Here is a 56,890-nt window from a genome sequence, read left to right as displayed (position 1 = left end):
GCGGCGCAGGCGCCAGTTGACGCGGCGGAGGCGCCGGCGGCGGCGAACCGAAGCCGAAGAAATCACGCATCGACGGCTGGGCCTGTGGCGGCTGCTGCACCACCGGCGGCTTCTTCGGCGCGAGTTTTTGTGGCGCGATCGCCGCGGCTGCGCCCGGCGCGGTGGAAGCCGCGCCGCCGTCAGGCGTCGTCGCGGCAACAGGCGTGTCGCCCTTGGCCTGCTCGCGGCCGACTTCGCGGCGCGGCCAGGCGTAATCGTCGGCACGGCCGGCGGGAGCCGCCAGCGGCTCACCCTTCACCATCGTCTTTGCAGCCAGCGCATCGACGGCGGCGGGACGCGAGCCCGGGCCACCCAGCAATTGATCGGTCGAGATCGAGGCTGCAACCAGCGGCACGATCGGCCCCGCCAGCGGCCGCGGTGCGGGCTTGCCGGGCTCGGCGCTGGTGTCTGGCGTCGCCGGCTCGCTCGGCAGCGCGATCGGGCCGGAGCGTCCTGCCAGCAGGCGCGTGATCTCGCGCTCGACATAGTGCGCCAGTTTGCGCGCGCCGGGCTTGGTGAAGTAAACGCCGTCACCGCTGCGGAGCTGGCGGATCTGACCTTCGAAGTCCGGGCCCTTCTGCAGGAAGCGGCCGGCCTCATCGACAAAACCGTCCCAGACATCGACATAGGTAATGCCGGCCTTGGCCGCGCCTTCGCGGTAGAGCGAATCCAGGAACAGCATGTCTGCGGTGCCCTTCTGGCCGCGGATCGCGGGCAGGCCGACCCAGAGCACCGGCACGCCCTTGCTCTTGAGGACGCCCGCGAGCTCTTCGATCTTCTTGCCGTAGAGCTCGATCCAGCGCTCGTCGCGGAATTCATAGAGGCCGTTCGGGTTGCGCGCGGTCTTCTCCGGCGCGGCCGCCGGCGCATCGGCGTTGTCGGCATCGTCCTGCGGCAGATCGGCATCGGCAGGCTTGTCGTCGGGCTTGGCGGCGGTGTCGTTTCCCGGCTTGGCGTCCCCCGGCTTCGCGGGCTGTTTGGCGCGCGCGCCCTTGTCGTTCTTCTTGTCCTTGTCGGCGGCGACCTTGTCCGTCTTGTCGGCGGCCGGCTCGCGGATCGCGCTGCGGTCGTTGAGGCCCAGCATGACGACGATCACGTCGGGCTTTTCGGTCTCGAGGATGCCCCTTGCCGCAGCCGCCCAGTCAGAGGGCTCGCCGCGCGGCTGGTACTTGATCAGGCCTGACGTGGTCCTGTGCTTGCGGATCACGCCCATGTCGGGCTGCTCGGTGTAGGCGTCTTCCAGACCATAAGCGAGCCAGTCGGCCATGGCGTCGCCGATCACCAGCACGTTCTTCTCGGGGATGGTGTCGCGCTTGGCGGGTGAGGGCGCGCGCGAAAAATCCTGGCGCGGCGCCTGCGGCTGTTGCTGCTGGAACGGTGTAAAGAAGTCGCCGCCGAACCATCCGCCGCCTCCACCACCGCCGCGGTGTGGTGGCGGAGCCTGACGCTGCGGCGGGCCGCCGAAGCCGGGGAAGTTGAAGAACTGCGCCGAGGCGGGCCCCGCGACCGAGACCAGAATCGCAAGCGCCGTCCCCAGCGCGATCAACGGGCCGGTCTCGGTCAGCACCTTGAACAGGGACTTGGGCTTCGACATGCGATCTCGGGCCAGCGCAATGGGGGTCGGAGTAGCTCAATATAATAACGGAATCAGGCGCCGAACGGGCAAATTCCGTTGCAGATTCTTGTGCCAAACATCGGGGAACAACCGCCTCCGTCAAGGCGAGCTGCCAAAATCCCTGTTCAGGGTTACTTTCGGCGCGATTTTACCGTCCGCGTAGCCGTTCCAGTGCGTCGGAGGAGGCAAAACCGTCCGCGGGTACTCCGATCGAGGCCTGGAAATTGCGCAGGGCTTCCCGGGTCTGGCCGCCGAACTGGCCGTCCGGGGTGCCCTTGTAGAAGCCGCGCTGGGCCAGAATTTGCTGCAGCTCCAGCCGCTCGGTGCGGGACAGCTCGCGTTCCTGCCGCGGCCAGGGCTGCACGAAGGGCTGCCCTCCGCGCAGGCGGTCGGCGAAATGGCCGATCGCCAGCGCGTAGGCCTCGGCCGGGTTGTACTTCATGATGACCCGGTAATTCTGCAGCATCAGGAAGCCCGGCCCCTGCGCGCCGGCGGGGGCCAGCAAATAGGCTTTTTCCCCCGGATGCGGGAATGGCAGGCCGGTCGCCCGCTTGAGCCCGAGCTTCTCCCATTGCGCGATCGGCATCGCCTTGGCGCGGTCGGCCAGCATGTAGTTGAAGCCCTTGGGCACCACGACCTCGAAGCCCCAGGTCTGGCCGGCCTGCCAGCCGTCTTTCTTGAGGTTGTTGGCGGTCGATGCAATCAGGTCAGTGGGATTGTCGACGACGTCGCGTCTGCCATCGCCATCGCCATCGACGGCAAACCGTTTGAAGGCGGTCGGCATGAACTGGGTCGGACCGAACGCGCCGGCCCAGGAGCCGCGCATCTGCTCCGGCCGGAGATCGCCGCGGTTGACGATCTCCAGCGCGGAGAGGAACTCGTCCTTGAAATAGGCCTGGCGGCGGCCGATGCAGGCCAGCGTGGCGGTCGATTGCAGCACGCTGCGGTCGCCCATCTGCGTCGAGTAATTGGACTCGATGCCCCAGATCGAGGCGATGATGTAACGGTCGACGCCGGTGGCCTTTTCGGTGGCGTCGAACTGCGCCTTGTATTTGGCGAGCACCTCGCGGCCCTTGGCGAGGCGGTTGTCGTTCACGAGGATGTCGAGATAGTCCCAGATCGACTTGGTGAACTCCGGCTGCGAGTCCATGAGGTCCATGATGCGCAGATCGGGCGAAAGCCCGGCCGTGAAGCGCTGAAAATTCTCCTGCGTGACGCCGCGCCGTGCGGCATCCGGCCACATCGCGGCGACGCAATTGTTGAAATTGGAGGCCGCCTCGCGGATCGCCGCGGCCGTCATCAGCGGATGGCCGGAAGCGCCGTCCTCGCCGCTCCAGGGGAGGGCGCCGCCAGGACCGGGCGGTGCTTGCGAGGGCGCCGGGTTCGCACCCGAGAAGATGCCGCCGAACAGGTTGGACAGGCCGTTCTGCGTCTGGGCGTGTGCGCTGACGGGCAGCAGCAAAGCCGCCGCGATCATCGCCGCGCCGGTCACGGATCCCGCCCGTCTTGCCTGTCCTGCCACCAATTGCGTCATGTCCCACCCATCGGCCTGAAAAATCCGGCATCAGGAGGCCCGGTTACGGTTGCCAATAGCTTAACAAAGGTAAAATTTTGGTGGCGGCCTTTTTCTTAACTCTGCGCGGGTGAGGCCCCACATCCGCCTTTGTTGGCGGCTGCAAACAGGCTAGCAAGTTGCCATTGCTCAGTTCCCAGCTTCGTTCCCATGTGCCCCCAGGTATTCGAAACGATCACATGAAAATTCGCAAAGCCGTATTCCCCGTCGCCGGCCTCGGCACCCGTGTCCTGCCCGCCACCAAGGCGATGCCGAAGGAAATGCTCACCATCGTCGACAAGCCGCTGATCCAGTACGTCTATGACGAGGCGCGGGAGGCCGGCATCGAGCACTTCATCTTCGTCACCGGCCGCAACAAGAGTGTCATCGAAGACCATTTCGACCGGATGTACGAGCTCGACGCCACGCTGGCCGCGCGCGGCAAGAAGGCCGAGCAGGACGTCCTGGCGCAGAACCAGCCCGAAGCCGGCGCCGTCAGCTTCACCCGCCAGCAGGCGCCGCTGGGCCTCGGTCACGCGGTCTGGTGCGCGCGCGACATCGTCGGCAACGAGCCGTTCGCCGTCGTGCTGCCCGACGAGCTCGTGCTCAACTCGCCCGGCTGCCTCAAGCAGATGATCGAGACGGCCTCGACGCTCGGCGAGAAATCCAATCTGGTCGCGGTCGAGGCGGTGCCCGACCATCTCACCCATCAATACGGCATCTGCGGCGTCGGCAAGCGCAACGGCAAGATGTTCGAGGTCGACGGCATGGTCGAGAAGCCTGCCAAGGGCACCGCGCCCTCCAATCTCTCGATCACCGGCCGCTACATCCTCCAGCCCGAGATCTTCAAGATCCTCGAGACTCAGGAGCGCGGCGCCGGCGGCGAGATCCAGCTCACCGACGCCATGATCGGGCTCGCCAAATCGCAGAAATTCTACGGCGTCGAGTTCGAGGGCGAGCGCCATGATTGCGGCTCCAAGCCCGGCTTCCTCCGCGCCAACATCGCCTACGGTCTGAAGCGCCCGGAACTGCGCGACGGACTTATCGCGGAGATGAAGAAATATCTGGGGCAGTAGCTGCCACACATTCCGCTGTCGTCCCCGCGAAGGCGGGGACCCATACCGCGTGATCCATCGATCGCGTTTGACAGCAGTACTGAACGACGAGTCTTCGCCAAACTTTTCCCTGGGGTTATGGGTCCCCGCCTTCGCGGGGACGACACCGAGGCTGTTGCGGATTGCGTCGCGCGCAACCGCAGTGAGTAGTGTGTCTCACGCCACCAGCGACAGCTTCGGCACGCTCGCGACCACCGACTGATTCCGTCCGCCGGCCTTCGCCGCATAGAGCGCCTTGTCGGCGGCGGTGACCAGGATCGCCCAGTCCATGCCGGCGGAAGGAACGAGGCTGGCGACGCCGCAGGACACCGTCGAAATCACCTCGTCGTCGGACCAACCCTGCACCTTTGCGCGGATCGTCTCGGCGACCTTGAAGGCGTCGGTTGCCGACGTGTTCGGCAGCAGCACGGCGAATTCCTCGCCGCCATAGCGTGCGGCGCAGTCGCCGGCCCGGCTCACCGAATCGGAAATGCAGATGGCGATGCCGACCAGCACCTGGTCGCCGGCCTGGTGGCCGAAGGTGTCGTTATAGGCCTTGAAGTGATCGGCATCGATCATCAACAGCGCGACCGGCGCCTTCTGGCGCATGGCGCGCCGCCATTCGACGTCGATGACGGAATCGAACTTGCGGCGGTTTCGCAGGCCGGTGAGCGCGTCCGTCGTCGCCATCTCCTCGAGCTTGCGCTCGGCTTCGGCGCGGCGGCCGATCTCGCGCGCGAGCACGAGCGTCGATCCCAGCACGAACAGGATGAGCGCCACCACCACGGCACCGATCCGGTAAGCCTCCGTCCGCCACAGTTCGAACACTGCGCTCAAGGGCTTGCCGGCAACGACGAACAGTGGGCTCGTGCCGCTGCTTCGAACATACAGCCTCGGGGTCGTGTCGACGGGGCCCTGGCCGGCATAGGCGCTGCCGGCGCGCAGATTGTCCGCCTTCCAGTCCTGGCGCGTGCCAAGGTTCTTGCCGATCACGTCGAGGTCGAACGGCCGCCGCATCATGATGGTGCGGTCGCGGTTGAGCACGGTGATGGTGTCTTCGGGGCCGAGGTTGAGCCGGTCGAACAATTCGTGGAAATAGCTGAAGCGGATCGAACCGGCGACGACGCCCATGAAGCCGCCATCGGTGTCGCTGATGCGCCGGCTCAGCACGATCGAATAGGCGCCGCGAAACAGCATGGGGCGGCTGACGAACAGTCCGGCTCCGGGGTTGTCGCGATGGACCTTGAAGTAGTCCTCCTCGCTCCGGTTCTCCGGTGCAGGATCGAGCGTGGAGGCGTCGATCGTCAGCCTGCCCCCGGCATCGAACACCTGGATGGCGCCGAAATGCCTGGCGGTCATGGCATGGTCGAACAGGATGAGGTGACGGATCGGCTTCGACACGGTCGCGAGCTCGGGCAGCAGCATGTTGCTGGCGACCGCCTTCAGCGCCAGGTCGTAGATCTCGATATTGCGGCCGATGTCCGACTCGATGGTCGTCGCCAGGTTCTCCAGCGTCTGGCGGGCGAGCGCCTCCTCGCCCCGGCGCATGTCGAGCATGACGTTGACGCAAATGGCGGAAAAGCCGATCACCGTCACCACGGACGAGATGATCAGCAGCTTCGCCGAAATCCGCCACGGCCGGCGGGCCGTGACGTCGCGCCATCCAGACAGCATCGTTTGCTCCCGATCCCCTAGTGGATGCGCCGGAAAGCTTGCGCAGTGTTTAAGGAAGGACGGCGCCGTCGCAATGAGTTAAGAATCGGTTTATGCGGCGCACGGTTTTGGGCAGCCTCGTGTGGCCGGATCTGGGTTTCGGACGAGAGGACTGATGTGAACGACTACGACGCGTTGCGCGACTATCTGCTGCGGCAGAAGCAGGCCGAATTCGTCCTGAGCTTCGAACAGATCGAGGAGATCATCGGCGCCGCCTTGCCGCGCGCGGCCAACCGTGCCTCATGGTGGGACAGCCTGCGCAGCCCCGACATCCAGATGCCGCAACGCGAAGCCTGCCTCGCCGCGGGGTTCAAGGCCGTGCGGATGCCGGACGGCCAGAGCGTGCGGTTCACGAAGATGAAGAAGGACGGGCGGCGGCCGGGGTAGGGCGCAGGCGGTTTCGCCCGCTGCTGACGAGTGCAGTATCGTAGGGGGGCAAAACGGAGTGTGTCCACCATCTCTTCGTCATCGGAAAGATTGGTGGGCACGGCGCTTCGCGCCTTTGCCCACCCTACGACACCGGACTCGCGGTAGCGAAGATCAGCTCGCGGCTTCCAGCCGCACTTCCGTCAGCAGCCGCATCGCGGCGTCCGCGTCCATCGGCTCGCCGAAGGCGAAGCCCTGCGCGTATTCGCAGCCCATCTGGTAGAGCTCGACCGCGTCGGAATCGGTCTCGGCGCCTTCGGCCACCACGTCCATGCCGAGGTCATGCGCGAGCGCGATGATCGACTTCAGGATCACCGGGCGGGTGCCGCGGTTGGTGGTGCGCACGAAGGACTGGTCGATCTTGATGGTGTCGAACGGGAAGCGCTGCAGATAGGCCAGCGACGAATGGCCGGTGCCGAAATCGTCGAGCGACAGCCCTGTGCCGAGCTCGCGGATCCGCGTCAGCATTTGCGCTGCGTGCTCCGGATTCTCCATCACCAGCGATTCCGTCAATTCCAGCTTGAGCGTGCCGCGGGCCACCGAGGAGCGCGACAGCACGGTGCGGATGTCGTGGATCAGATCGTGGCGCAGCAACTGCCGCGACGAGACGTTGACGGAGGCGAAGATCGGCTCGCGCGAGCGCATCGCGCGCTGCCAGATCGAAAGCTGCTTGGCGGTCTGGTCGAGCACGAACATGCCGAGGTCGACGATCAGCCCGGTTTCTTCCGCGATGGTGATGAATTCCGAGGGCGCCATGCGGCCGAGCTTCGGGTGATCCCAGCGCACCAGCGCTTCGAAGCCGGCGACCGAACGATCCTCCAGCCGCACGATCGGCTGGTACAGGATGGTGAGCTCCTGCCGCTCGATGGCGCGGCGCAGCTCGCTCTCCAGCGTCAGGCGGTCGGTCTTCCGCGCCCGCATCGCCGGCTTGTAGACGTCGATGCGGTCGCCGCCGATGCGCTTGGAGTGATACATCGCAAGTTCGGCATCCTTGATGATCTCGTCCGTCAGCTGCGTTTGCGGATCGGAGAGCGCAAGGCCGATCGACGCCGTGAGGAAGATCTCGCGCTCGTTGAAGGCGATCGGCGCGCGGATGGTCTTGCGGATGGTTTCGGCGAAGGCGGTGATGCGGGCCGGGTCCTGCTCCGACAGCAGGATCAGGCCGAACTGGTCGCCGGCAAGCCGGGCCAGCGTGTCCTGCGGCTTCAGGATGCGGGTGAGGCGGCGGGCCAGCGTCAGCAGGATGGAATCACCGACTGCGATGCCGACGGAATCGTTGACCTGCTTGAAGCGGTCGAGGTCGATCACCATCAGCGTTGGCCGCAGCGTCGGCATGGTCTTGGAGAAATGCGCCACCGCGCCCAGCCGGTCCATGAACAGTTTGCGGTTGGGCAGGCCGGTGAGGTTGTCATGCACGGAATCGTGCAGCAGGCGCTCTTCCGCGTTGCGGAGTTCGGTGACGTCGGTGAGCGTGCCCACCACGCGCGAGACCTCGCCGTCGGAGCCGACCACCGGGCGCGCCTTGAGCGCGAACCACATGAAATGGCCATCGGGGGTGCGCAGGCGGAAATCTTGCACGAGGCGGCCGCGGCGCTGGTCGAGCACGCTGTCGAGCGCGGCGCGGAAACGGTCCTGGTCGAGCGGATGCAGCACTTCGAGCCAGGAGGCAGCCGGGCCTTCCAGCGTGCCGCGCTTCAGTCCGAGCAGGGCTTCGGTCTCGGGGCTGGTGAAAACCTTGTCGGCGGAAACGTCCCAGTCCCAGATCAGGTCGCCGGAGCCGGCCAGCGCCAGGGCGCGCCGCTCGATATCGGAGACCACGCCGGTGGTGGCGCCGCCGCCGGCGAAGGCGTGCTGCATCACCGTGAAGCCGATCAGCATCACGATGAGAACGAGGCCGCCGAGCAGGGCAGGGCCGACGATGTCGTTGGTCACCGAACCCGCGACCGTCATGCCCGCCGCGACCACCCAGACCACCAGCAGGAACCAAGTCGGGATCAACAGCACCGCGCGGTCGAAGCCGTGGGTGGAGAGGTAGACGATCAGCGCGAAGCCGGCGAAGGCGATCAGCACCAGCGAGATGCGCGCGATGCCGGAGGCCACCGCCGGATCGAACAGGGCCAGTGCCACCAACGAGCCCAGGAACGCCAGCCAGCCCACCGTGATGTGCGAATAGCGCACGTGCCATCGGCTGAGATTGAGATAGGCGAACAGGAACACCAGCAGCGTCGCCGCCAGGATCGCCTCGCCCGCCGCGCGCCAGATGCGCTCGGCGTTGTTCGACATGTCGAGCACCTTGCCCCAGAAGCCGAAATCGACGCCGATATAGACCAGCACCGCCCAGGCCAGCGCCGCGGCGGCCGGGAACATGATGCTGCCCTTGACCACGAACAGAATGGTCAGCACCAGCGCGAGCAAGCCGGAGATGCCGATCACGATGCCCTGGTACAGCGTGAACGAGTTGACCTTGTCCTTGTAGGCTTCCGGCTCCCACAGATAGAGCTGCGGCAGCTTGTCGGTGCGCAGTTCCGCGACGAAGGTGATGACGGCGCCGGGGTCGAGCGTGACGCGGAACACGTCGGCAGTCGGGCTTTCCTGCCGCTCCGGCCGGTCGCCGGTCGACGGCGTGATGGTCGCGATGCGCGACAGGCCGAGGTCGGGCCACAAGAGGCCCGAGGAGACGATGCGGTAATGCGGGGCGACGATCAGCCGGTCGAGCTGGTCGTCGGTGTTGTTGGCGAGCGCGAACACCACCCAGTTCTGGCCGCCTTCGCGGGCGCGCACCTCGATGCGGCGGACGATGCCGTCGGTGCCGGGCGCGGTGGAGACCTGGATGCGGTCGGCATCGCTGCGCTGATGCTCGAGCACGCCCGTGAGGTCGATCGCGGGCGCGTCGCTGCGGACGCTGACGGCGTCGAGCGCGCGCGCGGGATACGCGGCGACGAGAATCATGAGGCCGAGCGCGATGGGCGCGAGGCACCTGATCAGACGCAAGGTCAGTTCTCCGCGTTCGACGCAAACTCTTCAGGTGAAGACGATTTCAGACCGAACGGGTACGTCCGGTGCGTCGCGATAGATGCCACGAAAGCGAGGAGAATCAAAGGGTTTCCGCCGCTGCCTGTGGGTCAGCGGCCTAGACCTCCAACACAATTTTGCCAATATGTGCGCTCGTCTCCATGCGCCGGTGCGCATCGGCCGCCTTTTCCAGCGGGAAAGTGCTGTCCATCAGCGGTTTGACCCGGCCTTCGCGCAAAAGCGGCATCACTTTCGCTTCAATTGCGGCCACCATCGCCGCCTTGTCCGCATTAGTACGGGGGCGCAGCGTCGAGCCGGTATGGGTCAGGCGCTTGACCATCACTTTGGCGATGTTGACGGTGACCTTGGGGCCGTTGAGGGTCGCGATCTGCACGATCCGGCCATCGACCGCGGCGGCATCATAATTGCGGTCGACATATTCGCCGGCGACCATGTCGAGGATCAGATTGACGCCTTCCTTGTTGGTCGCTTCCTTGACCACGGCGACGAAGTCTTCGGTCTTGTAGTTGATGGCGCGGTCGGCGCCCAATTTGAGACAGGCATCGATCTTGTCCTGCGATCCCACGGTGACGAACACCTTCGCGCCGAACGCCTTCGCCAGCTGGATCGCCATGGTGCCGATGCCGGAGGAGCCGCCATGGATCAGCAGCGTCTCGCCCGACTTGAGGCCACCGCGCTCGAACACATTGTGCCAGACCGTCATCAGGGTTTCCGGCAGCGCGCCGGCTTCCTTCATGGATAGCGCGGGCGGAACGCTCATCGCCTGGGCGTCCTGGGCGATGCAGTACTGCGCATAGCCTCCGCCGGCAACGAGCGACATCACCTTGTCGCCGATCTTGTGCCGCTTGGCATTGCTGCCGACGGCAACCACTTCGCCGGCGATCTCAAGACCGGGCAGGTCGCTCGCGCCGGGCGGCGGCGGATAGGCCCCGGAGCGCTGTGCGACGTCGGGCCGGTTGACGCCGGCAGCCATCACCTTGACCAGGATCTCGTCGGGGCCGGGCTGCGGCAGCGCGCGCTGTTCCGGGATCAGCACCTCCGGTCCGCCAGGCTTGGAGATGGCGACCACGGTCATTTGCGCGGGCAGCTTGTCCATGATGTGTCCTTGGGTGAAGGTGCGGGGATGAACGAGGCCTTTGATTAGCCAGCGCGGTCCGGACTGGCAACTGCCTCAGCCGTGTGGTCCGGTCCGCGGACGAGGGGAGGAACGAGGATGGCGACGGAAGACGACGACCGCCCGCGCAAGAAGATCAGCCATGAAATCGGACAGGATCTCTCGCTCTTGTCGGTCGAGGAACTGACCGAGCGCGTCACGCTGTTGAAGTCCGAGATCGCAAGGCTGGAAGAAGCCGCCACCAGGAAGCGCGCCTCGCGCGACGCGGCCAACAGCATTTTCAAGTCGTGAGACCGACGCTCCCCTCTCGTGTCCCGGATGCGGTGCGAGACCTTCCTCGCTCGTCATTCCGGGCTCGCGACTTCGTCGCGCCCCGGAACGACGAGTGAGAGTTTGTTCCGCACGCCACTCGGCCTCTGACCGACATGGCTAACGAACCCTCAAAAAAATCGCTCGTTTACGGTCGATTAAGCTTTCGGGTTTATGACTTGGAACTGTCCTCGTTTGGACACCGAGTGGCTCCTGTCCACTCTGTTTGACGCCTCCCTGTTATCAACTTTCAAAGCCGCCGGTTTTCCGGCGGCTCTTTTTTGCGTTTTTTGCATCGCGTTGCAGTTGAATTCCGAAGGATGACCCGCGGAAACCATATCCGCGCTTGTCACTGGACTCCGCGTCCCGCCCGCGCAATGATTTGTTCATCATAAGCCGGCTGTCAAAGCCGGGCAGTCAAACAGTTGCGTAAGAGGCGTTAACCATGGAACGTTTGCAGGCCGACGGCGCTCTCGTTCAACTCAGCGAGCGATTCACCAATTCTGCGGCGTTCGGCGTCCTGTTCCGCGAGGGCATGGACCTCGTCGAGGAGACCGCCGCCTATCTCGACGGCGCCGGCCGCACCGAGGCCAAGGCGCTCGACCGTGCGGTCAGCCTCACCTACGCGACCGAGAGCATGCGCCTCACCACCCGCCTGATGCAGCTCGCCTCCTGGCTGCTGTTGCATCGCGCGGTGAAGGAAGGCGAGATGACGCTAGGCCAGGCGAACCGCGAGAAGACCAAGGTCAAGCTCAGCGCCGCCGATCCCGGCCCCGCCGATACCATCGAGAAGCTGCCCTCGCAGCTCCAGGATCTGATCCATCGTTCGATGAGCCTGCAGACCCGCGTCCGCCGCCTCGACACCACCATCCACACCCCGCCGGCCGAACACATCGCGATCGGCAATCCGCTGGTGCCGCACCTCAATGCGCTGAAGGCGGCGTTCGAGCGGTAGGCTCTATCAACAATCTTGGTCGTCATTCCGGGACGCGCCACTTGGCGCGGGCCCGGAATCCATACTCAAGATCGTGGCTATGGATTCCGGGCTCGCCCTTCGGGCGCCCCGGAATGACGGTCACGAACAAAAACGCCCCCGGCTTGCGGGGGCGTTTTCGTCTCCAGCCTTTGCGGGGCCGGATCAATCCTTTTTGAGAAAGCCCGAAAACTTCTTCTGGAAGCGCGAGACGCGGCCGCCACGGTCCAGCATCTGGGCGTTGCCGCCGGTCCAGGCCGGATGCGACTTCGGGTCGATGTCGAGGTTCAGCGTGTCGCCTTCCTTGCCCCAGGTCGAGCGGGTCAGGTACTCGGTTCCGTCGGTCATCACGACCTTAATTGTATGATAGTTCGGGTGAATTTCGGCTTTCATGGCAATTCCTCGGCGCCCCGGCGCCTTCTTGGGTGGCTAGCGAATGACGGATTTGGGCGGGTCTATACCTCACGAAACCCCGCAAAACAAGCCATCCCGGGTAGCGAACCGGGGTTTGCCCCTAAGGGACATCCCGGATTTGCCACTACCCTTGCACCGGCCTATTGGGAGCAAACGAATGCAATGGGTCGGATCTCATGAGCGCAGTGGAACGGCTTGATGACCAGTATGTCGATCAGCCCGGAATGAACGCCGCGGACACCCCCTCGATCGAGGCCGAGCTGATCGAAGAGCCGGCCAAGGGTCGCGCCAAGCTGCGGCCGCTGCTTGCGCTGGCGCCCTATGTCAGCCGCTATCGCGGCCGGGCAGCGCTGGCCTTCGTCGCGCTCACGGTCGCGGCATTGACCACGCTGCTGGTGCCGGTCGCGGTGCGCCGGATGATCGATTTCGGCCTGACGCCGGAGGGCATCGAGCTGATCAACAGCTACTTCTCGGTGATGCTCGCGGTGGTCGGCGTGCTCGCGCTCGCCAGCGCCGCGCGCTACTACCTCGTGATGACGATCGGCGAGCGCATCGTCGCCGACCTCAGGCGCGACGTGTTCGCTCACCTGCTCTCGCTGTCTCCCGCCTTCTTCGATTCCGCACGCAGCGGCGAATTGATCTCGCGGCTCACCGCCGACACCACCCAGCTCAAATCGGCGGTCGGCGCCTCGGTGTCGATCGCGCTGCGTAATCTCATGATGTTTCTCGGCGCGACGGCGATGATGGTGATCACGAGCCCGAAGCTGTCGGGCTTCGTGCTGCTGGCCATTCCCTTGATCGTGCTGCCGCTGGTTGCGTTCGGGCGCTGGGTGCGGCGTCTGTCGCGCAATGCGCAGGACACGCTGGCCGAGGCGTCGGCCTATGCGGGCGAGCTGGTCGGCGCCATCCGCACCGTGCAGGCCTATACCAGCGAGTCATTCGCCGAGAAGCGTTTCGGCGGCGAGGTCGAGCAGGCCTATGAGGCCGCGCGCACCTCGACCCAGGCGCGATCCGTGCTCACGGCCATCATCATCTTCATCGTGTTTGCAAGCGTGGTCGCGATCCTCTGGGTCGGCTCGCATGACGTGCTCACCGGGGCGATCTCGCCGGGCCGGCTCGGTCAGTTCGTGCTGTATGCCGTGTTCGCCGCGGCCGGCCTCGGCCAGCTCAGCGAAGTCTGGGGCGAGGTCTCGGCGGCGTCAGGCGCGGCCGAGCGCCTGTTCGAGATCCTGCGTGTGCAGCCCGACATCAAGGCGCCCGCCACGCCGCGCGCGCTGCCGGTGCCGGGACGCGGCGAGGTCGGCTTCGATCAGGTCAGCTTTGCCTATCCGGCGCGGCGCGACGTCAAGGTGCTCGATGCCGTCTCGTTCACGGTGCGCCCCGGCGAGAAGGTCGCGATCGTCGGTCCGTCCGGCGCCGGCAAGAGCACGATCTTCCACCTGCTGCTGCGCTTCTACGACCCGCGCAGCGGGGCGATCTCGCTTGATGGCGTGCCGGTCAGATCCGCGGACCCCCGCGATTTCCGCGCGCGCATCGCGCTGGTGCCGCAGGAATCGAACGTGTTTGCCGCCAGTGCCCGCGAGAACATCCGCTTCGGCCGGCCCGGTGCGACCGACGCCGAGGTCGAGCGCGCTGCCGAGCTCGCGCATGCCGCCGAGTTCATCCGCCGCCTGCCCGAAGGCTTCGACACCCCGCTCGGCGAGCGTGGCGTGACGCTGTCCGGCGGCCAGCGCCAGCGCATCGCGATCGCGCGTGCCATCCTGCGCGATGCGCCGCTCTTGCTGCTCGATGAAGCCACCTCCGCGCTCGACGCCGAAAGCGAGACGCTGGTGCAGACCGCGCTGGAGGAGCTGATGCGCCACCGCACCACGCTGGTGATCGCGCATCGCCTCGCGACAGTCTTGTCCTGCGACCGCATCCTGGTGATGGACCAGGGCAAGATCGTCGAGCAGGGCACGCATGCCGAACTCGTGGCCGCGAACGGGCTTTATGCGCGGCTGGCGAGGCTGCAGTTCGAGGGGGCGTGAGGCCACGGGCCCCCTGCCTCACGGTGTGATCAGGCGGAGCGGCAAACCACGCTCCCAGCCGATCCGAAATTTCGCTTGATGTTGCGATGCAGCGAAGGCAATCTGAAGCCTCGTCGGACCTGATGTAGATCGGGTGGCTCGGCCGGGCGCCTATCCCCCGGAAACCCTCAGCGAATAGCAGTCTGCTTATTCCATGGCCGAGCGGGCTTTGCCCGCCGCCTCGCTGGTCAATGTCGGTTCCAGAAAATGAGTTTCTTCCAGTCGTTCCGTCGCGAGTGGCTGACGAACGTCCCGACCGAATTGCTGTCAGGCACTCTCGTCGCCTTGGCTCTGATCCCGGAGGCGATCGGATTTTCCATCGTTGCCGGTGTCGATCCCAAGGTGGGCCTTTACGCCTCGTTCTCGATTGCCTGCGTCACCGCCATCTTGGGTGGCCGACCGGCCATGATCTCGGCGGCAACCGCTTCGACCGCCGTTCTCATGACCACATTGGTGCGAGATCACGGCCTGCAATATCTGTTCGCGGCCACCGTCCTGATGGGGCTGATCCAGATCGTGGCCGGCGCCTTGCGGCTCGGCCTGTTGATGAAGTTCGTATCGCGCTCGGTCATGACCGGCTTCGTCAACGCGCTCGCCATTCTGATCTTCCTGGCCCAGTTGCCGCAGCTGATGCACGTGGGCTGGGAAACCTACACGATGGTCGGCGCCGGGCTCGCAATCATCTATCTGTTCCCATACCTGACGAAGCGGGTGCCGTCGGCGCTAGTCGCGATCATCGTCCTGACGGCCTTCACGATCTATTCCGGCATCAAGTTGCGCACCGTCGGCGACATGGGAGAATTGCCATCGAGCCTTCCCTTCTTCGCGATGCCTCAGGTTCCGTTCAATCTGGAGACGCTGAAGATCATCCTGCCTTACTCGCTGGCGATGGCTGCGGTGGGATTGCTGGAGAGCCTTCTGACCGCCTCGATCGTGGACGACATGACCGATACGGGCAGCAACAAGAACAGGGAATGCGTCGGCCAGGGCGTCGCCAATTTTGTCACGGGCTTCCTCGGCGCGATGGGCGGGTGCGCAATGATCGGACAATCCGTCATCAACGTCACCGCCGGTGCACGGACGAGACTTTCGACATTCTTTGCCGGCGCGTTCTTGTTGTTCCTGATTGTCGTTCTGGGCGATTGGGTCAGGCAAATCCCGATGGCGGCACTGGTCGCTGTCATGATCATGGTCTCGATCAGCACCTTCAACTGGTCGTCCGTGACCAAGTTGAGGTCGCACCCGTTGAGTTCAAGCGTGGTGATGCTGGCAACGGTGGTGATCGTGGTGGCCACCGGCGATCTTTCGATGGGCGTTCTTACTGGTGTCGTCCTGAGCGGCGTATTCTTTGCCGCCAAGGTGGCCCGATTGCTCGGAATCGTCACCGAGCTGTCGGAAGACGGTCGGGAGATCACTTATTTTGTAACCGGTCAGGTGTTTTTCGCGTCTTCCAACAGCCTCGTCGATGCGTTTGATTATCAGAACGTACCGGAACGAGTCCGTCTTGACGTGAGCGACGCGCATTTCTGGGACATCACCGCAATCGGCGCCCTGGACGACATCGTTCTGAAGCTTCGTCGACACGGAGCGCGGGTCGAGGTGATCGGCCTGAACGAGGCGAGTGCGACCATGGTCGAGCGGTTTGGCACGCACCACAAGCCCAATGCGAGGCAGAAGCCCGCGCACTAATTTTGCATATCGATTGCTCATCTCTGAGCTTCGAGCCACGCCAGCTTCGATGCCCGATCGATCCTGGCAAAATGCTCCTGTTTTGCCCCGGCGTGTCGCTGCACTGCGCGCGCAAGTCGTTGATTTCGTTGGCCTCGGCTACTGCGCATGGGGTTGTTTTTCGATATTTGCCTTGGAGCTTGCTGTTCCGTTACCGGCACTTCGGCGACAGCGCCGGCACGTTCGGCCAGGGCCAATTCTTCCAGCTGCCGTCCTCACCGACGCAGGCCGATGGGGCAGGGCTGCTTGTGGGAGCAGGCGAGCCCGTCGTGGTGGCCTGCATCGCAAAGCGCTGGTTGACATAGGTCGTCGACAGATATCCGGCGAGGATGACGCCCAGAAAGACCGAGGAACCCTGGGCCAGATCGCGCAGCTTCATCGATCGCCTCCATCCGCTTGTCATCGCTGCTCTGGCACCAACGACTAGCAGACGTCACTGGATCCCCGCGTGACGGGCCTCACGCCCGCCACGCCATCTTCAGCACCGGCCGGCCCGAGGTCGGGTTCACGTCGTCACCGGCGTGGGCAAAGCCGTTGCGCTCGTAGAAGCGGATGGCGCGGGAATTGTCCTTGTTGACGAGCAGCGTGATGCCTGAGGGCGACAGGCGTTTCGCTTCGTCGACCAGCAGACGGGCCGCGTCCGAACCCCAGTGGTCAGGGTCGACCACGAGTTGGTCGAGATAGCCGTCGCCGTCGATGGTGACGAAGCCGGTCAGCGCGCCGTCCTGCTCGGCGACGACGATCGAGGCGTTCGGCACCAGATCCTTGCGCCAGCGCTCGCGCCACCAGTCCAGGCGGGCCGCGAAATCGATCTGCGGATAGGCCTGCTGCCAGGTGCGATGCCAGAGGTCGATCGCGGCGGCTTCGTCCTCGACGCGATAGGGGCGGAGGAGGATCGCGCTCACTACCGCTCCGTCAGCTTCAGCTCGATGCGGCGATTGCGCTTGTAAGCCTCTTCGGTGTTGCCGGGATCGAGCGGCTGGAATTCGCCGAAGCCGGCCGCGACGAGCCGCTGGGCGGGCACGCCGAGCGAGACCAGATATTGCACCACCGAGATCGCGCGCGCCGCGGAGAGATCCCAGTTCGACTTGAAGTTCGGGCCGTTGACCGGACGCACGTCGGTATGGCCGTCGACACGCAGCACCCAGGGGATCTCGCTCGGGATCTTCTTGTCGAGCTCGATCAGCGCGGTCGCCAAAGTGTCGAGCTCGGTGCGCCCCTCGGGCAGCAGCGTCGCCTGTCCGGTGTCGAAGAACACCTCGGACTGGAACACGAAGCGGTCGCCGACGATGCGGATGTCGGGCCGGTTGCCGAGGATGGCGCGCAGCCGGCCGAAGAATTCCGAGCGGTAGCGCGACAATTCCTGCACGCGCTGCGCCAGCGCCACGTTGAGGCGGGAGCCGAGATCGGCGATGCGGTTCTGCGATTCCTTGTCGCGCTTTTCGCTGACATCCAGCGCCTCTTCCAGCGCCGCCAACTGCCGCCTGAGCGCGCTGATCTGCTGGTTCAGCACCTCGATCTGCGCCAGCGCCCGCGCCGAGACCGCCTTCTCCGAATCCAGCGCCTTGCCGAGTTCGGAGGTCTTGCCTTGCGCGTCGTTACCGGCGGCGGCGAGGCCGTCGTAGAGGCCCTTGATGCGGTCGCGCTCGGTCTCGGCCGAGGCGAGGCCGGCCTTCAATTGCGAGACCTGGTCGTCCAGCGTGAGCTTGCCGAGCTTCTCCAGCGACAGCAGCTCGTTGAGCTGGGCGATCTTGGCGTTGAGCTGCTCCAGCGCCTTGTCCTTGCCGGTCACCTCCTGCGACAGGAAGAACTGCACCACGAGGAACACCGACAGCAGGAACACGATCGACAGCACCAGCGTCGACAGCGCGTCGACGAAGCCGGGCCAGTAGTTGAAGGAGGTATCGCCGCGGCGGCCGCGCGCCAGAGCCATATCGCTAACTCTTTTCCGGCTGGCGGGCGATGCGCTCCAGCAGGCGGCGGATCTCGCGGTTCTGCTCGCCCTGGCCGTCGGCCCATTCGCGGATCATCTGCTGTTCGGTCCGCATGTGCGAGACCAGCGCCTGGATGGCTTCGGCAAGGCTCGCCATCGCCGCCGTGGTGCCGCGGCTGGCGCTGCCTTCCTCGAGCACGGAGCGCAAGCGTTCGACCGCGGCCTGGAGCTCGCCGCTGGCGACCCCGCCGCCGCCGGAAGCGACCGCGACCTCGCCGCTGTCATATTCGCGCACGGTGGTGGCGAGCCAGTCCTCGAGGTCGGTGTAGAAGCGGTTCTGCGCCTGGCTCGATTGCAGATCGAGGAAGCCGAGGATCAGCGAGCCGGCAAGGCCGAACAGCGAGCTGGAGAACGAGATGCCCATGCCGCCGAGCGGGGCGGCGAGGCCCTCCTTCAGCGTGTCGAACAGGGCGCCGGAATCGCCGCCGACCTTGAGCCCGTCGATCACCTTGCCGACCGAGCCGACCGTTTCGATCAAGCCCCAGAAGGTGCCGAGCAGGCCGAGGAAGACCAGCAGGCCCGTCATGTAGCGCGAGATGTCGCGGGCCTCGTCCAGGCGGGTCGCGATCGAATCGAGCAGATGCCGCATGGTGGTCTGGGTGATCGACATCCGCCCCGAGCGCTCGCCGCCGAGGATCGCCGCCATCGGCGCCAGCAGCTTCGGGTGCCGGGCCGGCGCCAGGCCGGGATCGGCGATGCGGAAATTGTTGACCCAGGACACTTCGGGATAGAGCCGGATGACCTGGCGGAAGGCCAGGATGATGCCGATGAACAGCACGGCGCCGATCAGGGCGTTGAGGCCGGGATTGGCGAAGAAGGCCTGGATGATCTGCTTGTAGAGCACCACGCCGACCAGCGCGCACAGCACCAGGAAGACCAGCATCCGCACCAGGAAGACGCTGGGTGAGGACAGTTTCGTGTACTCGATATCCATGGTGGAGCGGGGCGAGGTGCCTGACGGCATGGCCGGTATCATCCATTCCAAAAGCTTGCTTGCGGTGCGCACTATGGCACAGCGCCAGCCCAAAAAAAGCGCCGGATGCGCCGAATTCGGGGCCAGCTGGGGAACCGGGACCGGAAGCGGCGCTTTGATAAGCCAGTATTTGCAGAGATTTGCCACTCAGGGGGCGCATGAGCGTCGTTTCCGCGATCATCGGGACTGCCGAACGCGTGCCGCTGCCGGACGTCGTGATCCGCGCCGCGATCCAGCGCCTGTGCTCCCGCAGCGCAACCCGCCTTGCGGCACGTGATGCGGCTACCGACGCCGCCTTCGCCGGGCGGATGATGCTGCGGCCGATCGCCGAAACCGCGGTGGCCGGTCGCGAGGAAGTGCCCGCTTCGTTCTTCGCCCAAATGCTCGGCCCCAACCGCAAATATTCCTGCTGCTTCTACAAGACCGATGCGACCACCTTGCAGGAGGCGGAGGAGGAGGCGCTGCGCCAGACGGTCGAGCATGCCGGCCTCGCCGACGGTCAGACCATCCTCGAACTCGGCTGCGGCTGGGGCTCGCTGTCGCTGTGGATGGCGCGGCAGTTTCCGCACGCCCGGGTGACGGCGGCGTCGACCTCGCAGGCGCAGCGCGCTCATGTCGAGGAAGCGGCGCGGCGGCGTGGCCTGCTGAACCTGCGCGTGGTCGCCGCGGACATGAACGAGTTCGCGCCCGACGGCCAGTTCGACCGCATCGTCTCGGTCGAGATGTTCGAGCAGATGATGAACTGGCGCAAGCTGATGACGCGGCTGCGGTCATGGCTGGCGCCGGACGGGCGCTTCTTCATGCAGATCGTCACCCATCGCTCCGGCTCGCAGCTGTTCGACCGGCTCGATCGCGATGACTGGATCGCGCAGCACGTCTTCACCGGCGGGCTGATGCCGAGCCATCATCTCGTCAGGCAGTTCGGCGACATCTTCACGGTCGAGAAGGAATGGTGCTGGAGCGGCACGCATTACCAGCGCACCGCCAACGACTGGCTCGCCAATTTCGACGCGCATCGGGATGCGAGCGAGGCGTCCCTGCGCCAGGTCTATGGCGAGCAGACCCCCCTGTGGATGCGGCGCTGGCGCTGGCGCTGGTTCCTGCTCGCGACATCGGGCCTGTTCGGCTATGCCGATGGAACCGAATGGGGCGTCAGCCACTATCGGATGAAGGCTGCGGGGTAATTGCGATGTTCCGTCGCAGCACGCCGCGATGGAACCCGATTCACGATCCGGTGACTCCAAAATATACCCGTTTTTAGAATGGGATAGGTCGTGTGACAATGAGCCGCCGATCGTCTCATTGCGTCGCAGCAAACACCGTTTATTTTCATTTGTAGGCCAGACTGTCCGGAACCTTCTGGAAGCCTGAAACCAATGCGATTGAACGGGGCAACTACCCATATGTCACCACTACATGCGCGATCCGTCTGCGTGGCCATGATGCTCGCGGTCGCGGCGCCGCTGCTTGCGGCCTGTGATGAATCAAACTCTGCGATCGTCCAGGCGCAACCGACCGAACCCGACGTCAGCGTCGTGACCGTCAGGCCGCAGCCACGCTCCATCGTGCGGGAACTGCCTGGACGCATCGCGCCGACGCGCGTCTCCGACGTTCGGCCGCGCATCTCGGGCATCGTGGTCGAGCGCCTGTTCCACCAGGGCAGCGAAGTGAAGGCGGGCGATCCGCTTTACCGCATCGATCCGCGTCCGTTCGAGGTCGAGGTGTCGGCAAACCAGGCCGCGCTTGCCAAGGCGGAGGCTGCGCTGATGCAGGCCAAGCAGCAGGCGCACCGCATCGCCACGCTCACCAGCCAGCGCGCCGCGCCCGAGGCGGAGAACGAGAAGGCAATCGCTGCCGAGCTCCAGGCTCAAGCCGAGGTCGAGGGCCGCAAGGCGGATCTCGCGCGTGCGAAGCTCAATCTCGACTACGCCACCGTGCGTGCGCCGATCGACGGTGTCGTCGGCGCCGCGTTGGTCAGCGAGGGCGCTCTCGCCGTGCAGAACGAGACCAATCTCGCGACCATTCAGCAGCTCGATCCGATCTACGCCGACTTCACCCAATCGGTGAACGAGCTCAATCAGCTCCGCCGCGCCTTCGCGAGCGGGGACCTCGAGCGCATTGCGCCCGGTGCCGCCAAGGTGCGTCTCGTGCTCGACGACAACACGATCTACCCGCTGACCGGCAAACTCCTGTTCTCCGATGCGAAGGTCGACGCCAATACCGGGCAAGTGACATTGCGCGGTGAATTTCCCAATTTGCACCGCGAATTGCTGCCCGGCATGTATGTTCGGGTACGGATCGAGCAGGGCATCGACAGCGACGCGATCGCCGTGCCGCAGCAGGCGGTTCAGCGCAATGGCGGCGGCGGCAGTGAAGTCTTCGTCGTGAAGGACGATCACCGCGTCGCGGTGCAGCCCGTGCGCACCGGCTCGGTGCAGGACGGCGTCTGGTTCATCACCGAGGGCCTGAAGTCCGGCGACAAGGTCGTCGTGGAAGGCTTCCAGAGGTTCGCGGCGGGCGACAAGGTCAAGCCGCAATCCTGGGCCGAGGCCGAAGCCATCGTGGAAAGTCAACGCGCCCAGATGATGCAGTAGCGCATTATGGCGAGTTTCTTCATCGACAGGCCGATCTTCGCCTGGGTGGTCGCGCTGTTCATCTGTCTGATCGGCGCGATCGCGGTGCCGTTGCTGCCGATCGCGCAATATCCGATCATCGCGCCGCCCTCGATCTCGATCTCCACCAGCTATCCCGGCGCTTCGCCCGAAAACCTCTACAACAGCGTCACGCGGCTGATCGAGGAGGAGCTCAACGGCGCCTCCGGCATCCTCAATTTCGAATCGACCAGCGACTCGCTCGGTCAGGTCGAAATCATCGCCAATTTCCAGCCAGGCACCAATACCAACGACGCCTCGGTGGAGGTCCAGAACCGCATCAAGCGCGTCGAGGCACGCCTGCCGCGCGCGGTGATGCAACAGGGCATCCTGATCGAGGAAGCCTCCAGCGCGGTGCTTCAGATCATCACGCTCAGCTCGACCGACGGCAGCCTCGATGAGGTCGGCCTCGGCGATTTCATGATCCGCAACGTGCTCGGCGAAGTCCGCCGCATTCCCGGCGTCGGCCGCGCCACGCTCTATTCGACCGAGCGATCGCTTCGCGTCTGGGTCGATCCGGCCAAGCTGGTCGGCTATGGGCTCACCGCCGACGACGTCAACAAGGCCATTGCCGCGCAAAACGCGCAGGTCGCCTCCGGCAGCATCGGTGCCGAGCCGTCGACGTCGAACCAGCGCACCTCCGCGCTGGTGCTGGTCAAGGGCCAGCTGTCCGCGCCGGACGAATTCGGCGCCATCATCCTGCGCGCCAATGCCGACGGCTCGACCGTGCGGCTGCGCGACGTCGCACGTATCGAGGTCGGTGGTCTCAGCTACCAGTTCAACACGCGCCTGAACGGCAAGCCGACCGCCGGCCTTTCGGTGCTGATGTCGCCGACCGGCAACGCGCTGGCGACCGCAAGCGCGGTCGAAGAGAAGATGAAGGAGCTGTCGCGCTTCTTCCCGGCCAACATCACCTACGAGATTCCCTACAACATCACGCCCGTGGTCGAAGCCTCGATCGAGAAGGTGCTGTCGACCCTTGTCGAGGCCGTGGTGCTGGTGTTCGTGGTGATGTTCCTGTTCCTGCAGAACATCCGTTACACCATCATCCCGACCATCGTGGTGCCGGTGGCGCTGCTTGGCGCCTGCACGATACTGCTGGTCGCCGGCTATTCCATCAACATGCTCTCGATGTTCGGCATGGTGCTCGCGGTCGGCATCCTCGTCGACGACGCCATCGTCGTGGTCGAGAACGTCGAGCGCATCATGGCCGAGGAAGGCCTGTCGCCGAAGGAGGCGACGCGCAAGGCGATGTCGCAGATCACCGGCGCCATCATCGGCATCACGCTGGTGCTGATGGCGGTGTTCGTGCCGATGGCGTTCTTTCCGGGATCGGTCGGCATCATCTACCGCCAGTTCTCCGTGACCATGGTCGCCGCGATCGGCTTCTCCGCCTTCCTCGCGCTGTCGCTGACGCCGGCGCTATGCGCCACGCTGTTGAAGCCCGTTGCCAAGGGGCACGGCCATTCGACAAATTTTGTGTTCAGCCGGTTCAATCATCTGCTCGAGGCCTGCCGGTTTCGCTACGCCCGCACCGTCGGCTTCTCGCTGAAACGGACCGGGCGCATGATGCTGGTCTATGTCGCGCTGCTCGTCGGCCTGTCCTGGGCTTTCGTCAACCTGCCCGGCGGCTTCCTGCCGATCGACGACCAGGGTTTCGTCACCACCGACGTGCAGACGCCGTCGGATTCGTCCTACGCCCGTACCGAATCCGTGATCGAGAAGGTCGAGAAATATCTCGCCGAACGTCCGGGCGTGAAGGATGTCACCTTCCTCACCGGCTTCAGCTTTTCCGGCCAGGGCATGAACACCGCGCAGGCCTTCATCACGCTGAAGGACTGGTCGGAGCGCGGACCGAAGGATTCCGCTGCGGCCATCGTCAACGACATCAACCGCGATCTGGGGGCGTCGATCCGCGACGCCAAGATCGCCGCGCTGCAGCCGCCGCCGATCGACAATCTCGGCAACTCCTCGGGCTTCTCGTTCCGCCTCCAGGATCGCGGCCAGAAGGGCTATCAGCAATTGATGCGCGCCGCCGACCAATTGATCGTGGAAGCCAATGCGAGCCCGGTGCTGCAGAAGGTCTATGTCGAGGGCCTGCCGGAGGCGGGCGTGGTCAATCTCGTGATCGACCGCGAGAAGGCCGGCGCCTTCGGCGTCACCTTCGAGGACATCAACAACACGATCTCGACCAATCTCGGCTCGAACTACATCAACGACTTCCCGAACCGCGGCCGCATGCAGCGCGTCGTGGTGCAGGCCGACGCCCGCGACCGCATGCGGACCGAGGACATCCTCAACTACAACGTCAAGAACAGAAGCGGCCAACTCGTGCCGTTCTCCTCCTTTGCCACGGTCGAATGGGCGCGTGGGCCAACGCAGATCGCGGGCTTCAACTATTATCCGGCGGTACGCATCTCCGGCGAGGCCAGGCCCGGCTTCACCTCGGGCGACGCGATCGCCGAGATGGAGCGTCTTGCCGGCAGGCTGCCGCGCGGCTTCGGTTATGAATGGACCGGCCAGTCGCTGCAGGAAAAGCTGTCGGGTTCGCAGGCGCCGTTCCTGCTGGCGCTGTCGGTGTTCGTGGTGTTCCTGTGTCTCGCCGCGCTCTACGAAAGCTGGACCATTCCGCTCGCGGTGCTGCTCACGGTGCCGCTCGGCATCGTCGGCGCCGTGATCGCAGCCATGCTGCGCGGCCTGCCCAACGACGTCTATTTCACCGTCGGTCTGATCACCATCATCGGCCTTGCGGCCAAGGACGCGATCCTGATCATCGAATTCGCCAAGGATCTGCGGAAAGAAGGCAAGCCGCTGGTGGACGCCACCATCGAGGCCTGCCGTTTGCGCTTCCGCCCGATCCTGATGACCGGCCTCGCCTTCATCTGCGGCGTGCTGCCGATGGCCGTCGCCCACGGCGCCGGCGGCGCCAGCCAGCAGGCGCTCGGCTCCATCGTGATGGGTGGCATGATCGCAGTGGTGATCCTGGCGCTCTTGATGGTGCCGGTGTTCTTCGTCTCGGTGCAGCGTGTGCTGGCGGGGGATCGGGAGCCGAAGGCGGCGAGGGAAGGCGAGGCATACGGCCCGCCGGCGCCAGTGCAGTCTGGCCACTGAGCGCCGGATCGGTCGGCTTGCTTTCTCGGAGGTGTCGATCCAGACTGCATCTCTGGATTGAAATGGCGTGCCGTCGCCAAGTACCGCGAATGCGCGGACGGCCCGCCGCTTGAGAGCATGTGATGCGTTTGACCGACGTTGCGATCTCGAACTATCGCTCCATTCGGCGGCTCTCCATCCCCATCCATCCCTTGTCCGTATTCGTGGGCGAGAATGGCGTCGGCAAGTCCAATCTCTACAAGTCCTTGTCGCTGCTGCGCGACGCGGCGACCGGGCGGATCACGCGTACGATCGCGGATGAAGGCGGATTGAATTCGGTCTGCTGGTCCGGCCTTCGCAAGCGCGGCGAAGACGGGCGACTGCGGTTGACTGCCAAATTCGACCGGCTCGAATATTCCATCGAGATCGGATTTCCCGGCCCGCTCGAGGCGGCGTTTTCCGGCGAGCCGATGATCAAGTCCGAAAGTATCGAGGCGACGCAGGGCAAACGAACGGTTCGACTCATGGAGCGGAAGAATTCGCTCGTGAGCGTCCGCGGCGAGAGCGGCGCGTGGCGTAGCCACAAGGACGCGGTGCTGCCGTCCGAGACGGCGCTTGCGGGTTTTGCCGAGGGCAAGGAATGCCCCGAAATCGATTTGGTCCGAAGCGCGATGCTGGGCTGGCGATTCTATCACGACTTTCGGACCGACCCGGCGTCACCGATACGAAAGCCCTGTCTGGCGATCACGACGCCCTCGCTCAGTGCCGATGGAAGCGATTTGGCTGCGGCCCTGGCGACACTCTATACCATCCGGGAAGACGCCACCGACCTGCAGGAGGCCATCGAAGATGCGTTCCCGGGCGCCGAGCTCCGGGCATGGGAGCAAAATGGATGGTGTGAATTCGATTTGCAGCTGGCGGACATGCCACGGCCGTTCAAGGCGCATGAACTATCCGACGGGACACTCAAGTACATCTGCCTGCTCGCAGTGTTCATGGGCTATCGGCTGCCGCCGTTCATCGCGCTGAACGAACCCGAGGCCAGCCTGCATCCGTCGCTGCTGGCGCCCCTGGCCCGGCTGATCGCCAAGGCATCCCGTCGCGCCGACATCTGGATCGTCACCCATTCCGAACAGCTGATGGAGGCCTTGCGAGGCGAGAGCTCGGTCCCGCTTCGCCGGGTGATCAAGCAGAAGGGCGCCACGGCGATCGAGGGACTGACCATCGGCGGCGAATATCGCGACGAGGAAACCGAGGAAGAAGATTCATAGTCGGCGCGGAGCGAGCCGTCGTACGACCGCCCCAGCTATTTCCGCAAAATCTTCACCAGCTCCCCATGCACGAACTCATTCCCGCACACGACATGCCCGGTGACCAGTGCATCGCCTGGCGTGTCGATGTCGCTCACCGTGCCGCCCGCCTCGCGCACCATGATCAGACCGGCGGCGACGTCCCAGGATTGCAGGTTGCGCTCCCAATAGCCGTCGAGGCGGCCGGCGGCGACGAAGGCGAGGTCCAGGGAGGCGGCGCCGAAGCGGCGGAGGCCGGCAACGCGGCCCTGGATCGCGGTCATCTCGCGGCGGAATTCCTCGTGGTCGCCGCGGCCGATATGGGGCAGGCCGCAGGCCACCACGCATTCGTTGAGCTGGCGGCGGCCGGCCACCCGCAGGCGCTGGTCGTTGAGGAAAGCGCCCTTGCCGCGCTCGGCGATGTAGAGCTCGTCATTGGCGGGGTTGTAGATCACGCCCGCAATGATCGTGCCCTCGCGCGACAGGCCGATCGAGATCGCGAATTGCGGGATGCCGTGCAGGAAGTTGGTGGTGCCGTCGAGCGGATCGACGATCCAGGTGTGGCTCTTGTCGCTGCCCTCGCGGGTTCCGCCCTCCTCGCCGATGAAGCCGTAGCCGGGTCGGGACTTGGCGAGGTCCTCGTATAGAATCTCCTCGGCGCGCTTGTCGGCGAGCGAGACGAAATTGGCCGGCCCCTTCAGCGAGACCTGGAGATGCTCGATCTCGCCGAGATCGCGCTTGAGGCTGCGGCCGGCGCGGCGCGCGGCCTTGACCATGACGTTGATAGTGGCGGAATACAGCATGAGCTCTGGGTCTTGATCGGGGGAAAGGGCGCGAAATCGCGCCTGTTTGAGGGATTGGGTGCCCTGCAAGGGCCCTCAGGTCAAGTCATTGCGTCAGGTCATTTGGTCCCGAGCCACTTTCTGGCAGCGGCCTCAGCCTTGGCCCGGTCCTCGGCCGGCAGGTCGGACAGCTGCTTGTCGAGCTCGGGGTCGCCCTTGCCGGCGGTTTTGGCCACCAGGTGCCATTTGAAGCCCTCGACCTTGTCCATGGCGACGCCGACGCCGTTGATCAGCACCCAGGCCAGCCGGTTCTGCGCGATCGCGCTGCCCTGGCGCGAGGCCTTGCGCAGCAGGGCGACGGCGGCCGGCTGGTTCTTCGGGGTGCCGGTGCCGTTGAACATGGCGATGGCGTATTCGACCTCGGCGTCGACATTGTCGGCGAGCGAGGCCGCCTGCAGCAGCCGCACCGCGCGTTCCGGGTCCTTCGGCACGCCGGTGCCTTCCTTGTAGAAGGTCGCCAGCGCGTATTGCGCCTCGGGCAGGCCGGCATCCGCGGCCTGCCGCAGCAGCTCGGCTGAGCGCCTGACGTCCTGCGGCAGGGTCTGGCCGTCCAGATAGAGCAGCGCGAGGTTATAGGCCGCCTTGGGCTCGCCGAGCTTGGCGGCGGACGCCATCAGCTTGACAGCCTCGCTCTTGTCGACCGAGCCGCCGCGGCCCGAAATGCGCAGCATGGCGAGCGCGAACATCGCCTCGCGGTCGCCGGCATCGGCCGCGCGCTTGTACCATTCGGCCGCCTTGGCGTAGTCGCGGCGGATGCCCATGGCGTTGGAATAGAGCTCGCCGAGCATGGTCATCGCCTTGGGGTCGCCCGCTTGCGCGCGGACGGTGGCGAGGTCGAACGCCGTCTTGTACTGGCCGCGCTGATAGGCGCCGAACACCAGATCGGCGTTGGAATTGTCGGTCGGCGGCGCCGGGATCACGGTCGCGGCCGGCGTCGGCGTCGGCTTGGGCGAGGCCGAAGGCTTCGGCGCCGGCGCGGCCTCCTTCTTCTTGGTGATCGTGTGCGGCTTGGGCTTCTGTTTCTCGGGCGCAGCGCTCGGGATCGTCGCCGGCGGCGCGATCTGGAGCTGCGCGGCCGCGGGCCCCGTGAGCAGCAGCGTGGCCAGCATGGTGATGTAGGGAAGCTTCATGTCGGGGCGCTAGCCGTGCTCGCTGCCTGCAGGATTTTGGTCGGCCGTCGCCGTCGCATGGGCCTGCTTGATCGCGGCGTCCGCTTCGATCAGCGCGGCCTTGGGCCCGCGCGGATCGGCCCAGACGAAGTCGCCGACCAGCACGAAATCGGCGCCGCTGGCGGCGAAGTCGCGGGCTTCCTGCAGCGACATGGCAAAGCCGACGCAGGGCGGCTCGAACAGCTCGGCCCACCAGTCGATACGTTCTGCGATCGCCTGCGCCTGGGGACGCTGGCCCTTCGCATCGGGCTCGCCGAACAGCAGATAATCCGCGCCCAGCTCGCCCGCATCCATGGAATGGTGCCGCGTCGTCAGCCCGCCGACGCCGGCGATGCGATCGGGCTTGAGCGACGGCAGCGCCTCTTTCAGCGCGGCGATGCCGGGCAGGTGCGCACCGTCGGCGCCGCCGCGTGCCACCAGCTCGGCATGGCCCTCGACCAGCAGCGCGGCGCCCGCCTTCTGCACCGGCGGCGCGAGCGCCTTGATGCGCGAGATCATGGTGCGCTGGTCGGTCTCCTTCAGCCGCAACAGCACGGCCGCGACATCGGCGGCGGCGAGCAGGCCCGGCAGCTCGGCCAGGAGCGCAGCGGGATCATCGACGACAGGCGTCGCGAGATAGAGGCGCGGCGCCGGGCGCGGCGGAGGCGGTTTGTTCGACAAGATCTAGGCTGCCTTCTGTTCCAGGCTACTTTGCCATTCGCCTCTGGAGGCGAGGCCGTTCATGCGTGCGCGATGGCTGAAGGCGGTTTGGCCGGCCGCGACGTTCTCGGCCTTGCCGGCCCAGGCCTTCTGCGGCGCGGCCTGCAGCGCGCGGCCGTAGGAGAAGGTCAGGCCCCAGGGCAGCGGGCCGAGCTTGTGCATGGCGTTGAGATGCGCGGTCGCTTCCTCATCCGACTGGCCGCCGGAGAGGAAGGCGATGCCCGGCACCGCTGCGGGCACGCAAGCCTTCAGCAGCCGGATCGTCTTCTCCGCGACTTCCTCGACGGAGGCCTGCCTCACGCACTTCTTGCCTGAGATCGCCATGTTGGGCTTGAGAACCATGCCTTCGAGCGCGACGCGCTGCACGCGCAATTCCTGGAACGTCTTGTTGAGCACGCGTTGCGTGACCTCATAGCAGCGGTCGATGTCGTGGTCGCCGTCCATCAGCACTTCCGGCTCCACGATCGGCACGATCTGCGCGGCCTGGCACAGCGCGGCGTAGCGGGCCAGCGCATGGGCATTGACGCTGATCGCGGTCATCGAGGGAATCCCGCTGCCGATATCGATCACCGCGCGCCATTTGGCGAAGCGCGCACCGCGCTCATAGTACTTCTTCAACCGCTCGGCCAGCCTGTCGAGCCCGACGGTGACGAGTTCGCCCGGACACATCGGCAAGGCTTGCGTGCCCTCGTCGACCTTGATGCCGGGAATGGCGCCGCTCTGTTCGATCAGCCTGACCAGCGGCGTGCCGTCCTTGGCATCCTGCCAGATCGTCTCGTCATAGAGGATCACGCCGGAAATATACTGGCTCATGGCCTCCTTGGAGCGGAACAGCATCTCGCGATAGTCGCGGCGATTTGATTCCGTCGATTCCACGCCGATCGCGTCAAAACGCTTCTTGATGGTGCCGGAGGATTCGTCGGCGGCGAGGATACCCTTGCCCGATGCGACCATGGCGGTCGCGACCTTATTGAGCTCAGTCAGATTCATAGAGAGGTCCTCCCAAAACGACTCTGCCCTTGCCTGTGAAGTTAGACCGTTCTCGGGCAATTGCCGAGTTAACGTTGGTCGCAGGGGAGGGACCGCAGACTTCCGCAGCGTCATGGCCGGGCTTGTCCCGGCCATCCACGCCTAGCCCCGGGGCCCAAGAACGTGGATGCCCGGGACAAGCCCGGGCATGACGACTTCTCGTGAACGCAACTGTGAAGGCGTTAACACAGTGGACGTGTCTTACGCGACCTTCGGATCCAGCTCGCCCTTGGCGTAGCGCTTGGCCATTTCGGCGGTGGTCAGGACCCGCTTGATCTTGGAGGCCTGGCCGGCGGTGTTGAACTCCTGGAGCCGCTGCTTGCACAGCTTGGTCATGGCTTCCATCGCCGGCTTGAGATATTTGCGCGGATCGAACTCTTCCGGATTGTCCTTGAGGATTTTCCGGATCTGGCCGGTCATGGCCATGCGGTTGTCGGTGTCGATGTTGATCTTGCGCACGCCGTTCTTGATGCCGCGCTGGATCTCGGCGACCGGCACGCCCCAGGTCGGCTTCATCTTGCCGCCATTGGCATTGATGATTTCCTGCAAATCCTGCGGCACCGAGGAGGAGCCGTGCATCACCAGATGCATGTTCGGCAGCTTGCGGTGGATTTCCTCGATCACGTTCATGGCGAGAATGTCGCCGTCCGGCTTGCGGGTGAACTTGTAGGCACCGTGCGAGGTCCCCATCGCGATCGCGAGCGCGTCGACCCTGGTCTCCTGCACGAACTTCACGGCTTCGTCCGGATTGGTCAGGAGCTGGTCGTGGCTGAGCTTGCCTTCGGCGCCATGGCCGTCTTCCTTGTCGCCCATGCCTGTTTCGAGCGAGCCGAGCACGCCGAGCTCGCCCTCGACCGAGATGCCGCCGAGATGGGCCATGTCGGTCACGGTCTTGGTGACGCCGACATTGTAGGCCCAGTCGCCGGGGGTCTTGCCGTCGGCCTTCAGGGAGCCGTCCATCATGACCGAGGTGAAGCCGGCCTGAATCGCGGTCATGCAGGTCGCGGCCTCGTTGCCGTGGTCGAGATGCACGCAGACCGGGATGTGCGGATAGATTTCGGTGACCGCGTCCATCATGTGCTTGAGCATGATGTCGTTGGCGTAGGAACGCGCGCCGCGCGAGGCCTGGATGATGACGGGCGCGTCGACCTGGTTGGCCGCGTCCATGATCGCCAGCGCCTGCTCCATATTGTTGATGTTGAAGGCCGGTACGCCGTAATCGTTCTCCGCCGCGTGGTCGAGCAATTGACGTAACGTGATCCGAGCCATCTGTCTTGTTCTCCCGTTGGGGCCTGCTAGGCCGCTTGCTTACTTGATGCGCAGAACTTCAACGCCGGGCAGGGGCTTGCCTTCCATCCATTCAAGAAATGCGCCACCGGCGGTCGAAACATAGGTGAAGTCACCGGCCACATGGGCCTGGTTGAGGGCTGCAACGGTGTCGCCGCCGCCTGCGATCGAGATCAGTTTCTTCGCCTTGGTGCGCCCGGCGGCGTGCCTGGCGGCCGCCATCGTGCCGCGGTCGAACGGCTGCATCTCGAAGGCGCCGAGCGGGCCGTTCCAGACCAGGGTTGCCGCATCGTCGATCGCGGCATGGACGCGGGCGATCGATTGCGGGCCGACGTCGAGGATCATGCCGTCGGCCGGGATGGCGTCGAGGCCATACGCATGCGAGGGCGCGTTGGCGGCGAAGTGATAGGCGACGGTGGCATCCACGGGGAGGATGATCGCGCAGTTGGCGGCTTCCGCCTTCTCCATGATGCGCAGCGCGGTCGGGGCCAGATCCTTCTCGGCCAGCGACTTGCCGATTCCGATGCCCTGGGCGTGCAGGAAGGTGTTGGCCATGCCGCCGCCGATCACCAGTGCATCGACCTTGGTCACGAGGTTTTCGAGCAGGTCGATCTTGGTCGAGACCTTGGCGCCGCCGATGATCGCGATCACGGGCTTGGTCGGCGAGCCCAGCGCCTTCTCCAGCGCGTCGAGCTCGGCCTGCATGGTGCGGCCGGCATAGGCCGGCAGCTTGTGGCCGAGGCCTTCGGTCGTGGCGTGGGCGCGGTGCGCCGCCGAGAACGCGTCATTGACCCAGATGTCGCCGAGCTTTGCCAGTTCCGCGACGAAGGCCGGATCGTTCTTCTCTTCCTCTTTGTGGAAGCGGGTGTTCTCCAGGCACAGGATGTCGCCGTCCTTCAGCGCCGCCACGGCCTTGGCCGCGGCTTCGCCGATGCAGTCGTCCGCGAAGGCGACCGGCTTCTTCACCACTTTCGCCAGCGCCTCGGCGACAGGCTTGAGCGAGTCCTTGGCATCGCGGCCCTTCGGCCGGCCGAAATGCGCGAGCAGGATGACCTTGCCGCCCTTGTCCGAGATTTCGGTGATGGTCGGCGCGACGCGCTCGAGCCGGGTCGTGTCGCCGACGCGGCCATTGTCCATGGGCACGTTGAGATCGACGCGCAGCAGCACGCGCTTGCCCTTCAATTCGACGTCGTCGAGGGTGCGGAATTTGTTGGTCATCGGATGGCCCTTGTCCCGGGCGCACCACGGCGCGCAGTGCCGCTGTGCAGAACCGGGACCCATGTTGCAGCGAGTCCGGCGGTCAAATGGGTCCCGGATCTGCGACGCAGCGTTTCACGCTGCATCGCGTCCGGGACACGAGAGCGAAGTTAGATCACCTTCGCGATCGCAGCGGCGGTGTCCGCCATGCGGTTCGAGAAGCCCCACTCGTTGTCGTACCAGGACATCACGCGCACCAGCGTGCCGTTCTGCACCTTGGTCTGGTCCTCGTGGAAGGTCGAGGAGTGCGGGTCGTGGTTGAAGTCGATCGAGACGTTCGGCGCGCTGGTGTAGCCGAGGATGCCCTTGAGCTGCTGCTCGCTGGCGCGCTTCATCGCCGCGTTGATTTCCTTGACGTCGGTAGCGCGCTTGGCGACGATCTTGAGGTCGACCACCGAGACGTTCGGGGTCGGCACGCGGATGGCGACGCCGTCGAGCTTGCCCTTGAGCTCCGGCAGCACGAGGCCGATCGCCTTCGCCGCGCCGGTCGAGGTCGGGATCATCGACATCGCAGCCGCACGGCCACGGTAGAGATCCTTGTGCATCGTATCGAGCGTCGGCTGGTCGCCGGTATAGGCGTGGATCGTGGTCATGAAGCCGGTCTCGATGCCGACCAGATCGTTCAGCACCTTGGCCACCGGCGCCAGGCAGTTGGTGGTGCAGGAGCCGTTGGAGATGACCAGGTGCTCCTTGGTCAGCGTGTCGTGGTTGACACCGTAGACGATGGTGGCGTCGGCGCCGTCGGCGGGCGCAGAGACCAGCACGCGCTTGGCGCCGGCGGTCAGATGCGCGGACGCCTTGTCCTTCGAGGTGAAGATGCCGGTGCATTCCATCGCGATGTCGATGCCGAGATCCTTCCAGGGCAGCTTCGATGGATCGCGCTCGGCGGTCACCTTGATCTTGCCGCCGCCGAGATTGATCGTATCGCCGTCGACGGTGACGGTGCCGGGGAAGCGGCCATGGACGCTGTCGAAACGGAGCAGATGGGCGTTGGTCTCGACCGGGCCGAGGTCGTTGATGCCGACGACCTCGATGTCCTTGCGGCCGGACTCGGCAATAGCCCGCAGGATGTTGCGGCCGATGCGGCCAAAACCGTTAATTCCAACGCGGACTGCCATGTTTCGTCTCCTTCAATGACCGTTGTCATCCCGCACAACGCGCCAGTAACGCGCCTGCGAGGGTTTTTTTAGGGGCGGACGCCCGGTTCAGCCGGGCGGTGCTTGATCATATGAGGGATTACCTAGTCCTTTTTTCGGGCAAGCTCAACACTCAGGAAACGCGCTTCAGGACAGCGTTAACCGCGGCCTCGGCGGTAATACCGAAGTGCTGGAAGATCTTGTTGAGCGGAGCGCTGGCACCGAAAGAGTGCATGCCGACGAACTCGCCATCCTGGCCGATCACGGCGTCCCAGCCCCAGCGCACGGCGGCCTCGATCGCGACCTTGATCGGTGCGTTGCCGATGATCGCATCACGGCGTTCCTTTGGTTGCGCTAACAACAGCTCGAGCGACGGCACGGAGACGACCCGTGTCGGAATGCCGCGCTCGGCGAGCTGCTTCTGGGCGGCGACCGCCATCTCGACCTCGGAACCCGAGGCGAACAGCGTCGCCTTGGCTTCGCCCTGGGATGCCACGAGCTCGTAGGCGCCATGCTGGCAGGGATTATCGTTCGTCGCGGTGGTACGCAGCTGCGGCAGGTTCTGCCGCGTCAGCGCCAGCACGGTCGGGCCGTCGGTGCGGTTGAGCGCGAGCTCCCAGCACTCGGCGACCTCCATCGCATCGCAGGGACGAAACACGCGCATGTTCGGAATGGCGCGAAGTGCGGAAAGATGCTCGACCGGCTGATGGGTCGGGCCGTCTTCGCCAAGGCCGATGGAGTCGTGCGTCATCACGTAAACGACGCCGGTGCCCATCAGCGCTGCAAGGCGCATCGCCGGACGCGCATAGTCGGTGAACACCAGGAAGGTCGCCCCGTTCGGCGCGAAACCGCCATGCAGGAAGATGCCGTTCATCGCAGCCGCCATGCCGTGCTCGCGGATGCCGTAATGGATGAAGCGGCCCTTCGGTGTCTTGGCGGAGAAAGCTGTCGCCGACTTCGCCTTGTTGTTGTTGGAGCCGGTGAGGTCGGCCGAGCCCGCGAGGAATTCCATCGGCATGGCGCCGGCGATGACCTCGATCACGGCTTCGGAGGATTTGCGGGTGGCCGCATTCATCGGCTTTTCGAGCAGCTCCTTCTTATAGGCCTTGAACGCCTTGGCGAGCGCAGCCGGACGCTCGTGGCGCAGGCGGCGCTCGAACTCGGCGCGCTTGCGGCTGCCGAGCTCACCGAGCCTTGCTTCCCATTCCTGACGCGCAGACGCGCCGCGGCTGCCGGCCGCGCGCCAGGCCTTCAGCACATCGTCGGGCACCGAGAACGGCTCGAGCGAAATGCCGAGATTTTCCTTGGCGGCCTTGAGCTCGTCGGCCCCGAGCGCCTCGCCGTGCACCTTCGAGGTGCCTTGCTTGTGCGGCGCGCCGAAGCCGATGGTGGTGCGGCAGGCGATCAGCGTCGGCTTGCTGGATTTCTGGGCGCGGGTGATGGCAGCGGCAATTGCCGCCTGGTCGTGGCCGTCGATCTTCTCGGCGGCCCAGCCGGCGGATTTGAAGCGCTTCACCTGGTCGACGGAATCGGAGATCGAGGTCGGACCGTCGATCGAGATGCCGTTGTCGTCATAGAGCACGATCAGCTTGTTGAGCTTCCAGTGCCCGGCCATGGCGATCGCTTCCTGCGAGATGCCCTCCATCAGGTCGCCGTCCGAGGCCAGCACGTAGGTGTGATGGTCGACGATCTTCTTGCCGAACTCGGCGGCGAGCATCTTCTCGGCGAGCGCCATGCCGACCGCGGTCGAGATGCCCTGGCCGAGCGGACCGGTGGTGGTCTCGATGCCCTTGGTGTGGCCGTGTTCGGGATGGCCCGGGGTCAGCGACCCGATCTGACGAAAGTTCTTGAGCTGGTCGATCGTCATCTCGGGGCTGCCGAGGAGATGGAGCAGCGAATAGAGCAGCATCGAGCCGTGGCCGGCCGAGAGCACGAAGCGGTCGCGGTCCGGCCATTCGGTCGCAGCGATATCGAATTTCAGGAACTGCGTGAACAGCACCGTGGCGATGTCGGCGGCGCCCATCGGCAGGCCGGGGTGGCCCGATTTTGCCTTCTCGACAGCGTCCATCGAAAGGCCGCGGATCGCGTTGGCCATGCGGTTGTGGTCGACCTGCGTCATGTCTGAAATCCGTCTGAAATGAGGCGCTTGGCGGCGACGTGCGCCCGCGCGGGAGGAGCCTGGCGGCCTGAAGGTCGGGGCTGGGATAGCACCTCGGTTCCGGGAGTCCAAGGCAGTCAAACGCCGATTTGGCCGTAAAAGTTGCCTCGGCCCGGAGCGGTTTTGCGGCGCGATCGGATCGAGGAAGATCCCATGGATTGCGGTGATCTTGTCCCGATTGATCGGTGCATAGTTTTGCGGCGGCGTTGCGCTAGGCTAGCTTGCCACGTAAATTTCTGCTTCTAACCGCTTGCCGAACCGAGTCTTTTGCCGGACGGCACGCCCCAAGGAAAAGGCCACTGGGCAAGGGCCACAGGTTCCACCGCTGATGAGATGAACGATCGCGTGTCCAACAGTTCTGCCATGACGGAGTCCTCCGCGGTCGAGATCGAGATCGCGACCCGCAGGCTGATGGCGGCGCTCGACGCGCTCGAAAGCGCGGTTGAGCGACGGCGCGACGCCGATCGCGACGAGAACGAACTCGCGGCACGAATCCAGGCGCTTGGCGCGGACCGCTCGCGGCTTGCCGACGAGCTCGACGGCGCGCTGGTGAAGGCGCGCAAGCTCGAGCGAAGCAACCGCGAGATTTCCGATCGGCTGGATTCCGCGATCGTCACGATACGCTCGGTGCTCGATACCGGGGAGGATGGATGAGCCACATCAACGTCACCATCAATGGCCGGCAATACCGCATGGCCTGCGAGGAGGGCCAGGAGGTGCGGCTGCTCAAGCTCGCCGAGAGCCTGGAGACCCGCATCCAGTCGCTGCGCGGAAAATTCGGCGAGATCGGCGATGCGCGCCTCACGGTGATGGCGGCGCTGACCGTCTGCGACGAGCTGGTCGATTCCGGCAACCGTCTCCGCACCATGGAGCATGAGCTGACCGAGCTCAGGGACTTCCGCAACGCCGCCGTCGAGCGCGCCAGGATGACGCAGACCGCCGTGGTGAACGCGCTGAACGCGGCAGCCGAACGCATCGAGAAGTCGACCCAGGTCCTGAACCGCACCGTGGGCAACGGGATCGCTATCGGCTGACGGGCTGAAGCTCGATGGTGGCCACGCGGCCAGTGCGCTCCCTCCCCCGCTTGCGGGGGAGGGTTGGGGAGAGGGTGTCTCCACGATCGAGGACCCCCAAGAGGAGAGAGCCCTCACCCGCGCCTTCGGCGCGACCTCTCCCGCAAGCGGGAGAGGTCGAGCGAGCCAGCGGCGCGAGCAACTAACCCAAATACCATCCCGCCCGCCGGGCTGGCGATTCGTCAGTATCGTTGTTACATTGCCCCTGCGAGGCTGCGACGCGCGTCAGGAGCCATAATATCCCCGGGGCCTTATCGATCCTTTAGGGAACTGTCCCTGGCCGGGCCCGTGGGCCCGGACATATGGTGCCCACCTACTTTCGTAGGGAACTCCGGGATCGAGTGCTTCAACGGCGTTCGCGGCTTCGTACTAATTCTTTCTTGAATTGCGTTCTTCGAATTGCGTCCACGACAAACCGGCGGTCCAGTTCACTCTCAGTGTCATGTCCGTCCGTTCTTGCGGGCGATGACGGCGGGGCGAAAACGCGCATGACCAACACCAAAGCCGAGCTCCGTGCCAAAGCCCTCGCCGCGCGTGACGCCCTGAGCGAGAAGAAGCGCGCCACCGCCGCCGCCAAGCTCGCCAAGCGCGGGCTGCCGTTCGATCTGCTGCCCGGCAGCATCGTCTCCGGCTATTCGCCGATCCGCAGCGAGATCGATCCGATGCCGCTCTTGAAGAAGCTCGCGGAGCAGGGTGCAAAGCTGGCGCTGCCTTGTGTCACTGCGCGCGGTCAGTCGCTGATCTTCCGCATCTTCCATCCGAACGACCGCCTGATGATGGGGCCGCTCGGCATTCCCGAGCCGTCGCCGGCAGCGGCTGAAGTCATCCCCGACATCATGCTGACGCCGCTCGCGGCCTTCGATCGTCTCGGCCATCGCATCGGCTATGGTGCGGGGCATTACGATTTCACCTTCGCGCATCTGCGCAAGACCAAGACTATCGTCGGCATCGGGCTCGCTTTTGCGGCGCAGGAGATCAAGGCGGTTCCGGCACTAGCCCACGACGTCGCACTGGATTATGTGCTAACGGAATCGGACGTATTCGATTTCCGGAGTTCTGAAGTTGCGCATTCTGTTCGTGGGTGACGTCGTCGGCCGTTCGGGACGCACGGCGATCGCCGACTATCTGCCCGACCTGATCAAGGACTGGTCGCTCGATTTCGTCGTCGTCAACGGCGAGAATTCCGCCGGCGGCTTCGGCATCACGGAAGCGATCTATCAGGAGTTTCTCGATGCCGGTGCCGACGCGGTGACGCTCGGCAACCATTCCTGGGACCAGCGCGAGGCCCTGGTGTTCATCGAGCGCGCCGAGCGCCTGGTGCGTCCCGCGAACTATCCGCGCGGCACGCCCGGCCGCGGTGCCGCCCTGGTCGAGACCAAGAACGGCAAGCATGCCCTCGTCGTCAACGCGTTGGGGCGTGTCTTCATGACCCCGTTCGACGATCCCTTTGCCGCCCTGGAGCGTGAGCTCGGCGCCTGTCCGCTCGGCGTTGCCGCCGACGCCATCGTCGTCGACTTCCATTGCGAGGCGAGCAGCGAGAAGCAGGGCATCGGCTTCTTCTGCGACGGCCGCGCCAGCCTCGTCGTCGGCACGCACACGCATGTCCCGACCGCCGACCACCAGATCCTCACGGGCGGCACCGCCTACATGACCGACGCCGGCATGACCGGCGATTACGATTCCATCATCGGCATGCAGAAGGAAGAGCCGCTGCGCAGGTTCACGTCGGGGATTCCGTCGGGCCGGTTCGAGCCGGCGGCCGGTGCGGCGACGCTCAGTGGTGTTGCGGTGGAGACCGATGATGCGACAGGACTCGCACTGAAGATCGCGCCGGTGCGCATGGGCGGACGACTGGAGCCGGCGACGCCGAAATTCTGGTTGAGCTGAAAGGCGAAGCCACTCACCCGGTGTCGTCCCCCGACGGACCACATCAGCTTTGCCCTCAGCAGCGGACATCGGCGGGCAACTCGAGGGGCGTCGGGTTAGCTCAGTTCCGTCATTCCGTGGGTCGGAAGCTGCAACAAACTTAACAACGCCTGGCTCTTGCCGATCTTACTCACGCCGGTCGGCTTTCCCGCATCGATCGTCATTCTCGCGATCAGATGGATTGCCCGCTCAAGCGACCAGAAGCCGATTTATCGATCGTAGTGTGGCAACTTCCGCTTCGGATCAGAAGCGTCTCTCAGCGCGCATCGCCGCGAAGGTCAGCTACGGGCGGATAGGCGACCTGCTTGCAAAGGCACGGATCCGGGCTAATGCGCAATGGCGTTCGATTGTGTCCGCAAGAGGCCGTCGGCGGTGAACCTTTCGCGGGAGACCCGCTACAAACAAGCTGCCATCGTCGCGACGGCGGCGCGCGCCGCGCCTATCTCGCGACGCCAATTGAGGTTTCTCATGCCGATCGTCCGGATCTTCCTGGTCTTTTTCGCTCTCGCTTCGCCGCTGTCGATGGCGGGATCCGCTGTTGCGGGGCCGCTCGAGGACGCGCAGGCGGCGCATAGCAGACGCGACTACGCAACCGCGCTACGGCTCTGGCGTCCGCTGGCCGATCAAGGCAATGCTGAAGCGCAGTACGCACTTGGGTTCATGTACGACGGCGGCCAAGGTGTGCCGAAAAACTACGCTAGGGCTGCAAAGTGGTGGCGCCTCGCAGCCGATCAAGGCCATACCTTCGCTCAGTACAACCTGGGGACATTGTACGACAACGGCAATGGGGTGCCTCAGAACAAAGCTGAAGCATTGAAATTGTATCACCTTGCCGCCGAGCGCGGTAACGATGGTGCGCAGTTCAACGTCGGGGTCCTGCATTTCGCGGGCGTGGCCGTATCCGAGAACCGGATCGAGGCTGCGAAGTGGTTTCGCCGCGCTGCAGACCAAGGTCATATTGGAGCGCAGGTATATCTTGCCCTCTGTTATGCTACGGGACTAGGCGTGCCGCAGGACAGTATTCAAGCATACATGTGGCTCAGTTTGGCGGCTGCGCGAAGTGACCAAGATGCGATCAGCAATCGAAATCGCATCGCGCAGCAGATGACCCCGACACAGATCGCCGAAGCGCAGAAGCTGGCGGTTGAGTGGAAGTCGAAACCGGAACGGTAGATTCCCGTGCATCGCGGAAGCGATGTCTGTTGTGGGTCCACAAGCAGACCAAGGCTGACGCGGTCTCGATGTCCGATCTGGTGCAAAGGACAGACTTTGGTGAGCGTTGGTCGCCGCGCGTTGCTGTCGCCCTGGGCGGCCTTACCTCCATACACATTCCCAGCCCGTTAAAGTCAGGCGCTCAGTATCCCTGAAGCAATTTGGCTTCGTGAACGCTATGAATACCAAAACTACTACGATGCAAATCAAAATGGCCCAGCCGATCCGCTTCAAGCGAAGAACCTCTGAAATCGGCCCAATTTTGCTCCCTGGATGTCCTAACTAGGACAGTAACAGAATACGAAAGTCACCAGATCGACACGCTGTCAACGATGGCAATGCCTCCTAACGAAGGAAGAGCCATTCGTGTCTCGCGTGGACCGCGGATATCGAGGCACACCACCTGACTCCCTAGCCATCGCGAGCCTCGTGGTCTGGCGCAAACCGAAGCAGACATTGGCATTCAGCGCGGCCAAGGTCAGCTACGGGGTCATTTGTGGACGTTCCCAGTCGGGTCAGACCACGTCTGCTCATCCCTCGGAAACGGGCAGTCCCGAATGATAAGTGCACGCCTTGCTGCGCAATTGCCAACCAGGGGCCGTGCCCCATAACCGCAAGGGCCAATTGTTTCGCGAAGCTGGTCGCCCCACGTCTTCGCCAAACGCTTGCTGCCGCGTATGGGTCCCGGATCTGCGCTTCGCTTGTCCGGGACGACAGCGGAGATTGACGCGCAATGCGTCAATCTCAGGTGATCGCGCCGCGCGCCGCGATCGGCCAAAGCGCCTCCACGCGGGCATCCGGCGTGTTGAAGCCGCGCACGCCGACATACCAGTCGTAGAGATTGACGGTCGGGTCGCAATGACCGGGGATCAGCGTCACCCTGTCGCCGATCGCCAGCCGCGACGCAGCACTGTCGAAATCGAGCAGGCCATGCTCGTCGGAGGGCCTGTGATAGCGCAGGTCGGGACGGCCCAGCACGGCCGGAAATCCGCTGTCGTTCGACAGCGCCTTGTGGCCGGCATCGATGACCGCGCGTTCGCCGGAGGCGGTGCTCATCACGGTCGCGATCACGAACAGCGCATGCTCGAACGGGCTAGAGTTGCGCGTCCCGTCGGCGACGTTCTTCGCGTAGTCGGCGTCCATGAAAATATAGGAACCCGCCTGCAATTCATTCCAGATGCCGCTCGCGCCTTCGAGCTCGAACGTCCCGGTGCCCGCGCCTCCAATCGTCCGGCATTGAAAGCCCGCGTCCTTGAGGACGCGCAGCGTCTCGGTGGTCGCTTTCGCGGCACTGGCGATGGCCGCGCGCCGCTCCTCCGGCGTGCGCAAATGCTGGGCGGCGCCGTGATAGGCCTGCAAGCCGCCGAACGACAGGAAGCGCGACCCCGCCACCTGCCGCGCCAGGCCGGCCGCCGCCGGGCCCGGCCTGACGCCGCAGCGACCGGCGCCGACATCGATCTCGACCAGCACTTCGATGTGCGAGCCGGCGCGCTCCGCGGCGAGCGCCAGTTGTTCGACCACGATGGAATCGTCGACGCAAACGCTGATGCGCGCATGGCGCGCGAGCGACGCGAGCCGTTCCAGCTTCCGCGGGCCCACCACCTCGTTGCTGACGAGCACGTCGCTCACGCCGCCTGCCACCAGGATCTCGGCCTCGCCGACCTTCTGGCAACACATGCCGACCGCGCCGCGCGCGATTTGCTTGGCCGCGATGATCGGCGACTTGTGGGTCTTGGCATGCGGTCGCAACCGAACGCCGAGCTTGCCGACCGCTACTGCCATCGTGTCGATGTTGCGCTCGAAGGCGTCGAGGTCGATGATCAGCGCCGGCGTATCGATCTCGGACAACGGCGCGCCGATTTGGGCGGGTGGAAGGGACATCGAAAGCCAGTCGATTGTGTTCGGGTCCGCGCCCCGAATGTGCGGCAGCCTTTCTATGGCAACAACGGTCGCCGCACCAGTGGCGGCGCCTTCGATGCTCGGGGCAGGCGGCGGGGGTGAGCCGCCTGCCTCCGCTTCGCGCCACCTTCTCCCGCAAGGGAGAAGGTGCAGCGTCAGTCGCGGCGGAGACCTATTCCGCCGTCTGCTTCCTCAGCTCCGCGACATCCTTCGCCGTCAGCTTCGAGCCCTTGGTCCCAAACCTTCCCGTGACGTAGTTCGCCACCGCCGCGATCTCGTCATCGCTATACGCATTGCCGAACGCCGGCATCGACAGCGCGCCGTCCGGCGTATGGCGCCTCGTGCCCGAGATCACGATCTGCGCGACATTGGTGGCGGCGGGGTCGTTGACGGCCCAGGTCCCGGTCAGCGTCGCCATCGGCGACACCGGGCTTTCGCCGCTCCAGCCATGGCAGCTGGCGCAGGCGCCGGCAAACAGCATCTTGCCGCGGGCGTCCGCGGTGATGCCTTCCCTGTGCGATGCGGGTGCGACAGGCGCGGTGGTGGCAGGCAGGTCGGGCGAAGGCTGCGACGGCACGCTGCGCAGATAAGCAACGATAGAGCGAATATCCTCCGGCGCGAACTGGCTGAAGCTGTGGTCGACCGCCTCACCCATCGGACCCGAGGCCGAGCCGTGGCCAGGCGCATGGCCGAGAGACAGGTACGAGATCAGGTCCGCATCGCTCCAATTGCCGAGACCTGTCGCCTTGTCGGAGGAGATGTTGAAGGCGCGCCAGCCCGCCGTGATCGCGCCGGCGAATTTCCTGCGGTTGTCCAGCGCGAAGCCGAGATTGCGCGGGGTGTGGCATTCGCCGCAATGCGCCAGCGCTTCGACAAGATACGCGCCTCTGTTCCACTCCGGGCTCTTCGAGGTGTCGGGTGCAAAGCGCGTGTCCGGATTGAACACGGCCGACCAGACGATCATCGCCCAGCGCTGGTTGAACGGGAACGACAGCGTATTCTCCGGCGCCTTCGCGCGCACCGGCGGCAGGTTGAACAGATACGCCTTCACCGCCAGCACGTCTTCGTCGGTCATGAACGTGTAGGACGTGTACGGCATCGCCGGATAGAGCCGGGCGCCGTCACGGCGCTTGCCGTGCTGGACCGCGTTCAGAAAATCCTGGTCGCTGTAATTGCCGATGCCGGTGTCCTGGTCCGGCGTGATGTTGGTCGAATAGAGCGTGCCGAACGGCAGCTTGAAGCCGAGCCCGCCGGAATAGTCCTTCTCGCCCGGCTTGGTGTGGCAGACCATGCAGTCGGCGGCCTTTGCAAGGTATTCGCCGCGTTCGATCAGGCTGGCCTTCTCGAGCTTGGCCGGCACGCCGCTCGGCTTGCCCGCGCGGTAATCGGCTAGCGGCACCTTGGTGCCGCCGGCAAAGTCGAGCGGGCCGGGCCCGCGGATGATCCAGACGCCGAGCGCCACTGCGACGATGGCGATCACGACCAGGCTTGTGAGGATACGCATCTTGCCGCTCATGCCTTCTTCCCCGCAGCCAGCAGTTTCCGGTCGATCGGTAGGCGCCGAAGCGCCACGCCGGTCGCAGCGTAGATCGCATTGCGCAGCGCCGGCGGTCCCGCCGTCGTGCCGGTCTCGCCAATTCCGCCGGGCGCCTCGCCGCTCTTGACGACGTGAACCTCGATCTTCGGCGTCTGGTTGATCCGCAACATCCGGTAGTCGTTGAAGTTGGACTGCTGGACGCGCCCCTTCTCGATGGTGATCTCGCCGTAGAGCGCTGCGGTCAGGCCAAAGATCAATCCGCCCTCGACCTGAGCCACGATCGTGTCAGGGTTGACGGCGATGCCGGTATCCACCACCGAGGTCGCACGGCGCAGGTTGATCTCGCCTTGCTCGTCGACCTCCGCTTCCACGACGGTGGCGATGAAACTCCCGAACGACGGCTGCAGGCACACGCCGCGTCCGACGCGCGCCGGCAAGGGTTGACCCCAATTGGCCTTCTCTGCCGCGAGATTGAGGACGGACAGGAAGCGCGGCTGATTGGCCAGCATGCCACGGCGAAACTCGACCGGGTCCTTGCCCGCCTTGCGCGCCAGTTCGTCGATGAAGCATTCGACCGCAAACACGTTGTTGTTGGGCCCGACCCCGCGCCAGAACCCCGTTGGGATCGCCGGCGGTTCGGCTCGCACATATTCGACGTGGACGTTCGGGATCTCGTAGGGCACGTCGGTGGCGCTGTCGATCGCGTCGATGTCGATGCCGTTCTGGAAGGCCGGCGGCAGCCAGCGCGCGATGATCGCAGCGCCGGCGATCTTGTATTTCCAGCTTGCGATCTTGCCGCCCGACAAGGTCGCTGCGATCGTGTCGCGATACACCGGGCGATAGATATCGTGCTGAATGTCTTCCTCGCGGGTCCACACCACCTTGACCGGGCCGTCGACCTCCTTGGCGATGCGAACGGCTGCGACCACCATGTCGGGCTCGAGCTTGCGGCCGAAGCCGCCACCGAGCAGGTGCTGGTTGACGGTCACTTTCTCGACCGGGAGCCCGGCGGCCTTGGCCGCCTCCGATTGCACGCGCGCCATGATCTGCGTTCCGGTCCAGATTTCGCAGGAATCCGGCTTCCAATGAACCGTGGCGTTCAACGGCTCCATCGTTGCGTGGGCGAGAAACGGCAGCTCGAACGAAGCTTCGAATTTTTCGCCGCTCGCGAGTCCCTTGACGATGTCGCCGGTTGATCTGGCGACCACGCCGTCCTTGGCGCTGGCGGTGCGTAGATCGTCCCATATCGCTTTCGAGTTGATCTTCGCGTTCGGTCCCTCGTTCCACGCGATCTCGAGCGCGTCGAGACCCTTCTTCGCCGCCCACATGTGATCCCCGACGACGGCAACGAGATCGTCGAGCACGACGATCTGCCGCACGCCCGGAATCTTCTTGGCGGCACGGTCATCGACCTTGCCGACCTTGCCCCCGAAAACCGGGCACTGCGCCAACGTCGCGAACTTCATGTTTGGCACGATGGCATCGATGCCGTAGACGGCCTTGCCGTTGACCTTCTCGGGGGTGTCGAGTCGCTTGAACGGCTGGCCGATGTAGACGAAATCCTTGGGGTCCTTGAGCGGGACGTCCTTGGGCGGCGTCTGGCCGCTTGCGGCAGCCGCAAGCGCGCCATAGGCGAGCATGCGCCCGCTCGCCTTGTGGGTCACCTCGCCCTTGGATGTCGTGCAACTGGCGGGATCGACGCCCCATTGCGCAGCCGCGGCCTGCACCAGCATTGCGCGCGCGCTGGCGCCGGCTTCGCGCAGCGGCTTCCAGAACGCCCGGACCGATGTCGAGCCTCCGGTCGCCTGAATGATGAAAATCGGATTGCCGTACAGCTTTTCGTTGGCTGGAGCGTGCAGCAGCTGGACCTTCGACCAGTCGGCGTCGAGCTCCTCGGCCAGGATCATCGAGACCGCGGTGTAGATTCCCTGTCCCATCTCGACTTGCGGCATCACCAGCGTCGTCAGACCTTCAGGGTCGATGCGGATGAAGGCGTTGGGCGCGAACTTGCCGTCGGTCGTGTCAGGCGGCTGCACCGGTTCGTTGACGGCGGCGCGCAGCGGCAGGTGGAACGCGAGCAGGAAGCCGGTAGCAAGACCGCCGGTCAGAAGCGTGCGGCGGGAGACGCTGTTGTGCGCATTCATGGCAGACCTCACGACTGACGGCCGTTGGCGGCCTGCTTGATGGCCTGGCGGATGCGCACATAGGTGCCGCAGCGGCAGATGTTGCCGGCCATGGCGGCGTCGATGTCGGAGTCGTCGGGGTTCGGTGTTGCCGCCAGCAGCGCCGCGGCCGACATGATCTGGCCGGACTGGCAGTAGCCGCACTGGATCACTTCGGCATCGAGCCAGGCCTTCTGCACCTTCGCACCAACAGGCGTGGTGCCGACATGCTCGATGGTGGTGATGGCGCGGTTCACGACGGCGCTGACCGGCAGCACGCAGGAGCGCACCGCCTTGCCGTCGACATGCACCGTGCAGGCGCCGCATTGCGCGATGCCGCAGCCGAATTTGGTGCCGGTCATGCCGAGGATGTCGCGCAGCACCCACAGCAGCGGCATTTCCGGTGGCGCGTCCAACGATTTCGTTTCGCCGTTGATGTTGAGAGTTGTTGCCATGTGCATCCCCTTGCTCGCTCGATCGCTTGCGGCGATCTAGTCAGCGAATTCGCGCGCGACAATAATCACACCGATACGAAACGATGAAGCGTCGCAATCTCCGGCAATGCATATTTGCGCTGCCGGCGCGTCAGCCCATGATGTTCACGAATTTGTGCGGCGCTCGCTGCACGCGTTTTGGGCTCATTGATATGATAATCGTCATGTTTTGATGCTTTTTCGTCGCGCGCGTTGTCGATCGCCGGAGATTGTCGTGCGGATGCGCAAAATCATGCGATGACGAAAGTCGTGCGATTGGGAAAGCCGGGTGGCGGCGGCCGTTTTGCCCGACGCGTCAAACGCGTCCTGCACCTGCCGGCGCAAGCCATTGATTCGGCTAGCCCCGGCTACTGTGCATGGGGTTGTTTTTCGATTTTTTTGATTCAGGACCCGCCGCGCGCGCCCGTCAGCCCTGCCGGAAACCCATCCGGAAGGAGCCCCAGTGCTTGCCGCGGATCATGATCGGCGAGGACAGGTCCTTCATCAGCACGAACTGGCCGCCGCCCATGTCGCGGCGGTAGGTCTGGAGCAGGAACGGCTTCGTGCTGCCTGCGACCTTCTTCACCGTGCGGTCGTTGAACAGGCGGCGGTTGCGGCAATTGGCGTTATTCCACACGGGGTCCTTGCCCTGCGGCAGGCGGTAGTTGGGATTATGGGTCGGCAAATATCCGCTCCGCGCCCAGGCGACGCAATAGACGATGCGCGGATCGGATTTCTGAAGCGGATCCTGGATCGCGGGCAGCACGCGGTCGGTGAAGTCGACGTAGTTGGTGAGATACTGCTTGGGATCGGTGCCGGGAATTTCGCGGTAGGTCTCGTCCATGAGCTGGGCGAGCGTGATGTCGCCGCGATCGATCGCGGCTTCGAACTCGGCCGAGATCCGCTTGGCGGTATCGACCACGATGCGGATCAGCGGTGTGTCAGACGTTTCGACGCCGCTGTCGGCGATCAGTGCGATCAGGCCCTCGGATGTGTCGAGCAGCTTCGCCACCCGCTCGTCGGCGTTCTTGAGATCGCGCGAGGAGAGGTCGACGCCCTTGGCGAGTTCGTCCAGCTCGCTGATCACGGTGTCGCAGTGTCCGAGATTGGAGGTCGCCGCGCGCGTGACGCTGCCGATCTGCGCCTCCACGGAGGCGAACCCTTGCTGGACCCGCGAGATGATGCCGGAGATCTGCTGGGCGCCTTCCCCGGCGGTCTTCGCGCGCTGCGAGGCGTCGCTGCTCTCGCCGATCAGGCCTTCGATCTGGCCGTCGAGATCGCGCACGGTGTCGGAGATCTGGTGCGTGGCCTGGCGGGTGGCTTCCGCGAGGTTCTTCACCTCGCTTGCGACCACCGCGAAGCCGCGGCCGGCATTGCCGGCGCGGGCGGCTTCGATGGTTGCGTTCAGCGCGAGCAGATTGGTCTGCTTCGCGATCGCCTCGATCGAGCCGGAGACTTTCGCGACCTGGGCCAGCGCCGAGCCGACGGCGCTGAGGCGCGCTTCGATCCGCTCGACCGCTGCGACGAGCTCGGAGATGTGGCTGACCGCGGCGTCGACGGCGCCGCGCGATTGCGCGATCTCGCCGACCGCCGCCGACGTGGTGGTTTGCACGGCCTGCGATGCATTGGCGATATCGTGGTTGGCCGAGACCATCGTCTCGGCGGTCTCCTGGAGATGGTGGAACCGTTCCGACTGGTTTGCGACGCGGTTGGCGACTTCCTGGACGTTGCCGGCGATATCGGCGAGTTCCACGCCGAGGCCGCCGATGCGGTCGGCGAGCTGATCAATCAGCCGCTCGGCGAGCGTGCGGTTGGAGCCGGTGTCCATGACTGCAAGTTGTACGACAGACATGTTCGATGAGTCCTCCAGTCAGAGCCGTAAACCCGGCTCACGGCGGCATTCCCATTCCAATCCGCTTAAAAGGATGATTCGCGGCCGGCGTCTTGCCTGAGCGTGCACTCAGGCGTATTTCGCGCCTTATTTCGCTATTCCGTTCGAGAAGATGCGGCACATATTTTCGGACCAGGCTCTAGAGCTTGTAAGCCGTGCGGAATCCACCCCAGTGCCGGCCCTGCACGCGGATCGGGACGTCGATCTCGCGCATCATCACCGTATTCCCATTGCCCATGTCGCGCGCATAGCTCTGCACCAGATACGAGCGCAGGTTGCGTGCGGCCGCCAACCCCGCCGGATCGTTGAAGATCCTCCGGTTGCGGCTGTTGGCCGTGTTCCAGGCGGCGTCGCCCGGCCGCTGCGGATGCGAATAGATCCTGTTATGCACCGGCAGGAAGCCGTTGCGGTCGACCATAGCGCAGAACGCCATGCGCTGGTCCTTGGCCAGAAAGGCTTCCTGGAACGGTGGCAGGGCGCGGTCGGCCCAGTCGAGATATTTCGTGCGGTATTGCTGCGGATCGGTTCCGGCGATTTCGGCATAGTCGGTGTCGAAGAGGTCGTCGATTTTGACTTCGCCGCGCGCAACCGCTTGTTCAAATATCTTCGTCAGCGCGTTGCCCGCCTCCATGGCGCGGGTGACGAACTCGGTGTTCTCTTCGTGGATCGACCAGAGCCTGTCCTCGATCTTTTCGCGGAGCTCGGCATTGGGGCTGACGAATTGCGCACGGGCGCCGGCCTTGGATTGCTCGATCACGCGCAAGCGGCAGGCGCCGACGGCTTCGAGGGTGCCTTCGATGATCGCTTGCGGTCCAAGCCGGCCTGCTTCCGCGCCGCCGATCAGCACGCCGTCCATCGCAATTTCATAGACCGGCATCACGCCGCGCGCGGTTTCGAGCTTCAGATGGCACGGCAGCCGCTCGGTCTTGCGGCGGTCGTCGTGCTCGCTCTGGCCGAGCAGCACCGCGCAACGCGATTTCAGCTTCTGTGCGAAGGTGGTCACGGCCTTGCCGGCGCTGGCGACGTTCTCGCCGTGGCTCTCGGCTGCCTTGGTCGCGGCGTCGATCTCGGCAGCGCTCTCGCCGACCGAGACGATGAACTCCGAGGCGCTGGCGGCGTTGCCGGAAACTTCGCTGGTGGTGGCGTTCTGTTCGGCGACCGCGCCGTTGACGGTCTCGAACACCGGCCGGATCGCCTCGATCGCCTGCGAAATGCGGTGCACGGCCTCCGCGGAGCCGGCCGCGTCGCGCTGCAGCGCGTCGATCTTCTTTGTGATCTCTTCAGTGGCGCCTTGCGTCTGCACCGCGAGGGCCTTGACCTCGGTCGCGACGACCGCAAAGCCTCTGCCGGCTGCGCCGGCGCGCGCGGCCTCGATCGTCGAGTTGAGCGCGAGCAGCGTCGTCTGCCGCGCGATCTGCGCGATCAGATTGACGACGTTGCCGATGGCGGCGGAGGATTCGCGCAGGCGATCGACGTTGGCACGGGCTTCCTGCGCCGCAGCGCTGGCCTCGTCCGCGAGCTTGCCGGCCTCGCGAACCTGCGCGCCGATCCCCAGCGCGGACCGGGTGAACTTGTCGGCGGCTTGGGCGAAGGTGGAGGCGGTCGATTGCGCGGCGTTGGTCCGGCCGGTCAGGGCATCGGTGCGATCGCGGATGGCGGCAAGCGTCGTGGCCGTCGCCTCGGCGCCGCCCGCCACCGAATTGGCGGCGCGCTCGAGCTGGCGGATCATGGCGCCCAGCTCGAGTTCAAGCAGTTCCAGTATCTCCCGGGCCGAATCAGTTTCGACCGCGGGAACGGGCTCGGAATGGGCCGCCGGCTGCGGAGCCGCCGTGGCGGTCGCAGGCGCAGCCATGTCCGGCAGACGCTTCCGAAATAGTCCGAACGCCATCAGGTCTCTCTTGTCGGAGGACGAGCAAACGCTATTTTCGCAAGCCGGAATGAAATCAGGGTTAACGTTGCCTGACTTTTGGGCTGATGTGCTACGATACTACCTTAAAGTCGTAGAACCTCTTTCATTCCGGGCAGTTGGCGGCTTATAAGGCCGCGCTTTCCGCGATCACCTTTGGCTGACGATTCCCCGAGAGACCACGCATGGCCGGACATTCCCAATTCAAGAACATCATGCACCGCAAGGGGCGGCAGGATGCCCAGAAGTCGAAGCTGTTCGGCAAGCTGGCGCGGGAAATCACCGTCGCTGCCAAGCTCGGCACGCCCGACCCCAACATGAACCCGCGCCTGCGTGCGGCGATCATCGCGGCGCGTCAGGAGAACATGCCGAAGGACAATATCGAGCGCGCCGTCAAGAAAGCGCTCGGCAACGAGGGCGAGAACTATGACGAGATCCGCTACGAGGGCTATGGCCCCGGCGGCGTCGCCGTCATCGTCGAGGCGCTGACCGACAACCGCAATCGCGCCGCCTCCGACATCCGCTCCTTCTTCACCAAATCGGGCGGCAATCTCGGCGAAACCGGCTCGGTGTCCTTCATGTTCGACCGTACCGGCATCATCGAGTACGACCGCAGTGTCGCCTCCGACGACGCCATGCTCGATGCCGCGATCGAGGCCGGCGCCGACGACGTCGTCTCCGGCGAAGGCGGCCACGAGATCTACGCCTCGACCGAAGGCTATCGCGACGTCGCCAAGGCGCTGGAAGCCAAGTTCGGCGAGCCCCGCAAGGCCGCGCTGATCTGGAAGCCGCAGAACACTGTTACAGTCGACGACGAGACCGGCGAGAAGCTGCTTAAGCTGATGGATTTGCTCAACGAGCACGACGACGTCCAGCAAGTCTACGCCAATTTCGAGGTGTCGGACGCGCTGATGGCGAAGATGGGCGGGTAGGGGCTCGCTTTCCCCGGGGACTTTCGTTCTGTTTCTGTTTCGCTCCTCCCGGCCAGCCGCTATCACTGGCCCATGACTGCACTCCCGATTCGCGGCCCCGTTCGTATCATCGGCATCGACCCCGGCCTGCGCCGCACCGGCTGGGGCGTGATCGAGGCTGACGGCAATCGCCTGATCTACGTCGCCTGCGGCTCGGTGGAACCGCCGGACGATTTGCCGCTGGCAAGCCGGTTGCTCGCGATCCACGAGGGGCTCGCTTCCGTGCTCTCCAGCCACAAGCCGATGGAAGCCGCGGTCGAGCAGACCTTCGTCAACAAGGACGGCGTTGCGACGCTGAAGCTCGGCCAGGCCCGCGGCGTCGCCATGCTCGCGCCCGCGATGTTCGGCATCAGTGTCGCCGAGTATGCGCCGAACCAGGTCAAGAAGACCGTGGTCGGTGCCGGCCATGCCGACAAGCAGCAGATCGCGATGATGCTGAAGATTTTGCTGCCGAAGGCCGAGCCGCCGTCCGCCGACGCCGCCGACGCGCTCGCCATCGCCATCACCCACGCCCATCACCGCCAGAGCACCGCGCTGCGGCTGAAGGTGGTGGGGCTATGATCGGCAAGCTCAAGGGCCTGATCGATTCCTACGGCGAGGATTTCGTCATCCTCGACGTCGGCGGCGTCGGCTACCAGGTGCACTGCTCGACGCGCACGCTGCAGCATCTGCCGTCGCCCGGCGAGGCCGCCGTGCTGTCGATCGAGACCTATGTCCGCGAGGACCAGATCAAGCTGTTCGGCTTTCGCACCGACCAGGAGCGCGAATGGTTTCGCCTGCTCCAGACCGTGCAGGGCGTCGGCGCCAAGGTCGCACTCGCCGTGCTTGGGACGCTGGCACCCTCCGATCTTGCCAATGCCATTGCGCTTCGTGACAAGGCCGCGGTGGCGCGCACGCCGGGCGTCGGCCCCAAGGTCGCCGAGCGCATCGTCACCGAACTGAAGGACAAGGCGCCGGCTTTCGCCAATGTCGATCCCGCCGTCGTGCATCTCGCCGGCGCCGTCGACGACCAGCGCGCGCCGCGCCCCGTGGCGGATGCGATCTCAGCGCTGGTCAATCTCGGCTATGGCCAGCCGCAGGCGGCCGCAGCCATTGCATCCGCCGCGCGCAGTGCCGGCGAGAGCGCCGAGACCGCGCAGCTCATCCGGCTCGGCCTGAAGGAGCTTTCGAAGTGAGCGCGGCAATGATCGGTCTCGTAGGGTGGGCAAAGCGCAGCGTGCCCACGATCTTTCAATCGATCAGAGACTTCGTGGGCACGGCGCGAAGTGCGCCTTTGCCCACCCTACGAGGAGCTCGCTGAGTGAGCGATCCGAAAGCCTCTCGCATCGTCACGCCCGAGCGCCGTTCCGACGATGTCGGCGACACTGCGCTGCGCCCGCAATCGCTGTCCGATTTCGTCGGGCAGCAGCAGGCGCGCAAGAATCTCTCGATCTTCATCGAGGCGGCGCGCAAGCGCGGCGAGGCGCTGGATCACGTGCTGTTCGTTGGTCCGCCCGGCCTCGGCAAGACCACGCTGGCGCAGATCGTGGCCAAGGAGCTTGGCGTTGGCTTTCGCGCGACGTCAGGTCCCGTGATCGCCAAGGCCGGCGATCTCGCAGCCCTCCTCACTAATCTCGAAGAGCGCGACGTGCTCTTCATCGACGAGATCCATCGCCTCAGCCCTGCCGTGGAAGAGGTGCTCTATCCCGCGATGGAGGATTTTCAGCTCGACCTCATCATCGGCGAGGGCCCGGCGGCGCGCTCGGTCAAGATCGAGCTGTCGAAATTCACCCTCGTCGGCGCCACCACGCGCGCCGGCCTGCTCACCAATCCCTTGCGTGATCGTTTCGGCATTCCGGTGCGGCTGAACTTCTACACGATCGAGGAGCTCGAAAGCATCGTCACCCGCGGCGCGCGCGTGCTCAATGTCGGCATGAGCGCGGACGGTGCCAACGAGATCGCGCGGCGCGCCCGCGGCACGCCGCGTATCGCCGGCCGTCTGTTGAGGCGCGTGCGCGATTTCGCCTCGGCAGCCGATGCCGACAAGATCGATCGCAAGATTGCCGACCACGCATTGAGCGCGCTCGAGGTCGACGCCGCGGGTCTCGATGCTATGGACCGCCGCTACCTCACGACCATCGCGATGAACTATGGCGGCGGCCCGGTCGGCGTCGAGACCATGGCCGCAGCGTTGTCCGAGCCGCGCGATGCGATCGAGGACATCATCGAGCCTTATCTGATCCAGTGCGGCTATCTCCAGCGCACCCCGCGCGGCCGCCTGCTCACCTCGCACGCCTTCCGCCATCTCGGCATCGCCGAGCCTTCGCGCGATGCGGCGTCACAGTTCGGCCTGTTCGGCACGGACGAGAGCGACGACTGATCCGCGCAATTGCCGCGCGCTCCTTCTGTCATGAACTTCTGGTAATCTCGTGCAGATGGTCTGCACGAACGCACCCCAATTCCGCTCCAATCGGACCGCATCAACGAGGCGCATTGCGATCGGGTTCCCATGATCACGCGCCGTCATCTCATCCGTTCCATCGGCGGTCTGTCCGCCCTCGGCGTCTCGACGGCGGCCTACGGCGTCGGCATCGAGCCGGTGCTGCGGCTCCGCGTCACCCGCTATCATCCGACGCCGCGGCAATGGCCGGCGGATCTTCCGCTGAAGATCGCTGCCATCGCCGACATCCATGCCTGCGATCCCTGGATGTCGCTGGAGCGGATCGAGTCGATCGTCGACCGCACCAACGCGCTGAACGCCGATCTCATCGTGCTGCTCGGCGACTATGTCGCCGGCGTGCACCAGGTCACGCGCCTGATCCCGTCGCGCGAATGGGCGAGGGTGCTGGCCGGCCTGAAGGCGCCGCTCGGCGTTCATGCCGTGATGGGCAACCACGATTATTGGGACGACAGGACGGTGCAGCAGGCAGGGCACGGGCCGACCATCGCTCATCGTGCATTGGAAGCAGCCGGCATTCCCGTCTACGAAAATGACGTCGTGCGGCTGTCCAAGGACGGCCGCCCGTTCTGGCTCGCGGGCCTCGGCGACCAGCTCGCCTTCCTGCCGGCGCGCCGCTTTCGCAGCACGGGACGCTTCGGCGCCGACGATCTCAACGCCACGCTCGCCAAGGTCACGGACGACGCGCCGGTCATCCTGCTCGCGCACGAGCCCAACATCGCACCGCGCGTGCCGGCGCGCGTCGCACTGCAACTGTCCGGCCACACCCATGGCGGCCAGGTTCGCCTGCTCGGCTGGTCGCCGGCGGTTCCGAAACAGCACGGCCTGCGGCTCGCCTATGGTCACTTCAGGCTGAAATGCGACGTCATCGTCTCCGGCGGTCTCGGCTGCAGCATCATGCCCGTCCGCGTCGGTGTGCCCCCGGAGATCGTCGAGGTTACGCTTGGAAGGACGGGGCCGGCGGTGGCATAACCTGCGCTTGCGCGGCTGGCCATTTTTGCGCAAAACGGGCCGGTTGCAAAAAGCGAAGAGGCTCGCGACGTGACTGCCCATCTCGACGGCGAGATCCGCGACGGCCGCCACCACATGCAGGTCCGCGTCTATTACGAGGACACGGATTTCTCCGGCATCGTCTATCACGCGAACTATCTGCGTTACATGGAGCGCGGCCGCACCAATCATCTCAGGCTGATGGGCGCCGAGCAGCAGGCGCTGTTCGATCAGGTGGAGACCGAAGGCGCGGGCTTTGCCTTCGTGGTGCGCTCGATGCATCTGGATTTCCTGAAACCCGCGCGGATGGACGACGTGCTCGACGTCGTGACCTGGCCGGTTGCGGTAAAGGGCGCCTCGATCATGCTGGCGCAGGAAGTCCGTCGCGGCGAGGAGGTTCTGGTGAAGGCCGAGGTCCGCGTCGCCTTCATCAGCGGCGGCCGCGCCCAGCCGATCCCGAAATCGATCCGCGCCTTGATGAAGGCCGATTTGATTTCGTGATCGCCCGATAAGTGATCACCCGATTTGTGGTGGCCTATCGACTCCACCAATCGGGGCGATAGATTGCGGCCCCGACCAACCGATGAGGCCATCATGTCGCGCCCGCCGCTTCCGCCCTTCACCCGTGAGACCGCCGCGCAAAAGGCCCGCATGGCCGAGGATGCCTGGAATTCACGCGATCCGGTGCGCGTCTCGCTCGCCTATACTGAGGACAGCCGCTGGCGCAATCGCTCCGAGGTCTTGCAGGGTCGCGAAGCCATCGTCGCGTTCCTCACCCGCAAATGGGAGAAGGAGCAGGACTACCGCCTGATCAAGGACCTCTGGGCCTTCGACGAGAACCGCATCGCCGCGCGCTTCCAGTACGAATGGCACGACGCCGGCGGCCAGTGGTATCGCTCCTACGGCAACGAGCAGTGGGAGTTCGACGAGCACGGCTTGATGAAGCGGCGCGAGGCGTCGATCAACGACATCGCGATCGCGGAGAAGGACCGCCGGTTTCACTGGGCCGCGCCCGGGCCGCGGCCCGCGGATGTGCCGGGATTGGGAACGGATCCGTTCTGAGGTGCTTCCTCTCCCTCTGCCCGCAAGCGGGGCGAGGTGAAATCAGCGCCTCGCCAGGAACCTCGTGATCGCCCCGCCGAGCTTGGCGCTGTCCATCGGCTCCGCCAGCGACGCCCTTGCCGTCGCGACAATTTCCTCCGGCACCTTGCCGTCACGCAGCTCGCAGCACACTTCTGCAAACGCCAGGTCGAACTCCGGATGCGGCTGCACCGTCAGCGTGGTGCCGTTGGCGTAGAGGAGGGCGGCATGCGGGGTGAAGTCGGACGAGAGGATCGTGAGCGCGTCGTTGGGCGGCTCGATCACCTGATCCTGATGTGAGGCGGCGATCGCGACCTCCTCGCCATCGACGACGCCGTTCTCCGGCAGCACCCGATAGACGTGCCGGCCGATGCCCCAGCCCTTCTCGGATTTGCGCACGGTGCCGCCGAGCGCCTGCGCGATCAGCTGATGACCGAAGCAGATGCCGACCATCGGCGTCTTGTTGGCGTAGGCGGTGCGGACGAAATCCTCCAGCGGCGCGATCCAGTCGAGCCCGTCATAGACGCCGGCGGCAGCACCGGTGATCAGCACGGCCTCGAGCTTGCCCGGATCGGGAAGCGCGTCGCCGTTCGGGATGCTGACGACGTCCACCGTAGCGGTCGGGTCCTCGGCGCGGACCATGCGTTCGAACATGTCCGGGAACGAGCCGTGCTGCTCGCGATATTTTTGCGGGACCTGCCCGGTCTCGATGATGGTGATGCGTGCCATGTGCCCTCCCCGGTCAAAGGCTGCGCGCGCAGGCGCAAGCTCAATCGATTCCTGCCCCATGTTGCTGGTGTGGCGCTGTGCGTTCCAGCAGCGAGCTTTCCTTGCGAACTTCGCTGAGAAAGGCCTTGGCCAGGCGGGAGAGCGGCTCGGCTTCCGACCATAGCATATAGGCCACCGCGTGCGTGGTCGGCGTGAACGGCCGGACCACGAGACCGCTGCCGCCGTTCTGCAACGGCGAGTAGGGATCGACCACCGCGGCGCCGACGCCGGCGGCCGCAAGCACGCAGGCCGTGTTGCAGTAGCGCACCTCCACCGTCGGCCGGAACGGCGCGCCGGCACGGGCAAAACTGTCACGCACGGCTTCGCCAAGCCGCGTGCCGCGCTCGAGCCCGATGAAAGGCAGGCCCGACAGATCCGCGGCCGAGATCACGGGCTTGTCGGCGAGCGGGTGCTGCGGCGGCAGCACGCAGACCATCTCGCCGGTGTGCACCACCTCGTGCGCGATGCCGGGATGATGTGTCAGCCCGAGCGCGAAGCCGAGCTCGGCGACGCGGCTGAGCACGCCCTCGATGATGCCCTCGTAGCGCCGCACGTCGAAGAACATGCGCGTCTCCGGGCGGCGGCGCAGGAAGCTGGAGAGCGCCGATGGAATGATGCTGTAGGCCAGCGGCGGCGTCGCCACGATGGCGAGATGCCCGGAGCGGTTCTCGCGCAGATCGCGCACGCGGTTCTCGAGCTTTGCATGCAGCGCGAAGATCGCCTCGCTCTCCTTGTACAGCGCCATCGCTTCCGAGGTCGGAAACAGCCGGTTGTTGACCCGCTCGAACAAGGCGAAGCCCGCCTGTGCCTCCATCGTCTTCAGCGCGTTGCTGACCGCGGGTTGCGACAGCGCCAGCTCATCCGCGGCCGCGACCGTGGTGCGATGGCGGATGACGGCGCGCAGGATTTCGAGCTG

The 56,890-nt window shown here is 65.2% G+C and carries 48 protein-coding genes, 1 other RNA gene and 1 other annotated feature (2 of these 50 running past the window's edge); of the genes, 23 read left to right on the top strand and 26 right to left on the bottom strand.

All coding sequences use genetic code 11. The features are described from left to right. Together CIT39_RS29435 and CIT39_RS29430 are read right to left on the bottom strand one after the other, a co-directional pair. Positions 1-1,633, bottom strand: partial view of an SGNH/GDSL hydrolase family protein gene (locus CIT39_RS29435; RefSeq protein WP_094976769.1) — the 5' portion only. 80 nt of this gene lie to the left of the window's left edge; only the first 1,633 of its 1,713 coding nucleotides appear in the window; the start codon lies at positions 1,631-1,633; the stop codon falls past the left edge of the window. Between the two features lie 169 nt (positions 1,634-1,802). Beyond that, positions 1,803-3,188 (bottom strand): lytic murein transglycosylase, encoded by a 1,386-nt coding sequence (locus tag CIT39_RS29430; RefSeq protein WP_181955123.1) that lies wholly within the window; start codon positions 3,186-3,188, stop codon positions 1,803-1,805. A gap of 218 nt (positions 3,189-3,406) precedes the next feature. Between CIT39_RS29430 and CIT39_RS29425 the strand changes: the two genes are divergently transcribed. Beyond that, the gene (locus CIT39_RS29425; RefSeq protein ID WP_094893300.1) at positions 3,407-4,282 is read left to right on the top strand and encodes a UTP--glucose-1-phosphate uridylyltransferase; all 876 of its coding nucleotides are present in this window, start codon (positions 3,407-3,409) and stop codon (positions 4,280-4,282) included. A gap of 195 nt (positions 4,283-4,477) precedes the next feature. Here CIT39_RS29425 and CIT39_RS29420 read toward each other — a convergent pair whose 3' ends face one another. Further along, positions 4,478-5,974: a sensor domain-containing diguanylate cyclase gene (locus CIT39_RS29420; RefSeq protein WP_094976771.1), complete on the bottom strand. Its 1,497-nt coding sequence runs from the start codon at positions 5,972-5,974 to the stop codon at positions 4,478-4,480. Positions 5,975-6,130: 156 nt separating this feature from the next. On the opposite strand from CIT39_RS29420, the gene CIT39_RS29415 reads away from it, so the two are divergent. Further along, positions 6,131-6,400 carry a DUF7662 domain-containing protein gene (locus tag CIT39_RS29415; RefSeq protein WP_094976772.1) on the top strand — a complete coding sequence of 90 codons (270 nt, stop codon included), beginning with the start codon at positions 6,131-6,133 and terminating at the stop codon, positions 6,398-6,400. 153 nt (positions 6,401-6,553) lie between these two features. Here the strand turns inward: CIT39_RS29415 and CIT39_RS29410 are convergent, their stop codons facing one another. Together CIT39_RS29410 and CIT39_RS29405 are read right to left on the bottom strand one after the other, a co-directional pair. After that, positions 6,554-9,430 carry an EAL domain-containing protein gene (locus tag CIT39_RS29410; protein WP_162308747.1) on the bottom strand — a complete coding sequence of 959 codons (2,877 nt, stop codon included), beginning with the start codon at positions 9,428-9,430 and terminating at the stop codon, positions 6,554-6,556. Between the two features lie 139 nt (positions 9,431-9,569). After that, positions 9,570-10,568 (bottom strand): NAD(P)H-quinone oxidoreductase, encoded by a 999-nt coding sequence (locus CIT39_RS29405; RefSeq protein ID WP_094976773.1) that lies wholly within the window; start codon positions 10,566-10,568, stop codon positions 9,570-9,572. Positions 10,569-10,685: 117 nt separating this feature from the next. Here CIT39_RS29405 and CIT39_RS29400 point away from each other — a divergent pair, with 117 nt between their 5' ends. Next, on the top strand, positions 10,686-10,877 hold the full coding sequence (locus CIT39_RS29400; protein ID WP_094976774.1) for a DUF1192 domain-containing protein: 192 nt from the start codon (positions 10,686-10,688) through the stop codon (positions 10,875-10,877). Positions 10,878-11,340: 463 nt separating this feature from the next. Beyond that, positions 11,341-11,850 (top strand): protease adaptor protein RcdA, encoded by a 510-nt coding sequence (rcdA, locus tag CIT39_RS29395; RefSeq protein ID WP_094976775.1) that lies wholly within the window; start codon positions 11,341-11,343, stop codon positions 11,848-11,850. 183 nt (positions 11,851-12,033) lie between these two features. Here rcdA and rpmE read toward each other — a convergent pair whose 3' ends face one another. Next, positions 12,034-12,261 carry a 50S ribosomal protein L31 gene (gene rpmE / locus CIT39_RS29390; protein WP_008137002.1) on the bottom strand — a complete coding sequence of 76 codons (228 nt, stop codon included), beginning with the start codon at positions 12,259-12,261 and terminating at the stop codon, positions 12,034-12,036. 197 nt (positions 12,262-12,458) lie between these two features. On the opposite strand from rpmE, the gene CIT39_RS29385 reads away from it, so the two are divergent. Both CIT39_RS29385 and CIT39_RS29380 read left to right on the top strand, forming a co-directional pair. Then, positions 12,459-14,309: an ABC transporter ATP-binding protein/permease gene (locus tag CIT39_RS29385; RefSeq protein ID WP_094976776.1), complete on the top strand. Its 1,851-nt coding sequence runs from the start codon at positions 12,459-12,461 to the stop codon at positions 14,307-14,309. 112 nt (positions 14,310-14,421) lie between these two features. Further along, positions 14,422-14,476, top strand: a sequence feature (sul1 is cis-regulatory element that is thought to sense ions involved in sulfur or methionine metabolism; They are found in Alphaproteobacteria). A gap of 79 nt (positions 14,477-14,555) precedes the next feature. Beyond that, a complete protein-coding gene (locus tag CIT39_RS29380; RefSeq protein WP_094976777.1) occupies positions 14,556-16,037 on the top strand; it encodes a SulP family inorganic anion transporter in 1,482 nt (493 codons plus the stop codon). A gap of 190 nt (positions 16,038-16,227) precedes the next feature. Here CIT39_RS29380 and CIT39_RS29375 read toward each other — a convergent pair whose 3' ends face one another. From CIT39_RS29375 to CIT39_RS29360, 4 genes are all read right to left on the bottom strand, one after another. Beyond that, positions 16,228-16,455: a hypothetical protein gene (locus tag CIT39_RS29375; RefSeq protein ID WP_094976778.1), complete on the bottom strand. Its 228-nt coding sequence runs from the start codon at positions 16,453-16,455 to the stop codon at positions 16,228-16,230. Between the two features lie 79 nt (positions 16,456-16,534). Continuing rightward, positions 16,535-16,981, bottom strand: a complete 447-nt coding sequence (locus CIT39_RS29370; protein ID WP_094976779.1) for a GNAT family N-acetyltransferase — start codon at positions 16,979-16,981, stop codon at positions 16,535-16,537. Beyond that, on the bottom strand, positions 16,981-18,009 hold the full coding sequence (locus tag CIT39_RS29365) for a peptidoglycan -binding protein (RefSeq protein ID WP_094976780.1): 1,029 nt from the start codon (positions 18,007-18,009) through the stop codon (positions 16,981-16,983). Before CIT39_RS29365 ends, CIT39_RS29370 begins: the two co-directional genes overlap by 1 nt. A gap of 4 nt (positions 18,010-18,013) precedes the next feature. Beyond that, positions 18,014-19,033, bottom strand: coding sequence for a flagellar motor protein MotA (locus CIT39_RS29360; RefSeq protein ID WP_162308746.1), 1,020 nt, complete (start codon positions 19,031-19,033; stop codon positions 18,014-18,016). A gap of 167 nt (positions 19,034-19,200) precedes the next feature. Here CIT39_RS29360 and CIT39_RS29355 point away from each other — a divergent pair, with 167 nt between their 5' ends. From CIT39_RS29355 to CIT39_RS29340, 4 genes are all read left to right on the top strand, one after another. Continuing rightward, complete coding sequence (locus CIT39_RS29355; RefSeq protein WP_094976781.1) at positions 19,201-20,226, top strand: SAM-dependent methyltransferase; 1,026 nt, start codon at positions 19,201-19,203, stop codon at positions 20,224-20,226. 219 nt (positions 20,227-20,445) lie between these two features. Next, entirely contained in the window at positions 20,446-21,636 is a 1,191-nt protein-coding gene (locus CIT39_RS29350; protein ID WP_094976782.1) for an efflux RND transporter periplasmic adaptor subunit, read from the top strand. A 6-nt stretch (positions 21,637-21,642) separates the two neighbouring features. Then, positions 21,643-24,804, top strand: a complete 3,162-nt coding sequence (locus CIT39_RS29345; RefSeq protein ID WP_094976783.1) for a multidrug efflux RND transporter permease subunit — start codon at positions 21,643-21,645, stop codon at positions 24,802-24,804. Between the two features lie 122 nt (positions 24,805-24,926). After that, a complete protein-coding gene (locus CIT39_RS29340; RefSeq protein WP_094976784.1) occupies positions 24,927-26,054 on the top strand; it encodes an AAA family ATPase in 1,128 nt (375 codons plus the stop codon). A gap of 35 nt (positions 26,055-26,089) precedes the next feature. On the opposite strand, the gene CIT39_RS29335 is transcribed toward CIT39_RS29340, so the two are convergent. From CIT39_RS29335 to tkt, 8 genes are all read right to left on the bottom strand, one after another. Then, complete coding sequence (locus CIT39_RS29335; RefSeq protein WP_094976785.1) at positions 26,090-26,875, bottom strand: inositol monophosphatase family protein; 786 nt, start codon at positions 26,873-26,875, stop codon at positions 26,090-26,092. A gap of 98 nt (positions 26,876-26,973) precedes the next feature. Beyond that, entirely contained in the window at positions 26,974-28,044 is a 1,071-nt protein-coding gene (locus tag CIT39_RS29330; RefSeq protein ID WP_094976786.1) for a tetratricopeptide repeat protein, read from the bottom strand. Between the two features lie 9 nt (positions 28,045-28,053). After that, positions 28,054-28,743, bottom strand: coding sequence for a thiamine phosphate synthase (locus CIT39_RS29325; RefSeq protein ID WP_094976787.1), 690 nt, complete (start codon positions 28,741-28,743; stop codon positions 28,054-28,056). A 3-nt stretch (positions 28,744-28,746) separates the two neighbouring features. After that, entirely contained in the window at positions 28,747-29,772 is a 1,026-nt protein-coding gene (locus tag CIT39_RS29320) for a class I fructose-bisphosphate aldolase (RefSeq protein WP_094976788.1), read from the bottom strand. Positions 29,773-30,012: 240 nt separating this feature from the next. Further along, positions 30,013-31,080: a class II fructose-bisphosphate aldolase gene (fba, locus tag CIT39_RS29315; protein WP_094976789.1), complete on the bottom strand. Its 1,068-nt coding sequence runs from the start codon at positions 31,078-31,080 to the stop codon at positions 30,013-30,015. 39 nt (positions 31,081-31,119) lie between these two features. Further along, positions 31,120-32,316 carry a phosphoglycerate kinase gene (locus CIT39_RS29310; RefSeq protein ID WP_094976790.1) on the bottom strand — a complete coding sequence of 399 codons (1,197 nt, stop codon included), beginning with the start codon at positions 32,314-32,316 and terminating at the stop codon, positions 31,120-31,122. A 149-nt stretch (positions 32,317-32,465) separates the two neighbouring features. Then, on the bottom strand, positions 32,466-33,473 hold the full coding sequence (gene gap / locus CIT39_RS29305; RefSeq protein WP_094976791.1) for a type I glyceraldehyde-3-phosphate dehydrogenase: 1,008 nt from the start codon (positions 33,471-33,473) through the stop codon (positions 32,466-32,468). Positions 33,474-33,624: 151 nt separating this feature from the next. Further along, on the bottom strand, positions 33,625-35,610 hold the full coding sequence (tkt, locus tag CIT39_RS29300; protein ID WP_094976792.1) for a transketolase: 1,986 nt from the start codon (positions 35,608-35,610) through the stop codon (positions 33,625-33,627). A gap of 372 nt (positions 35,611-35,982) precedes the next feature. On the opposite strand from tkt, the gene CIT39_RS29295 reads away from it, so the two are divergent. The 6 genes from CIT39_RS29295 (at position 35,983) to CIT39_RS29270 (ending at position 39,821) form a co-directional block, all read left to right on the top strand. After that, positions 35,983-36,303: a DUF4164 domain-containing protein gene (locus CIT39_RS29295; RefSeq protein WP_181955180.1), complete on the top strand. Its 321-nt coding sequence runs from the start codon at positions 35,983-35,985 to the stop codon at positions 36,301-36,303. Then, positions 36,300-36,683: a cell division protein ZapA gene (locus tag CIT39_RS29290; protein ID WP_094976794.1), complete on the top strand. Its 384-nt coding sequence runs from the start codon at positions 36,300-36,302 to the stop codon at positions 36,681-36,683. Before CIT39_RS29295 ends, CIT39_RS29290 begins: the two co-directional genes overlap by 4 nt. 246 nt (positions 36,684-36,929) lie before the next feature. Then, positions 36,930-37,091: non-coding RNA, 6S RNA (gene ssrS, locus CIT39_RS29285), on the top strand. Between the two features lie 119 nt (positions 37,092-37,210). After that, positions 37,211-37,807 (top strand): 5-formyltetrahydrofolate cyclo-ligase, encoded by a 597-nt coding sequence (locus tag CIT39_RS29280; RefSeq protein ID WP_162308745.1) that lies wholly within the window; start codon positions 37,211-37,213, stop codon positions 37,805-37,807. Further along, on the top strand, positions 37,785-38,609 hold the full coding sequence (locus CIT39_RS29275) for a TIGR00282 family metallophosphoesterase (protein ID WP_162308744.1): 825 nt from the start codon (positions 37,785-37,787) through the stop codon (positions 38,607-38,609). Before CIT39_RS29280 ends, CIT39_RS29275 begins: the two co-directional genes overlap by 23 nt. A gap of 375 nt (positions 38,610-38,984) precedes the next feature. Beyond that, the gene (locus CIT39_RS29270; protein ID WP_094976796.1) at positions 38,985-39,821 is read left to right on the top strand and encodes a tetratricopeptide repeat protein; all 837 of its coding nucleotides are present in this window, start codon (positions 38,985-38,987) and stop codon (positions 39,819-39,821) included. A 783-nt stretch (positions 39,822-40,604) separates the two neighbouring features. Here CIT39_RS29270 and CIT39_RS29265 read toward each other — a convergent pair. The 6 genes from CIT39_RS29265 to CIT39_RS29240 all read right to left on the bottom strand — a co-directional run bounded on the left by CIT39_RS29265 (position 40,605) and on the right by CIT39_RS29240 (position 49,710). Then, positions 40,605-41,741 (bottom strand): DSD1 family PLP-dependent enzyme, encoded by a 1,137-nt coding sequence (locus CIT39_RS29265; protein WP_094976797.1) that lies wholly within the window; start codon positions 41,739-41,741, stop codon positions 40,605-40,607. Between the two features lie 190 nt (positions 41,742-41,931). Continuing rightward, entirely contained in the window at positions 41,932-43,275 is a 1,344-nt protein-coding gene (locus CIT39_RS29260) for a c-type cytochrome (protein WP_094976798.1), read from the bottom strand. Beyond that, positions 43,272-45,440, bottom strand: coding sequence for a xanthine dehydrogenase family protein molybdopterin-binding subunit (locus CIT39_RS29255; protein WP_334273046.1), 2,169 nt, complete (start codon positions 45,438-45,440; stop codon positions 43,272-43,274). Before CIT39_RS29255 ends, CIT39_RS29260 begins: the two co-directional genes overlap by 4 nt. 8 nt (positions 45,441-45,448) lie before the next feature. After that, positions 45,449-45,913, bottom strand: coding sequence for a (2Fe-2S)-binding protein (locus tag CIT39_RS29250; protein WP_181955122.1), 465 nt, complete (start codon positions 45,911-45,913; stop codon positions 45,449-45,451). A 445-nt stretch (positions 45,914-46,358) separates the two neighbouring features. Then, entirely contained in the window at positions 46,359-47,783 is a 1,425-nt protein-coding gene (locus CIT39_RS29245) for a methyl-accepting chemotaxis protein (protein ID WP_094976801.1), read from the bottom strand. 178 nt (positions 47,784-47,961) lie between these two features. Continuing rightward, positions 47,962-49,710 carry a methyl-accepting chemotaxis protein gene (locus tag CIT39_RS29240; RefSeq protein WP_162308742.1) on the bottom strand — a complete coding sequence of 583 codons (1,749 nt, stop codon included), beginning with the start codon at positions 49,708-49,710 and terminating at the stop codon, positions 47,962-47,964. A 203-nt stretch (positions 49,711-49,913) separates the two neighbouring features. Between CIT39_RS29240 and CIT39_RS29235 the strand changes: the two genes are divergently transcribed. From CIT39_RS29235 to CIT39_RS29205, 7 genes are all read left to right on the top strand, one after another. After that, on the top strand, positions 49,914-50,660 hold the full coding sequence (locus tag CIT39_RS29235) for a YebC/PmpR family DNA-binding transcriptional regulator (protein ID WP_094976803.1): 747 nt from the start codon (positions 49,914-49,916) through the stop codon (positions 50,658-50,660). 72 nt (positions 50,661-50,732) lie between these two features. Continuing rightward, positions 50,733-51,260, top strand: coding sequence for a crossover junction endodeoxyribonuclease RuvC (gene ruvC / locus CIT39_RS29230; RefSeq protein ID WP_094976804.1), 528 nt, complete (start codon positions 50,733-50,735; stop codon positions 51,258-51,260). After that, positions 51,257-51,874, top strand: a complete 618-nt coding sequence (ruvA, locus tag CIT39_RS29225) for a Holliday junction branch migration protein RuvA (RefSeq protein WP_094976805.1) — start codon at positions 51,257-51,259, stop codon at positions 51,872-51,874. Before ruvC ends, ruvA begins: the two co-directional genes overlap by 4 nt. A gap of 125 nt (positions 51,875-51,999) precedes the next feature. Further along, a complete protein-coding gene (gene ruvB, locus CIT39_RS29220; RefSeq protein ID WP_094976806.1) occupies positions 52,000-53,058 on the top strand; it encodes a Holliday junction branch migration DNA helicase RuvB in 1,059 nt (352 codons plus the stop codon). Positions 53,059-53,187: 129 nt separating this feature from the next. Next, complete coding sequence (locus CIT39_RS29215) at positions 53,188-54,108, top strand: metallophosphoesterase (protein ID WP_094976807.1); 921 nt, start codon at positions 53,188-53,190, stop codon at positions 54,106-54,108. 69 nt (positions 54,109-54,177) lie between these two features. Then, on the top strand, positions 54,178-54,627 hold the full coding sequence (ybgC, locus tag CIT39_RS29210; RefSeq protein WP_094893331.1) for a tol-pal system-associated acyl-CoA thioesterase: 450 nt from the start codon (positions 54,178-54,180) through the stop codon (positions 54,625-54,627). 93 nt (positions 54,628-54,720) lie between these two features. Then, positions 54,721-55,188: a nuclear transport factor 2 family protein gene (locus tag CIT39_RS29205; protein ID WP_094976808.1), complete on the top strand. Its 468-nt coding sequence runs from the start codon at positions 54,721-54,723 to the stop codon at positions 55,186-55,188. 42 nt (positions 55,189-55,230) lie between these two features. Here the strand turns inward: CIT39_RS29205 and CIT39_RS29200 are convergent, their stop codons facing one another. Next, positions 55,231-55,935: a type 1 glutamine amidotransferase gene (locus CIT39_RS29200; RefSeq protein ID WP_094976809.1), complete on the bottom strand. Its 705-nt coding sequence runs from the start codon at positions 55,933-55,935 to the stop codon at positions 55,231-55,233. A gap of 40 nt (positions 55,936-55,975) precedes the next feature. Beyond that, positions 55,976-56,890, bottom strand: partial view of a LysR family transcriptional regulator gene (locus tag CIT39_RS29195; RefSeq protein WP_094976810.1) — the 3' portion only. Its footprint extends 12 nt past the window's final position; only the last 915 of its 927 coding nucleotides appear in the window; its start codon lies off the right edge, out of view; its stop codon occupies positions 55,976-55,978.

This window comes from Bradyrhizobium symbiodeficiens (assembly GCF_002266465.3).
Classification (GTDB): Bacteria; Pseudomonadota; Alphaproteobacteria; order Rhizobiales; family Xanthobacteraceae; genus Bradyrhizobium; species Bradyrhizobium symbiodeficiens.
Note: the sequence above shows the minus strand (reverse complement) of the source record. Positions and strands in the feature narration are given on the sequence as shown.

Coding starts and splice junctions, on each gene's coding strand:
- fba (WP_094976789.1), bottom strand. CDS start 31,080: ATGGCTCGGATCACGTTACGTCAATTGCTCGACCACGCGGCGGAGAAC.
- CIT39_RS29380 (WP_094976777.1), top strand. CDS start 14,556: ATGAGTTTCTTCCAGTCGTTCCGTCGCGAGTGGCTGACGAACGTCCCG.
- CIT39_RS29295 (WP_181955180.1), top strand. CDS start 35,983: ATGAACGATCGCGTGTCCAACAGTTCTGCCATGACGGAGTCCTCCGCG.
- rpmE (WP_008137002.1), bottom strand. CDS start 12,261: ATGAAAGCCGAAATTCACCCGAACTATCATACAATTAAGGTCGTGATG.
- CIT39_RS29255 (WP_334273046.1), bottom strand. CDS start 45,440: ATGAATGCGCACAACAGCGTCTCCCGCCGCACGCTTCTGACCGGCGGT.
- CIT39_RS29360 (WP_162308746.1), bottom strand. CDS start 19,033: ATGCCGTCAGGCACCTCGCCCCGCTCCACCATGGATATCGAGTACACG.
- CIT39_RS29235 (WP_094976803.1), top strand. CDS start 49,914: ATGGCCGGACATTCCCAATTCAAGAACATCATGCACCGCAAGGGGCGG.
- CIT39_RS29280 (WP_162308745.1), top strand. CDS start 37,211: ATGACCAACACCAAAGCCGAGCTCCGTGCCAAAGCCCTCGCCGCGCGT.
- gap (WP_094976791.1), bottom strand. CDS start 33,473: ATGGCAGTCCGCGTTGGAATTAACGGTTTTGGCCGCATCGGCCGCAAC.
- CIT39_RS29205 (WP_094976808.1), top strand. CDS start 54,721: ATGTCGCGCCCGCCGCTTCCGCCCTTCACCCGTGAGACCGCCGCGCAA.
- rcdA (WP_094976775.1), top strand. CDS start 11,341: ATGGAACGTTTGCAGGCCGACGGCGCTCTCGTTCAACTCAGCGAGCGA.
- ruvA (WP_094976805.1), top strand. CDS start 51,257: ATGATCGGCAAGCTCAAGGGCCTGATCGATTCCTACGGCGAGGATTTC.
- CIT39_RS29420 (WP_094976771.1), bottom strand. CDS start 5,974: ATGCTGTCTGGATGGCGCGACGTCACGGCCCGCCGGCCGTGGCGGATT.
- CIT39_RS29365 (WP_094976780.1), bottom strand. CDS start 18,009: ATGGCTCTGGCGCGCGGCCGCCGCGGCGATACCTCCTTCAACTACTGG.
- CIT39_RS29375 (WP_094976778.1), bottom strand. CDS start 16,455: ATGAAGCTGCGCGATCTGGCCCAGGGTTCCTCGGTCTTTCTGGGCGTC.
- CIT39_RS29265 (WP_094976797.1), bottom strand. CDS start 41,741: ATGTCCCTTCCACCCGCCCAAATCGGCGCGCCGTTGTCCGAGATCGAT.
- CIT39_RS29215 (WP_094976807.1), top strand. CDS start 53,188: ATGATCACGCGCCGTCATCTCATCCGTTCCATCGGCGGTCTGTCCGCC.
- CIT39_RS29270 (WP_094976796.1), top strand. CDS start 38,985: ATGGCGTTCGATTGTGTCCGCAAGAGGCCGTCGGCGGTGAACCTTTCG.
- CIT39_RS29200 (WP_094976809.1), bottom strand. CDS start 55,935: ATGGCACGCATCACCATCATCGAGACCGGGCAGGTCCCGCAAAAATAT.
- CIT39_RS29430 (WP_181955123.1), bottom strand. CDS start 3,188: ATGACGCAATTGGTGGCAGGACAGGCAAGACGGGCGGGATCCGTGACC.
- CIT39_RS29245 (WP_094976801.1), bottom strand. CDS start 47,783: ATGTCTGTCGTACAACTTGCAGTCATGGACACCGGCTCCAACCGCACG.
- CIT39_RS29330 (WP_094976786.1), bottom strand. CDS start 28,044: ATGAAGCTTCCCTACATCACCATGCTGGCCACGCTGCTGCTCACGGGG.
- ruvC (WP_094976804.1), top strand. CDS start 50,733: ATGACTGCACTCCCGATTCGCGGCCCCGTTCGTATCATCGGCATCGAC.
- CIT39_RS29405 (WP_094976773.1), bottom strand. CDS start 10,568: ATGGACAAGCTGCCCGCGCAAATGACCGTGGTCGCCATCTCCAAGCCT.
- CIT39_RS29250 (WP_181955122.1), bottom strand. CDS start 45,913: ATGGCAACAACTCTCAACATCAACGGCGAAACGAAATCGTTGGACGCG.
- CIT39_RS29355 (WP_094976781.1), top strand. CDS start 19,201: ATGAGCGTCGTTTCCGCGATCATCGGGACTGCCGAACGCGTGCCGCTG.
- CIT39_RS29400 (WP_094976774.1), top strand. CDS start 10,686: ATGGCGACGGAAGACGACGACCGCCCGCGCAAGAAGATCAGCCATGAA.
- CIT39_RS29240 (WP_162308742.1), bottom strand. CDS start 49,710: ATGGCGTTCGGACTATTTCGGAAGCGTCTGCCGGACATGGCTGCGCCT.
- CIT39_RS29340 (WP_094976784.1), top strand. CDS start 24,927: ATGCGTTTGACCGACGTTGCGATCTCGAACTATCGCTCCATTCGGCGG.
- CIT39_RS29345 (WP_094976783.1), top strand. CDS start 21,643: ATGGCGAGTTTCTTCATCGACAGGCCGATCTTCGCCTGGGTGGTCGCG.
- CIT39_RS29425 (WP_094893300.1), top strand. CDS start 3,407: ATGAAAATTCGCAAAGCCGTATTCCCCGTCGCCGGCCTCGGCACCCGT.
- CIT39_RS29310 (WP_094976790.1), bottom strand. CDS start 32,316: ATGACCAACAAATTCCGCACCCTCGACGACGTCGAATTGAAGGGCAAG.
- CIT39_RS29290 (WP_094976794.1), top strand. CDS start 36,300: ATGAGCCACATCAACGTCACCATCAATGGCCGGCAATACCGCATGGCC.
- CIT39_RS29335 (WP_094976785.1), bottom strand. CDS start 26,875: ATGCTGTATTCCGCCACTATCAACGTCATGGTCAAGGCCGCGCGCCGC.
- tkt (WP_094976792.1), bottom strand. CDS start 35,610: ATGACGCAGGTCGACCACAACCGCATGGCCAACGCGATCCGCGGCCTT.
- CIT39_RS29385 (WP_094976776.1), top strand. CDS start 12,459: ATGAGCGCAGTGGAACGGCTTGATGACCAGTATGTCGATCAGCCCGGA.
- CIT39_RS29320 (WP_094976788.1), bottom strand. CDS start 29,772: ATGAATCTGACTGAGCTCAATAAGGTCGCGACCGCCATGGTCGCATCG.
- CIT39_RS29350 (WP_094976782.1), top strand. CDS start 20,446: ATGTCACCACTACATGCGCGATCCGTCTGCGTGGCCATGATGCTCGCG.
- CIT39_RS29260 (WP_094976798.1), bottom strand. CDS start 43,275: ATGAGCGGCAAGATGCGTATCCTCACAAGCCTGGTCGTGATCGCCATC.